At 65.9% G+C, this 56,730-nt stretch carries 51 protein-coding genes, 2 tRNA genes and 1 pseudogene (2 of these 54 only partly in view); 36 read left to right on the forward strand and 18 right to left on the reverse strand.

What is annotated here, in order from left to right:
* The 7 genes from mltG to RZA67_RS03290 all read left to right on the forward strand — a co-directional run.
* A protein-coding gene (mltG, locus tag RZA67_RS03260) for an endolytic transglycosylase MltG (RefSeq protein WP_317213791.1) crosses the window boundary here: on the forward strand, window positions 1-906 show its 3' portion. 156 nt of this gene lie to the left of the window's left edge; the window shows 906 of its 1,062 coding nt (coding positions 157-1,062); its start codon lies off the left edge, out of view; the stop codon is at window positions 904-906.
* Window positions 903-1,568 carry a dTMP kinase gene (tmk, locus tag RZA67_RS03265; RefSeq protein WP_317211149.1) on the forward strand — a complete coding sequence of 222 codons (666 nt, stop codon included), beginning with the start codon at window positions 903-905 and terminating at the stop codon, window positions 1,566-1,568. The genes mltG and tmk overlap by 4 nt, the downstream gene beginning before the upstream one ends.
* Window positions 1,565-2,518, forward strand: coding sequence for a DNA polymerase III subunit delta' (locus RZA67_RS03270; RefSeq protein WP_317211150.1), 954 nt, complete (start codon window positions 1,565-1,567; stop codon window positions 2,516-2,518). Before tmk ends, RZA67_RS03270 begins: the two co-directional genes overlap by 4 nt.
* Window positions 2,515-2,868, forward strand: a complete 354-nt coding sequence (locus RZA67_RS03275; protein WP_317211152.1) for a PilZ domain-containing protein — start codon at window positions 2,515-2,517, stop codon at window positions 2,866-2,868. The genes RZA67_RS03270 and RZA67_RS03275 overlap by 4 nt, the downstream gene beginning before the upstream one ends.
* Window positions 2,869-3,173: 305 nt before the next feature.
* Window positions 3,174-3,248 (forward strand) — tRNA-Val (locus RZA67_RS03280).
* A 192-nt stretch (window positions 3,249-3,440) separates the two neighbouring features.
* Window positions 3,441-3,611: a hypothetical protein gene (locus RZA67_RS03285; RefSeq protein WP_317211153.1), complete on the forward strand. Its 171-nt coding sequence runs from the start codon at window positions 3,441-3,443 to the stop codon at window positions 3,609-3,611.
* Between the two features lie 65 nt (window positions 3,612-3,676).
* A complete protein-coding gene (locus tag RZA67_RS03290) occupies window positions 3,677-4,462 on the forward strand; it encodes a class I SAM-dependent methyltransferase (protein WP_317211154.1) in 786 nt (261 codons plus the stop codon).
* A 56-nt stretch (window positions 4,463-4,518) separates the two neighbouring features.
* On the opposite strand, the gene RZA67_RS03295 is transcribed toward RZA67_RS03290, so the two are convergent.
* From RZA67_RS03295 to RZA67_RS03305, 3 genes are all read right to left on the reverse strand, one after another.
* A complete protein-coding gene (locus RZA67_RS03295; protein ID WP_317211156.1) occupies window positions 4,519-4,734 on the reverse strand; it encodes a hypothetical protein in 216 nt (71 codons plus the stop codon).
* Window positions 4,731-4,982, reverse strand: a complete 252-nt coding sequence (locus RZA67_RS03300; protein WP_317211158.1) for a hypothetical protein — start codon at window positions 4,980-4,982, stop codon at window positions 4,731-4,733. Before RZA67_RS03300 ends, RZA67_RS03295 begins: the two co-directional genes overlap by 4 nt.
* A 227-nt stretch (window positions 4,983-5,209) precedes the next feature.
* Window positions 5,210-5,632, reverse strand: a complete 423-nt coding sequence (locus tag RZA67_RS03305) for a GFA family protein (protein WP_317211159.1) — start codon at window positions 5,630-5,632, stop codon at window positions 5,210-5,212.
* Window positions 5,633-5,804: 172 nt separating this feature from the next.
* Between RZA67_RS03305 and RZA67_RS03310 the strand changes: the two genes are divergently transcribed.
* Window positions 5,805-6,782, forward strand: a complete 978-nt coding sequence (locus RZA67_RS03310) for a DUF4105 domain-containing protein (protein WP_317211161.1) — start codon at window positions 5,805-5,807, stop codon at window positions 6,780-6,782.
* Window positions 6,779-8,773: an alpha/beta hydrolase gene (locus RZA67_RS03315; protein WP_317211162.1), complete on the forward strand. Its 1,995-nt coding sequence runs from the start codon at window positions 6,779-6,781 to the stop codon at window positions 8,771-8,773. Before RZA67_RS03310 ends, RZA67_RS03315 begins: the two co-directional genes overlap by 4 nt.
* Before the next feature lie 215 nt (window positions 8,774-8,988).
* Here the strand turns inward: RZA67_RS03315 and RZA67_RS03320 are convergent, their stop codons facing one another.
* Window positions 8,989-10,359, reverse strand: a complete 1,371-nt coding sequence (locus tag RZA67_RS03320) for an MFS transporter (protein ID WP_317211163.1) — start codon at window positions 10,357-10,359, stop codon at window positions 8,989-8,991.
* Between the two features lie 65 nt (window positions 10,360-10,424).
* On the opposite strand from RZA67_RS03320, the gene soxR reads away from it, so the two are divergent.
* Window positions 10,425-10,880 carry a redox-sensitive transcriptional activator SoxR gene (soxR, locus tag RZA67_RS03325; protein ID WP_317211165.1) on the forward strand — a complete coding sequence of 152 codons (456 nt, stop codon included), beginning with the start codon at window positions 10,425-10,427 and terminating at the stop codon, window positions 10,878-10,880.
* Between the two features lie 148 nt (window positions 10,881-11,028).
* Here the strand turns inward: soxR and RZA67_RS03330 are convergent, their stop codons facing one another.
* The 4 genes from RZA67_RS03330 to thiS all read right to left on the reverse strand — a co-directional run bounded on the left by RZA67_RS03330 (window position 11,029) and on the right by thiS (window position 14,774).
* Window positions 11,029-12,876 carry an SLC13 family permease gene (locus tag RZA67_RS03330; RefSeq protein WP_317211166.1) on the reverse strand — a complete coding sequence of 616 codons (1,848 nt, stop codon included), beginning with the start codon at window positions 12,874-12,876 and terminating at the stop codon, window positions 11,029-11,031.
* A gap of 53 nt (window positions 12,877-12,929) precedes the next feature.
* Window positions 12,930-13,664: a tRNA (guanosine(46)-N7)-methyltransferase TrmB gene (gene trmB / locus RZA67_RS03335; RefSeq protein ID WP_317211167.1), complete on the reverse strand. Its 735-nt coding sequence runs from the start codon at window positions 13,662-13,664 to the stop codon at window positions 12,930-12,932.
* Entirely contained in the window at window positions 13,664-14,473 is an 810-nt protein-coding gene (locus RZA67_RS03340; protein ID WP_317211168.1) for a thiazole synthase, read from the reverse strand. The genes trmB and RZA67_RS03340 overlap by 1 nt, the downstream gene beginning before the upstream one ends.
* Before the next feature lie 100 nt (window positions 14,474-14,573).
* A complete protein-coding gene (gene thiS, locus RZA67_RS03345; RefSeq protein ID WP_317213792.1) occupies window positions 14,574-14,774 on the reverse strand; it encodes a sulfur carrier protein ThiS in 201 nt (66 codons plus the stop codon).
* A gap of 153 nt (window positions 14,775-14,927) precedes the next feature.
* Here thiS and RZA67_RS03350 point away from each other — a divergent pair, with 153 nt between their 5' ends.
* The 6 genes from RZA67_RS03350 to RZA67_RS03375 all read left to right on the forward strand — a co-directional run bounded on the left by RZA67_RS03350 (window position 14,928) and on the right by RZA67_RS03375 (window position 22,359).
* Window positions 14,928-16,745: an autotransporter domain-containing protein gene (locus RZA67_RS03350; protein ID WP_317211169.1), complete on the forward strand. Its 1,818-nt coding sequence runs from the start codon at window positions 14,928-14,930 to the stop codon at window positions 16,743-16,745.
* Between the two features lie 148 nt (window positions 16,746-16,893).
* Window positions 16,894-16,967 (forward strand) — tRNA-Gly (locus tag RZA67_RS03355).
* An 820-nt stretch (window positions 16,968-17,787) separates the two neighbouring features.
* Entirely contained in the window at window positions 17,788-18,435 is a 648-nt protein-coding gene (locus RZA67_RS03360; protein ID WP_317213793.1) for a DUF1629 domain-containing protein, read from the forward strand.
* Between the two features lie 36 nt (window positions 18,436-18,471).
* Complete coding sequence (locus RZA67_RS03365) at window positions 18,472-19,071, forward strand: AHH domain-containing protein (protein WP_317211171.1); 600 nt, start codon at window positions 18,472-18,474, stop codon at window positions 19,069-19,071.
* 75 nt (window positions 19,072-19,146) lie between these two features.
* On the forward strand, window positions 19,147-21,669 hold the full coding sequence (locus RZA67_RS03370; RefSeq protein ID WP_317211172.1) for a hypothetical protein: 2,523 nt from the start codon (window positions 19,147-19,149) through the stop codon (window positions 21,667-21,669).
* A 39-nt stretch (window positions 21,670-21,708) separates the two neighbouring features.
* On the forward strand, window positions 21,709-22,359 hold the full coding sequence (locus tag RZA67_RS03375; RefSeq protein ID WP_317211173.1) for a hypothetical protein: 651 nt from the start codon (window positions 21,709-21,711) through the stop codon (window positions 22,357-22,359).
* Window positions 22,360-22,686: 327 nt separating this feature from the next.
* Here RZA67_RS03375 and RZA67_RS03380 read toward each other — a convergent pair whose 3' ends face one another.
* The 4 genes from RZA67_RS03380 to RZA67_RS03395 all read right to left on the reverse strand — a co-directional run bounded on the left by RZA67_RS03380 (window position 22,687) and on the right by RZA67_RS03395 (window position 27,830).
* Window positions 22,687-23,169, reverse strand: coding sequence for a hypothetical protein (locus RZA67_RS03380; protein ID WP_317211175.1), 483 nt, complete (start codon window positions 23,167-23,169; stop codon window positions 22,687-22,689).
* Window positions 23,170-23,292: 123 nt separating this feature from the next.
* Window positions 23,293-24,876, reverse strand: coding sequence for a histidine kinase famiy protein (locus RZA67_RS03385; RefSeq protein ID WP_317213794.1), 1,584 nt, complete (start codon window positions 24,874-24,876; stop codon window positions 23,293-23,295).
* Between the two features lie 181 nt (window positions 24,877-25,057).
* Window positions 25,058-25,951, reverse strand: coding sequence for an SDR family oxidoreductase (locus RZA67_RS03390; protein WP_317211176.1), 894 nt, complete (start codon window positions 25,949-25,951; stop codon window positions 25,058-25,060).
* Between the two features lie 37 nt (window positions 25,952-25,988).
* A complete protein-coding gene (locus RZA67_RS03395) occupies window positions 25,989-27,830 on the reverse strand; it encodes a glycoside hydrolase family 15 protein (protein WP_317211177.1) in 1,842 nt (613 codons plus the stop codon).
* Window positions 27,831-28,052: 222 nt separating this feature from the next.
* On the opposite strand from RZA67_RS03395, the gene RZA67_RS03400 reads away from it, so the two are divergent.
* The 8 genes and pseudogenes from RZA67_RS03400 to RZA67_RS03435 all read left to right on the forward strand — a co-directional run bounded on the left by RZA67_RS03400 (window position 28,053) and on the right by RZA67_RS03435 (window position 36,265).
* Window positions 28,053-29,387, forward strand: a complete 1,335-nt coding sequence (locus RZA67_RS03400) for an alpha/beta hydrolase (protein ID WP_317213795.1) — start codon at window positions 28,053-28,055, stop codon at window positions 29,385-29,387.
* Window positions 29,387-30,913, forward strand: a pseudogene (locus RZA67_RS03405) (GMC family oxidoreductase); the annotation flags it as partial. The gene RZA67_RS03400 and the pseudogene RZA67_RS03405, both read left to right, overlap by 1 nt.
* Window positions 30,914-30,963: 50 nt before the next feature.
* Entirely contained in the window at window positions 30,964-31,767 is an 804-nt protein-coding gene (locus tag RZA67_RS03410; protein WP_317211178.1) for an SDR family oxidoreductase, read from the forward strand.
* Between the two features lie 94 nt (window positions 31,768-31,861).
* A complete protein-coding gene (rimK, locus tag RZA67_RS03415) occupies window positions 31,862-32,740 on the forward strand; it encodes a 30S ribosomal protein S6--L-glutamate ligase (RefSeq protein ID WP_317211179.1) in 879 nt (292 codons plus the stop codon).
* Window positions 32,741-33,014: 274 nt separating this feature from the next.
* Complete coding sequence (locus tag RZA67_RS03420) at window positions 33,015-33,509, forward strand: hypothetical protein (RefSeq protein WP_317211180.1); 495 nt, start codon at window positions 33,015-33,017, stop codon at window positions 33,507-33,509.
* 93 nt (window positions 33,510-33,602) lie between these two features.
* On the forward strand, window positions 33,603-34,094 hold the full coding sequence (locus RZA67_RS03425; RefSeq protein WP_317211181.1) for a hypothetical protein: 492 nt from the start codon (window positions 33,603-33,605) through the stop codon (window positions 34,092-34,094).
* Between the two features lie 163 nt (window positions 34,095-34,257).
* The gene (locus RZA67_RS03430) at window positions 34,258-34,935 is read left to right on the forward strand and encodes a response regulator transcription factor (protein ID WP_317211182.1); all 678 of its coding nucleotides are present in this window, start codon (window positions 34,258-34,260) and stop codon (window positions 34,933-34,935) included.
* A gap of 4 nt (window positions 34,936-34,939) precedes the next feature.
* Window positions 34,940-36,265, forward strand: a complete 1,326-nt coding sequence (locus RZA67_RS03435) for a HAMP domain-containing sensor histidine kinase (protein WP_317213796.1) — start codon at window positions 34,940-34,942, stop codon at window positions 36,263-36,265.
* Between the two features lie 66 nt (window positions 36,266-36,331).
* Here RZA67_RS03435 and coaE read toward each other — a convergent pair whose 3' ends face one another.
* Genes coaE through RZA67_RS03450 form a run of 3 tightly spaced genes read right to left on the reverse strand, consistent with a single transcriptional unit; the run spans window position 36,332 to window position 39,086 of the window.
* Window positions 36,332-36,949 carry a dephospho-CoA kinase gene (gene coaE, locus RZA67_RS03440; protein ID WP_317211183.1) on the reverse strand — a complete coding sequence of 206 codons (618 nt, stop codon included), beginning with the start codon at window positions 36,947-36,949 and terminating at the stop codon, window positions 36,332-36,334.
* A 10-nt stretch (window positions 36,950-36,959) separates the two neighbouring features.
* Complete coding sequence (locus RZA67_RS03445; RefSeq protein WP_317211184.1) at window positions 36,960-37,823, reverse strand: A24 family peptidase; 864 nt, start codon at window positions 37,821-37,823, stop codon at window positions 36,960-36,962.
* 3 nt (window positions 37,824-37,826) lie between these two features.
* Window positions 37,827-39,086: a type II secretion system F family protein gene (locus RZA67_RS03450; protein WP_317211186.1), complete on the reverse strand. Its 1,260-nt coding sequence runs from the start codon at window positions 39,084-39,086 to the stop codon at window positions 37,827-37,829.
* Window positions 39,087-39,446: 360 nt separating this feature from the next.
* Here RZA67_RS03450 and RZA67_RS03455 point away from each other — a divergent pair, with 360 nt between their 5' ends.
* From RZA67_RS03455 to RZA67_RS03465, 3 genes are all read left to right on the forward strand, one after another.
* Window positions 39,447-39,875 carry a pilin gene (locus tag RZA67_RS03455; protein WP_317211188.1) on the forward strand — a complete coding sequence of 143 codons (429 nt, stop codon included), beginning with the start codon at window positions 39,447-39,449 and terminating at the stop codon, window positions 39,873-39,875.
* Window positions 39,876-39,966: 91 nt separating this feature from the next.
* Complete coding sequence (locus RZA67_RS03460) at window positions 39,967-42,057, forward strand: sulfatase-like hydrolase/transferase (RefSeq protein ID WP_317211189.1); 2,091 nt, start codon at window positions 39,967-39,969, stop codon at window positions 42,055-42,057.
* A gap of 292 nt (window positions 42,058-42,349) precedes the next feature.
* Entirely contained in the window at window positions 42,350-42,718 is a 369-nt protein-coding gene (locus tag RZA67_RS03465) for a hypothetical protein (RefSeq protein ID WP_317211190.1), read from the forward strand.
* A 7-nt stretch (window positions 42,719-42,725) separates the two neighbouring features.
* Here the strand turns inward: RZA67_RS03465 and RZA67_RS03470 are convergent, their stop codons facing one another.
* Entirely contained in the window at window positions 42,726-43,724 is a 999-nt protein-coding gene (locus RZA67_RS03470; RefSeq protein ID WP_317211191.1) for an acyltransferase, read from the reverse strand.
* Window positions 43,725-43,753: 29 nt separating this feature from the next.
* On the opposite strand from RZA67_RS03470, the gene RZA67_RS03475 reads away from it, so the two are divergent.
* The 6 genes from RZA67_RS03475 (at window position 43,754) to RZA67_RS03500 (ending at window position 52,558) form a co-directional block, all read left to right on the forward strand.
* Window positions 43,754-44,518, forward strand: a complete 765-nt coding sequence (locus RZA67_RS03475) for a hypothetical protein (RefSeq protein WP_317211192.1) — start codon at window positions 43,754-43,756, stop codon at window positions 44,516-44,518.
* A gap of 150 nt (window positions 44,519-44,668) precedes the next feature.
* Window positions 44,669-45,595: a hypothetical protein gene (locus RZA67_RS03480; protein WP_317211193.1), complete on the forward strand. Its 927-nt coding sequence runs from the start codon at window positions 44,669-44,671 to the stop codon at window positions 45,593-45,595.
* Window positions 45,596-45,774: 179 nt separating this feature from the next.
* Window positions 45,775-46,674 (forward strand): hypothetical protein, encoded by a 900-nt coding sequence (locus tag RZA67_RS03485; protein WP_317211195.1) that lies wholly within the window; start codon window positions 45,775-45,777, stop codon window positions 46,672-46,674.
* 212 nt (window positions 46,675-46,886) lie between these two features.
* Window positions 46,887-49,970, forward strand: a complete 3,084-nt coding sequence (locus tag RZA67_RS03490; protein WP_317211196.1) for a fused MFS/spermidine synthase — start codon at window positions 46,887-46,889, stop codon at window positions 49,968-49,970.
* Window positions 49,971-49,980: 10 nt separating this feature from the next.
* Window positions 49,981-51,705, forward strand: coding sequence for a type IV-A pilus assembly ATPase PilB (pilB, locus tag RZA67_RS03495; RefSeq protein ID WP_317211198.1), 1,725 nt, complete (start codon window positions 49,981-49,983; stop codon window positions 51,703-51,705).
* Window positions 51,706-51,850: 145 nt separating this feature from the next.
* Window positions 51,851-52,558: a YitT family protein gene (locus RZA67_RS03500; protein WP_317211199.1), complete on the forward strand. Its 708-nt coding sequence runs from the start codon at window positions 51,851-51,853 to the stop codon at window positions 52,556-52,558.
* Window positions 52,559-52,613: 55 nt separating this feature from the next.
* Here the strand turns inward: RZA67_RS03500 and RZA67_RS03505 are convergent, their stop codons facing one another.
* Both RZA67_RS03505 and RZA67_RS03510 read right to left on the reverse strand, forming a co-directional pair.
* Window positions 52,614-53,129 carry a DNA-3-methyladenine glycosylase I gene (locus tag RZA67_RS03505; protein ID WP_317211200.1) on the reverse strand — a complete coding sequence of 172 codons (516 nt, stop codon included), beginning with the start codon at window positions 53,127-53,129 and terminating at the stop codon, window positions 52,614-52,616.
* Window positions 53,126-54,922 (reverse strand): DUF4153 domain-containing protein, encoded by a 1,797-nt coding sequence (locus tag RZA67_RS03510; RefSeq protein ID WP_317211201.1) that lies wholly within the window; start codon window positions 54,920-54,922, stop codon window positions 53,126-53,128. Before RZA67_RS03510 ends, RZA67_RS03505 begins: the two co-directional genes overlap by 4 nt.
* A 99-nt stretch (window positions 54,923-55,021) precedes the next feature.
* Between RZA67_RS03510 and RZA67_RS03515 the strand changes: the two genes are divergently transcribed.
* The 3 genes in view from RZA67_RS03515 to RZA67_RS03525 are tightly spaced (at most 18 nt apart) and all read left to right on the forward strand, a layout consistent with a single transcriptional unit that may run on beyond the window.
* Window positions 55,022-55,588 carry a YqgE/AlgH family protein gene (locus RZA67_RS03515; RefSeq protein ID WP_317211202.1) on the forward strand — a complete coding sequence of 189 codons (567 nt, stop codon included), beginning with the start codon at window positions 55,022-55,024 and terminating at the stop codon, window positions 55,586-55,588.
* Entirely contained in the window at window positions 55,581-56,048 is a 468-nt protein-coding gene (gene ruvX / locus RZA67_RS03520) for a Holliday junction resolvase RuvX (RefSeq protein ID WP_317211204.1), read from the forward strand. The genes RZA67_RS03515 and ruvX overlap by 8 nt, the downstream gene beginning before the upstream one ends.
* An 18-nt stretch (window positions 56,049-56,066) precedes the next feature.
* Window positions 56,067-56,730: the 5' portion of an aspartate carbamoyltransferase catalytic subunit gene (locus RZA67_RS03525; RefSeq protein ID WP_317211205.1), read on the forward strand. 287 nt of this gene lie beyond the right edge of the window; only the first 664 of its 951 coding nucleotides appear in the window; it begins with the start codon at window positions 56,067-56,069; the stop codon falls past the right edge of the window.

Below are 56,730 nucleotides of genomic sequence, written 5' to 3' on the forward strand. Positions count from 1 at the left end.
GGTGATGGCTTCAACACCGTGCTGCGCAAACTGCGCCAGGCCGGCATCAACGAAGGGCAGGACGCGCAGTGGCAGCTGCTGGCGCGCCAGCTCGACGCGGCCGGCAAGCTCAAGGTCGGCGAGTACGCGCTCGATGCCACGCTGAGCCCGCGCGAACTGCTCACCCGCATGCGCCAGGGGCGGGTGGTGCAGCATCGGCTGACCATCATCGAAGGCTGGAACATCCGGCAGCTTCGCGCCGCGCTCAAGCGTGCCGATCCGCTGGTGCACACCACCGACGACCTCGACGATGCCGCGCTGATGGAGCGTCTGGGTTTTGGTGGCCAGCATCCGGAAGGCCGGTTCCTGCCGGAGACCTATGTCTACCAGCGCGGGGACACCGACCTGGATGTGCTCAAACGTGCCCACGCCGCGATGGAAAAGGCGCTGGCTGAAGCGTGGGATGCGCGCGCCGATGACCTGCCCATCAGTACCCCATACGAGTTGCTGATCCTGGCCTCGATCATCGAGAAGGAAACCGCGCTTGCCAGCGAACGGCCGCAGATATCCGGCGTGTTTGCCCGCCGCCTGAAGATCGGCATGCGGCTGCAGACCGACCCGACGGTGATCTATGGCCTCGGCGCGGCCTACGACGGCAACATCCGCAAGCGCGACCTGACCACCGATACGCCGTACAACACGTATACGCGCAGCGGCCTGACCCCGACCCCGATCGCGATGCCCAGCCAGGATGCACTGATGGCCGCCGCGCAGCCGGCTGACGGCGACGCGCTGTACTTCGTTGCGGTCGGCGACGGCAGCGGCGCCCATGCTTTCTCGGCCACCTATGCAGAGCACAATGCCGCCGTAGCGCGTTACCTGCAGCAGCTGCGCCAACAACGTACCCAGGAGACCCCGGCGCAATGACTTCCGCGCTGCCGCGTCACCCGCGCTTTGTCAGCCTTGAAGGCGGCGAGGGCGCGGGCAAGACGACCGCCATCAACGCCATCCAGACCTGCCTGCAGCGCCACGGCCATGAGGTGCTGCTGACCCGTGAGCCGGGCGGTACGCCGCTGGCCGAGCGCATCCGCGCACTGGTCCTTACGCCCGATGCCGAGATCGCCGCCGAGCCGCTCAGTGCCGAGGCTGAGCTGCTGCTCGTGTTCGCGGCCCGCGCCCAGCACGTGCGTCAGGTGATCCTGCCAGCGCTGCAGCGCGGTGCCTATGTCATCAGCGACCGGTTCACCGATTCCAGCTACGCCTACCAGGGCGGCGGCCGTGGCCTGGACGTGACATGGATCGCCGAGCTTGAGCGCCGCGCCGTGGGTCTGCTGCCCGGCCTTACCCTGCTGCTGGATGTGGACATCGCCGTGGGTCGTGCGCGTGCCAGCGGGCGCGATGCCGGTCCGGACCGCATCGAGGCCGAGCGGGACGATTTCTTCGGCCGTGTACGTGCCGCCTTCCAGCAGCGCGCTGCGGCCGACCCGCAGCGGTTCGCGCTGATCGACGCGGGCCAGCCCCAGCCGCAGGTGGCCGCCGACGTGGTGGCATGCGTTGAGCGCTGGCTGGCACAAGGAGCGGTGGCATGAACGGCTTCGCACCCTGGCAGCAGCGTGCCTATGATCAGACCCTGGCCGCGCTCGACGCAGGTCGGCTCGGCCACGGCATGCTCATCTGCGGCCCTGCCGGGCTCGGCAAGCGCGAGGTGGCCATTGCGCTGGCCACCCACGTCCTGTCCGGCGGCACGCCAGCCCAGGCCGAGCGCACCCGCCAGCTGCTGGCGGCAGGCACCCACCCGGACCTGCAGCTCATTTCCTTCATTCCCAACAAGAGCGGCGACAAGCTGCGCACCGAGATCGTCATCGAACAGGTGCGCGAGATCAGCGAGAAGCTGGCGCTGACGCCGCAGTACGGCATCGCCCAGGTGGTCATCGTGGACCCGGCGGATGCGATCAACCGCTCGGCCTGCAATGCGCTGCTCAAAACGCTGGAGGAGCCGCAGCCCGGCCGTTACCTGTGGCTGATCAGCAGTGATCCGGCCCGTCTGCCGCAGACCATCCGCAGCCGCTGCCAGAAGCTGGAGTTCAAGCTGCCGCCCGCCGCCGAAGCGCTGGCCTGGCTGCAGCAGCAGGGGCACAGCGACGCTGACGCGCGCGAAGCGCTGGATGCCGCGCGCGGCCATCCGGGCCTGGCTGATCAATGGCTGCGCGAGGACGGCCTGGACCTGCGCCGGCAGGTTGGACGTGATCTGGAGCAGCTGGCCGTCGGGCGCAGCACCGCCGTGGAACTGGCGCAGAAGTGGTGTGGCGATGAAGACGCCGCGCTGCGTCTGCGCTTTGCCGCCGATCTTGCGCTGGCGCAGGCCAGCAGCGCTGGCTTGACCGACCCGGAGAGATTGAACAAGCTGGCCGCGTGGTTCGACGCGGCCAACCGCACGCGCGACTTGTTGCGCACCACGGTGCGCGGCGATCTGGCCGTGGTCGAACTGCTGATGGCCTGGAACAAGGTCAACGAACGGCAACCCAGGGGAAACCGATGAGTGCCACCAACGCCCGCCAGGGCATCCTCTCGCTGGCTGTCAAAGACAAGGCCGCGCTCTACACCGCGTACATGCCGTTCGTGAAGAACGGCGGGGTATTCGTACCGACGCCCAAGCGGTATTTCCTCGGCGACGAGGTGTTCCTGCTGCTGACCCTGCCCGAGTCCAGCGAGCGACTGCCGGTTGCCGGCAAGGTGATCTGGGTGACGCCGGCGGGCGCGCAGGGCAACCGTCCGGCCGGCATCGGCGTGCAGCTGGCCGACGGTCAGGAAGGGGAGGGCGTGCGCCACCGCATCGAAACCCTGCTGGCCGGCATGAGCGGCTCGGAAAAGCCAACCAGCACCCTGTAAGTAACGTCCCCGGTAGGTGACGATCGTTGGTCGTCACGCCGTTGCTTGCACGCGCGCTGCACCTCCCAACAGCACGGCTGCGCCGCTGAAGGGTGACCCGCAGCGTCCCCGTGACATTGCCCCCCGGTAGGTGACGACCGTTGGTCGTCACGCTCCTGCTCGGGCGCGCGCCGCAGCTCCCAACGGCACGGCTGCGCCGCTGAAGCGTGACGACCAACGGTCGTCACCTACCCACGCCGAAGCCGGCCGTGAAAAAGTGTTGACGGCATCGGAAAAGCCCCTATAATGAGCGGCTCAGCAGCACCGGGCGGTTAGCTCAGCGGTAGAGCATTGCCTTCACACGGCAAGGGTCACAAGTTCGAACCTTGTACCGCCCACCACGCTGCAGAACATGAAAACCTCCGGAAACGGGGGTTTTTTGTTGCGCGTATTCCTGCGGGTGGCAGGGTGCCGCGCACAGGCCGCTTGAAGTGTGGCGGCGGGATGTCACCGGTGCGTCATCGGCTGCTCACCCCGCTGTGCTGCCCGCCGTGGAAAATGAATCGTCCCGTAGCCCCACACGGAGACACTCCATGCGCCTGCTTGATCGTCTGTTCCCCGCGCGCCCTGTGACCGCCGAGCCGGTCGATGCCGTCCCGTCCGCACTTTCCCGCCGCCTGCCGCGCAAGCGTCCATCACGCGTTGGCCGCGGTGGCATCGCGCCATGGCAGAAGGTAGGTTTCAGCAAGCCTCGTCCCCATTGACCCCCTGCGCCAGCGGCTGCTGCCGTTGGCGCGACCAGCTCTTGCTGCGACGGCCGCTGCCCACCATGCTGTGGTTCGTGTCGCTCTCGAGCTGGACAATGAAGGCCGCCGCCTCAGTCAACCGTTCTCCGGCCGCGTTTGCCGACCATCTGCAACCACGTGCGGTCGGGTATCAACCGGTCCGGCGGCTTGAGCTGCGCGAACTGCTCGCCTTGGCCGACCCGCTGGAGGGCCGCGAGGTGCTGAGCCTGGCTTGCGCTACCGGGTGGTACGGTCGACAACTGCTTGCGCAGGGCGCGCGGCGCGTCGTGGGAGTCGATGCCTGTGTGCCGATGGTGGAGGAAGGTCGGCGCCTGTCCGCACAGTGCGGCGATCGCATGAGCTTTCAGTGCATGGAGCCGATGGACCTGCCGAGCACGGCTCGCTTCGATACGGTGTTCGCCGGCTGGTGGTTGTGTCGGGCGCGCAGCGAGCGCGAGCTTGGCACCCTGTACCGTAAGGCGGCACAGCTGCTCCGCACCGGCGGGCAGTTTCTGGCGGTCTGCAACAACCCCGACTACGCGCTGGCGCTCGGCGACAACAGTCGATACGGCGTGCGCGTGCTGTCGCAGCGCGACGTGGGCGAGTGTCCGGAGCTCGTCGTGACATTTGACCTGGACGGTACCGAGCGGGTGTGCGACCGGCAATGGTCGGCCGCCCAGCATGCGCGCGCCGCAGAGGCGGCCGGCCTGGGCGACCTGCAGCTGCGCTTGCCGCTTCCACAGGCCGAAGACCTCAAGCGCGGGGGATTGGAGTTCTGGCAGGCCCAGTTGCACAACCCGTTGTCGATGGTGCTTTCGGCGCGGCGTTGAAGCAGCCGGCTCAAGCGCCCCGGCGCCGCACGGCCGGGGCGCAGGCGGATTGGCCGCTACTGCACAGCCACCTCGCGTGACAGCCGCATGCTCCATGGGCACCAGTGGTAGCCCGGCAGCAGGGCGCCGCCGACCAGCTCGATGTTGTCCTCAATCTCGACCGGGTCTGCATCGCAGACCTCGATGCTGGCGAAGCTGAGCTTGACGCTCTCGGGCAGGACGTGGAAGTTCCAGTCGGGGTTGTAACTTGTGCGGCCGCGCTTGACCGTCATGTCGAACTGCCGGCCTGCAGGGCCTGGCCCGTGCCCAGCTCGGCGCGAAGCGTCGCCACCACCGCCGGATCGCTCACACCGAAAACAAACTCCTGCGCGTGCTGACGCGGCGCACTCATCACCCCGGCAAAGTACGCGATGGGTTCCTTGGCCGGCGCGGCCACTGCGGTATGGGAAATGCCCATGTTCGAGGCCAGCGCCAGCGTGAGCGCGAGCCCGGTACGGATCGCTGTTATACGTAAACTCATGTCCTGTGGAACGGAATGAGCAAGGCCTTCGGCCTCACCCGCAGCGGAGCGTGAAGCAGGCTGGCGTCCGTCTCGAGAACAGGCGTCGCACTATGGAAAAAGCTAAAACCACCCACCTCAACCAATAGGCTGCGTAAAAGGTCGGTGGGGGAAGACCGAGAAGCGGATCAAGCTTTTCTGAAACCTCCGTCGGCCCGCGCTGGCTGTTGCCGACATGTCGGCTGTCTTCACGGGGATTGGACCGCAGGCGCGACCCTGTCCGCAGGATGGTTCACCCCATCGCTGACCGGCACCGGGCCGAGCGCGAACGGGTCGATGCCTTCCAGGCAACCTACGTTGTAGCCGAACTGCTCAGGATTCGAGCGGCGCCGGTGATGGGTATAGATGCCGCATACGCTGCAGAAATAATGCTCGGCCACGTGCGTGTTGAACTGGTACAGACGCAGCGCGTCCGCGCCGCGGACGATCTGCAGCCCGGCCAAGGGCACGCTGGCCGCCATGGCGCCGCGCCGGCGGCATATCGAGCAGTCGCAGCAGCGCGGGTCGACGATGCCGTCGGGCAGGTGCAGGCGCAGTTCCACCGCGCCGCAATGGCAGGTGGCGTGGTGCCATTCATTGACCGGTACACCGGCAACCGAGGTGATGCCCATCGCAGGTTCCGTCGTGGCGCCACCAAGACGGTGGCCGGGCCATGTTCCCCAGCCGGGCGGGTCCGGCGCAAGCCCATTCCGCCGTGACAGCGGTTGTGGCTAACTACGCATCCACGCAGTACACGACAGGACGCCGGTGAACGCCGCAGCACGTTGGAGTTTGGGGATCATCATGGTGCCGGCCGCCCTGTGGGGCGCCGGGCTGCTGGCCTATCGACTGCCGGTGACGGGCGTGTTGGCGGGAGCGTGTGCGCTGCTCTGGCTGCTGCTGGCCCTGTGGATGGCAGCACGGGTCATCCGTGGCCGGGCCGGCTGGCACATTGCGGGCGCGTGGCTTGTCAGCGTGCTCGTCGCCGTGGCGTGGTGGACCAGCATGACCCCGCAGCAGGACCGGGTGTGGGCGGACGATGTGGCCCAGCGGCTGCACGTGACCGCCTTCGACGGGCGCCATGTGGTACTGGACAACGTACGCGACTTCACTTGGCGCAGCGAACAGGACTACGACGCGCGCTGGGTCCGCCGCGAGTACGACCTGGCGCAGCTGCGCTCGGCCGACCTGGTGCTCTCCTACTGGATGGGGCCGGCCATCGCCCATACGTTGGTCTCGTTCGGCTTTGATGACGGCCGGCATCTGGTGTTCTCGGTGGAGATCCGCAAGGAACGCAACGAGAGTTTCTCGGCGCTGGGCGGGTTCTTCCGCCAGTTCGAGATGACCCTGGTGGCTGCGGAGGAGACCGACATCATCCGCACGCGTACCAATGCGCGCGGCGAGGATGTCTACCTGTACCGCATCGAAGGCCTGGACCGCAGCCAGCTGCGCGCACTGTTTGCCGGCTACCTGCAGCAGGCCCGCGAACTGGATGCCGAACCGGCGTTCTACAACACACTCACCAGCAACTGCACCACCATCGTGTTCGACCTGGCCCGACAGATCGAACCCGGACTTCCGATGGATTACCGTCTGCTGGCCTCCGGTTATCTGGCCGGCTACGCCTATGACCAGCATGCGCTGGTGCCGGGCGTGGACCTGGCCACGCTCAAGGCCAAGGGCCGCATTACCGAACGCGCCCTGCAGCCGCAGGCCCAACAGGATTACTCAGGATGGATTCGACGCGGCATTCCCGGTATGGAGCAGGAGCGCGCGCGATGAGCGGCACTTCCACGACGCGCTGGGTGCAGCAATTGCGTCTGCTGCTCGCCGCTACCCTGCTGCTGCTCGGCAGCGGCTGTGCCATGGTGACCATGAAGGAGGTCGTCTCGACCGACTACATGGTGTCCAAGCGCGGCGACATCCTCACCGCCTCCGAGCTGAGCAGCAATTCACAGGAAACACTCAGCGTCGTCGGTCTGGACGAAGACCAGTGCGCCAAGGACGTGGTGGCCTGCCGTCAGACCGTGCTCGATACCGATGGCATCAGTATCGAGCAGCGCCTGTCCACCTTGTCGGAACTGTGGGTGCAGACCGCCCTGCAGCTGAGCCCCAAAGCCAGGCACGCGCGCACCGAGCCGATGAGTGACGCCGCCGTCGACGCCTGGCTTGAAGCCGCGCGTTACGCGTATGCCTATCTGTTCTTCAGCGGCCGCTCGCCGCGCGAGCGCGCCTTCGAGGACCGTCAGACCCAGGTGCGCGATTACTACAACTATGCCGCCGAGCAGACAGCCTCGGTGGTGTTCAAACGCGCGCGCACCTCGGCCCTGGAAGGCGAGGACTACAACGTGGCGGTGGCAGGCGAGCGCTGGACGCTGACCTCCGACTACGATCGACTGAGCATGCCCAGCATTCCCACCCAGCTGATTGCCGCCGGTTCAGTGAGTTTTGCGGGCCTGCGCAGCAGCTATCGGCGCGATGGTTTCGGCGCCGAACTGGTCGTGGTGATGGACCCGCCAAAGCTGGCGCGCCCCCTGCCCGGTGCCGATGCCGCGCAGGCGACGCAGGGCGGGGCCGTGCCCTTGCCGGGCGACGACGGCGTGCCCGAGTTCAGCGAGATGTCCTCGATCAACGCCACTGCGCTGCTGCGCTTCAAGGGCGATTCGCTCGAGCAGGTGCTTGCCACCACCCAGGTGCTGCTGGACGTGTACTCGCCCGAGGCGACCGACCACGTCGAAGTGCACGGCGAACGCGTGCCGCTGGCCGGCAACTTCACCGCCGCCTATGGACTGTGGCTGGCGCAGAGCGGTTTTGCCACGCAGTCGCTGCGCACCTTGTTCGGCCTGAGCGAGGGCATCGCTGCGCCGCACATCTACCTCATGCAGCCCTACGATCCGAACCGGCGCATCATCTTCATGCTGCACGGGCTGGGCAGCAGCCCGGAGGCCTGGGTCAACGTGGCCAACGAGATCATGGGCGAGCAGGAGCTGCGCCGCGAATACCAGGTGTGGCAGGTCTACTACCCGACCAACGCGCCCATCGCACTCAACCGTTACGAGATTTCCAAGGCCTTCAATGACACGCTCAGGCACTTTGATCCCAGTGGCCAGGCGCGCGCTTCGAAGGACATGGTGTTCATCGGCCACAGCATGGGCGGTGTGCTTGCACGCCTGCTGCTCAGCTCGTCCGGGGAGGTGTTGTGGGACGACCTGCTGGCCAACTACGAGCTCAAGGGTGAGCGGCTCAAGCGGGTGCAGGCCAAGCTTGGCCCACTGCTGCATTTCGATGCACAGCCGAACGTGGAGCGCGCCATCTTCATCGCTGCCCCGCACCGCGGTACCGACATCGCCGGTAACCGGGTGGGGCGGTTGATCGGCCGGCTGGTAAGGCTGCCGCTGACCATCCTCGGTGCATTCGAGGATGTCTTCCAGACCCTGCAGCAGGTGGAGCCCAAGCACGGTGCGCAGCCCCTGCGCATTCCCAACAGCATCGACAACCTCAAGGCCAGCGACCCGTTCGTCGAAGCCGCCGCGCAGCTGCCACTGCGTCCCGGGCTGAAGTACCACTCGATCATCGCGCACCGCAAACCGCAGGTGCCGCTGCAGCAGTCAGACGATGGACTGGTGCCGTACTGGAGTGCGCATCTGGACGGGGCTCTCTCGGAAAAGGTGATTGTCTCCGGTCACAGCGTGCAGGAGACCCCGCAGGCCGTACTGGAAATCCGCCGTATCCTGCGCGAAGACGTGGACGAAGTCGGCGCGCGCCCCCATTGACCGGGCCACACGCCCGATGGACGACGAGCGCAGACCCGGTAGGTGACGACCGTTGGTCGTCACGCTTCCCGGCGCCGCAGAATCCATGGCAGGAGCGTGACGACCAACGGTCGTCACCTACCAAAAGCGGACGGCAGGCGCAGCGCTCAGCCCCGGTAGGTGACGACCGTTGGTCGTCACGCTTCCCGGCCGCCGCCGCACGCCTGCGTGGCCAATCATCCCGTAGCGCGGCGCGCCACCACCGTGGTCAACAGCGCCAGCACCAGCGTCACGGCAAAACACAGCAGATACCCCAGCGTCTCCCGCCCACCGACAAACATCGCGAACATCGAACCGGACAATGCCAGCGTACCGGCTACCGCTGCCGCTTCGCTCAATTGCAGTGCCGAGCTGTTGGCGCCCTGCTCATGCGGCTCGGACAGCGACAACGTCAGGACTGAGAGACTGGGGTAGATCAATCCCATGCCCAGCCCCGTCAGTGTCCAGCCGATCAGCGCCAGTGCCAGCAGCACGCTCTGCTGCAGCGCCAGCGAGGTCAGCAGGATGCCGACGCACATCATCCACGCGCCCGCCTGGAGCAGTTGCCGCCGTGTCCACCCGCGCTGCTGATGCCCTTGCAGCCACGAACCGCTGAACCAGCCCAGCGCGCCGAGGCTCAGCGCCGCGCCGGCCCACACCGGAGAAAGGTCGCGCTCGCGCTGCAGCAGCAGCGGCAGGAATGCCTCGCAGCCAAAGAAGGCGGACGCGGCGATGCCGCGCAGCGCGATGACACTCGGCAAGCCGCGCTTGAGCATCAGCGTGCCCGCCGGCAGCAGCCGTCGGCTGCACAGCACCAGCACGGCCAGCGCGGGCAGCATGACCGCGACCGCCCGTGCTCCCTGCTGCTGGCCACCCAGATACAGCAGCAGTGCCGCCGCGGCGGTGCCAAGCGCCCAGCGAACAACCGGGCGGGTGGCCGCTGGCGCCTTGGACGGCACCAGGTTGCGCAGCGCAGGGGCGACCAGCACGGCGGCAGGAACGGCCAGCAACGGCACCGCAAGAAACACCCAGCGCCAGCCCAGGTGCTGCACGATCCAGCCGCTCAAGCCCGGTCCCACCAGCGACGGTACCACCCAGCCAGCCGAAAACGCGGCGAACACCTTCGGCTGCAATGCCGTCGGATAGGTGCGCGCGACCAGCACATACAGCGACACCGCGATGGCCCCGATGCCCAGACCCTGCAGCAGTCGCCCGGCGATGAGCACGCCCATGCGCAGCGCCAGCCCCGCCACCACCAGCCCAAGCAGGAAGCAGCCCAGCCCGAGCCACAGCGGACGCGCCGGACCGCGCTGATCGCACAGCCGGCCCGCCAGCGTCATGCCAATCACGCTGGTGGCCAATGCGCCGCCGAAGGCAAGCCCATACAGGCGCAACCCATCCAGTGCCTGGGCTACCGTCGGCATCGCGGCGGCCACGGCCAGCGCCTCGAACGCAATGAGGGCGACCAGTGCGACCATGCCGATGGTAGTGCCGCGATAGGGGCGCGCCAGAATCGACGCAGCACGGGTGTCGGTAGCTGGAAATGGAGCGGTCACGTCGTTGCTCATGGATGTCTTGCAAAGCAGAGGCAGGGTGGGCAGCATTCCACCTCAACCAAGGTTGAGGTCAAGCGATGCTGGCACAGGAACTCAGTGTAGGCGAGGTGGCCAGGCGCAGTGGCGTGGCCATCTCCGCGCTGCACTTCTACGAGCGTAAAGGGCTGATCCACAGTCTGCGCACCGCAGGCAATCAGCGGCGTTATGCGCGCGATGTACTGCGCCGGCTGGCAGTGATCCGCGTGGCGCAACGCGTCGGCATGCCGCTGGAGGCCGTCGCCCAAGCGCTCGCAGCGCTGCCTGAGGGACGCACACCGACCAAGGCCGACTGGGCGCGCATGTCAGCACGCTGGCGCGCCGAGCTGGATGAGCGCATCGCGCTGCTGCAGGGCATGCGCGACCAGCTGACCGACTGCATCGGCTGCGGCTGTCTGTCGCTCAAGCGTTGCTGGTTGGCCAATCCGGGTGATCAGCTGGCCGAACACGGGGAGGGTGCGCAGCGGGCCGGCCTCACGGTTACGAAAGGCGCATGAGTGAAAGCGACGCGCGTGGTGACCCGGTTTGCTTCGCGCGCTGTAGGCGCTGCAGCGCGGAGAATCGTAAGTTGCGCTGTGGTCGAAGCGGCCACCGCGTGACGACCAACGGTCGTCACCTGCCGAGGCACCAGCTGATGACGGTCGCTCAGAACATCAGGTTGATCATCGCGACCACGACGATGGTGTATATCAGCGAGAGCGGGCCGCCGACGCGCCAGAGTTCGCGTGGGGTGTAGTTGGCCGGGCCGGTGATCATCGAGATGACCGGGTTGGAGGCGGTCATCAGGTTGTTCGAGGCCGACAGGGCCACGATCAAGGCGAAGGCGGTGGGGTTGCCGCCTGCAGCCAAGGCCAGGCTCACGGCGATGGGCACCATGACGATGGTCGCGCCGACATGGCTGATGACCAGCGAGAAGCCGGTGGTGAGGAAAGCCAGAGCCAGTTCCAGCACCCACAGCGGAATGCCGGTAGGCAGCTTGTCGATCGTGTGGCCGGCCACCCAGGCGGCGGCGCCGCTGGAGTCCATCGCCCAGCCCAGCGGAATCAGCCCGGCCATCATGAAGACGGTCTTCCAGTTGATCGAGGCGTAGGCTTCGTCCATGCGCAGCACGCCGGTCAGCAGCATGCCCGCTACGCCGGTCATCAGGGTCAGCGCGACCGGCAGCTTGGAGGTCAGTGCGATCAGGATGGTCAGCGCGAAGATGGCCATGGCGATCTTGAACTTGTGCGGCCGCTGTTCGCCCTTGGGGTAGTCGGTGACGATGACAAAGTCGCGACCCTTGGCAGCCTGCGCCAGGTCGGTCCAGATGCTGTGGAAGACCAGCATGTCACCGGCGCGCAGCTGCACGTCGCGCACATCTTCGCGGATCACCTGCTTGTCGCGGTTGATCGCCAGCAGGCTCAGGCCGCGCTCCTTGCGCAGGCGCAGGTCACCGGCGGTTTTGCCGATGACGTTGGAGGTCGGCGGTACCACTGCTTCGGAAATACCCGCGCGGCTGGGGTTGAACAGGTCACCCAGATGCTTCAGCCGCGAGGACATGCGAAGGAACTGGTTCTGCGCGAAATCCAGCACCTGCTGGCGCCCGCCCATCACCCCCAGCACGCTGCCCACCCAGATGCGCATTTCCGCCGGGGGGGCCAACCGCGTGTCATTGCCGGTCTTCAGTGCCAGCAGCAGCGGTGCATCATGCAGGTTTTCGGCCTCGCCCAGCGTCATGCCCACCAGCGGACTTTCGGCGGTGACGTGCAGCTCGAAGACGTCGCCTTCAATGCCGTAGGTCTTGCTGAAATAGCTTTCGGTACGCGCCGGGGTAACGCCGTCGTTGGCCAGCGTCTCTTCTTCGATCAGCTTGCGGTCGCCGTAGTAGCGGAAGTACAGCATGCTGGCAACCAGCAGGGCCAGGCCGATCGGCAGCGGGGCGAACATGCCCAGCGGTTCGATGGTGGCAAGGCCCGAGGGCAGGTTGTTGTTGGCCGAGGCGAGCAGATCGTTGAGCAGGATCAGCGGTGAATTGCCGACCATGGTCAGCGCGCCGCCCATCACGATGGCCGAGCAGATCGGCAGCAGCAGACGCTGCAGGCTCAGGCCGGTGCGCGCGACCAGCCGCGAAGCAACCGGCAGGTACAGCGCCATTACCGAAGGGTTCTGCATGAACGATGAGTTCAAGCCGGCAATGGCCGTGGTCATCAGCATCAGCCGTTGCTCGACGCCATGGCCGCGGCGCAGCAGCCAGCCGGCCAGGCGGTTGAGCGCACCGGTACGGTCCAGCCCGGCACCGAGAATGGTGGTGGCGATGATGCTCATCACCGCGTTACCGGAAAAGCCGGCGAAGATCTCTTCGGGGGCGATCAGGCCGGTGACGCCCAGCACCACCAGCACCACCAGCGCGACCACGTCGGCGCGGATGCGGTCGAACAGGAACATCGCCATCGTGAAGCCGACCAGCCCAAGAACGAGCTTCATGTCGGTGGTCAGCGTCAGCGCGGTTTCCATCTTCGGCGCGGTCCCTTGTGGTCCGGTGCGGCTCTCAGGCGAGAGGAGTCAACTCAGGTGCGGTCGTACAACAGGTCCCACACACCGTGGCCGAGTTTCTGGCCGCGGGTCTCGAAGTGGGTCTGCGGGCGCCAGTCCGGGCGGGGCACCTGGCCGCGCGGGCCGGCGCGGTTGGTCAGCCCTGCGGTGGCGTCGAGCACCTCCCACATCTGCTCGGCATAGTCTTCCCAGTCGGTGGCGCAGTGCAGGCGGCCACCGGGGCGCAGCTTGCGCACCAGCAGGGCGGCAAACGCCGGCTGCACCAGGCGACGCTTGTTGTGCCGCTTCTTGTGCCACGGGTCGGGGAAGTAGATACGTACTTCGTCCAGCGCGCCATCGGCGATCTCGTTTTCCAGCACTTCCACGGCGTCGTGGTGGTACAGGCGCACGTGATCGGCGTTGTCCTCGGCCAGTGCATTGAGCAGGCGGCCCACGCCGGGGGCGTGCACCTCGATGCCGATGTAGTCGCGCGACGGGTCGTGCTGCGCGGCAAAGCGCAGCGCGGCGCCGTTGCCGAAGCCGATCTCCAGCACTTTGGGTGCCGGGCGGCCAAAGGTGGCGTCCAGGTCGCGCAGCTGCCCGGTGTAATCCAGGCCAAAGCGCGGCCAGCGCTCATCGAAGGCGCGCTGCTGGGCGGGGGTGAAGCGGCCCTGGCGCAGCACGAAGCTGCGGACCTCACGGCGGCCTTCATTGACAGTGAACGGCTTGGGCGGGGCCTTGGAGCCGGTGCTTGAGAACGGGTCAGTCATCAGCCGATCATCCCATCAACCGGAGAAGAAGCGCTGGCGTAGCGCTTGCGGGGAATGCGGCCAGCCAGGAACGCTTCACGTCCGGCTTCCACGGCTTTGCGCATGGCGCTGGCCATCAGCACCGGGTTGCGGGCCCCCGCGATGGCAGTGTTCATCAGTACACCGTCGCAGCCCAGCTCCATGGCAATGGCCGCATCGGAGGCAGTGCCCACGCCCGCATCGACGATGATCGGCACCTTGGCCTCTTCGATGATCTGCAGCAGGTTGTACTTGTTCTGTACGCCCAGCCCCGAGCCGATCGGCGCGGCCAGCGGCATCACCGCGACGCAGCCGATTTCTTCCAGCCGCTTGGCCAGAATCGGATCGTCGGAGGTGTAGACCATCACCTCAAAGCCATCCTTGACCAGCTGCTCGGCGGCCTTGAGCGTCTGCACCACGTCCGGATAGAGCGTTTTCTGGTCGCCCAGCACTTCCAGCTTGGTCAGGCTGTGCCCGTCGAGCAGTTCACGCGCCAGCCGGCAGGTGCGCACTGCGTCTTCAGCGGTGTAGCAGCCGGCCGTGTTGGGCAGGATGGTGTAGCGCTCCGGCGGCAGCACGTCGAGCAGGCCGGGTTCGCCGGCGGTCTGGCCAGCGCCCTGGTTGAAGAAGGGCGTGCGGCGGATGGCTACGGTGACAATCTCGGCGCCGGCGGCTTCTGTGGCCAGGCGGGTTTCGTCCAGATCCTTGAACTTGCCGGTGCCGGTGAGCAGGCGTGATCGATAGGTCTTGCCGGCAATCACCAGCGTGTCGGGGGAAGCGTGTGCAGTCATGGCGCGATTATCGCCTATCCGGGCCTGCGCTGCCCGGCCAATCCGCGCCGGCGCGGCGGCCCGTGCGGGTGCACGCGCTCATCGTCCTGCGCGGTGCCGCTCAACCGCCGCCCAGGGCATGCACGATCTCCACCACATCGCCTTCTGCCAGCAGGTGGCTGGCATGCAGGCTGCGGGTGATGATGTCCCCGTTTACCTCAACCGCAACGCGGCGTTCAAGCAGGTGTTCGGCCTGCAGCAGGTCGAGCAGGGTGGCCGCGGCGGGCAGGGTACGGGGCTGGCCGTTGAGCTGGATGTTCATGGCCGCATTGTCGCCGATGACGCGGGGACGTGTTGCGGTGACAATGGCGCCGCTCGTCATGCGGCGGCGCAGCGTGAGCGCAGGCGCCGCTGGTGAAACCATTGCACCATGCGCCGGGGTATGTCCCGGCGGTTCATCCCCAAGGAGTTGCACATGCTGTTCAGTAAACGTCCTGCCCGCACGCTGATCGCCGCCGCGATCGCCCTGGTTGCGGCGCCAGCGATGGCCGCCGAGTCGCCTTTCTCGCGTACCGTGTTCTTCGGCGACAGCCTCACCGACAGCGGGTACTTCCGTCCGTTGATCACGCCCGCATCGGCACGTCCGGTCACCGGCAAGTTCACCACCAACCCCAGCATGGTGTGGGCCGAGCATGTGGCCGACTATTACGGCCTGAACGCCGCGCCGAACGGCAATGGCCAGATCGGTGACAACCATGCCGCCGGCGGCGCCACCGTGGCCACCGACGTGGTGGGCGCCCTCGGCCCGACGCCGTCGCTGAAGACCCAGGCCACCCGCTACCTGGCCGCCAACGGCGGCAAGGCCGACGGCCGCGCGCTGTACACCGTGTGGGGTGGTGCCAATGATCTGCTGGCCATCGGCACACCGGCACAGGCGCCGGCCGTGATCGGTGCGGCGGTGACCAACCAGATCGGCATCGTCAGCACGCTCAAGAGTGCTGGTGCCAACTACGTGATGGTGCCCAACCTGCCCGACATCGGCCTGACCCCGCTGGCGCGCTCGCAGGGTGCGGTTGGCATGGCAACCTACACCGGCGTTGCCAAGGCTTACAACGATGCGCTGTATGGCGGCCTGAAGCAGGCCAACATCGAGTTCATTCCGCTCGACACCTTCGGTCTGCTGCAGGAAATCGTCGCCAATCCGGGCGCCTACGGCTTCACCAATGCCACCGCGCCGGCCTGCACCGTGGCCAGCTCGATCGCCTGCAACCCGACCAGCCTGGTCAGCCCGAACGCCAACTACACCTACGTGTTCGCCGACGGCATTCATCCCTCCGGCGCGACCCACGCGATGCTGGGCCAGTACGCCGTGTCGGTGCTGGAAGCGCCGCGCAACCAGCAGATTCTCACCCACTCGGCACAGACCGTGGGCCGTGCGCGCGCTGATCAGGTGAGCATGCACCTGGGCGGCCGCCCGGCCGATGGCATGTCCTGGTGGGGTGGCGTGCGTGGTGACATCCAGCGCTACGACCACGCTGACCTGTACGACGGCCTGGCCCCGGCCGGGCTGTTCGGCATGGACTGGTCGCGCGACGGCATGGTGTTGGGTGGCTTCGCCGGTTACGGCCGCATGGACGCCGACTTCGGCAACAACAAGGGTGATTTCACCCAGTCCGACACCTCGCTGGGTCTGTTTGCCGGCTGGTACGGCGAGCGCGCCTGGGTCAACGGCCAGGTCAGCTACAGCTGGCTGTCCTATGACATCACCCGCAAGGTCCAGCTCGGCCCGGCCACCCACGTGCACCAGGGTTCGCCGGACGGCAGCAACCTGACCGCCGCACTCAACGCCGGTTACGAGTTCGGCACCGAAGGCAGCTTCCGCCACGGCCCGGTGGCCGCGGTGATCTGGCAGAAGGTCAAGATGGACGGCTACGTCGAGAGCAACCCGAGCGCCACTGCACTGGGTTACCACGCGCAGGACGTGGACTCCACCGTGGGTCGTGTGGGCTGGCAGGCGCGTCTGGACGGCGGCACCCTCAAGCCGTACGTGCAGGTGACCTACGACCACGAGTTCGAGGATCGTCAGGACGCCAGCGCCTGGCTGCAGAGCGTGCCGGTTGCCGGCACCTACCATGTGCCGGGCCTGCGCTTTGACAGGAACTACGCCACCGCCACCCTGGGTGCGCGCATGGAGATGTTCGGCCTGCAGAGCAATCTCGGCCTGACCACCACCACCGCCCAGAAGCGCGCCAAGGACATGACGCTGTTCGCCAGCTTCAGCGGCAGCTTCTAAGTCCGTAGCCGTACCTGGCGAGCCGACCGCACCGGTCGGCTCGCCACATCGGTCATGCATCAGCCGTCGTACGCCGACGGCGCACGCTGACGGCGCACGCCACCATTGCGTCCGCCCCCCGTTGCCGCATAGACTCTGCACCTGCAACGCGGGCGTAGCTCAATGGTAGAGCTGTAGCTTCCCAAGCTACTGACGTGGGTTCGATTCCCATCGCCCGCTCCAGATCCCAGCAGGGCTCTCTCCGGAGCCACCGCCGCTCCGCGTAGGCCCCGCACTAGCGGCAGCGCCGATCTTTCGCTTCTGGTAGGTGACGACCGTTGGTCGTCACGCTCCTGCGTTGGGTTCTGTGGCGGCTTTGCCGCGTGACGACCAACGGTCGTCACCTACCGAGCGGGGCGCCGCGCTTGCGCCCGGGCTGACGGGCCTGACCTCGGCGGATTCATGGCAAGCAATGCGGCTGCGGTGGTGACCACCCGCATGGCGTCGGCGTTTATGAAGCAGGGCAACGTGACCCCTGCGCATGGCACAAGAATGCTCGGGCGAGGCCAGTGACGAGCCCTCCCTGAGGAGGCTGTAGCCCAGTGGTTTGCGAACGGATATGGCTACGGCGCCGAGTCTGCGTCGCATCCGGCGCCATGTGGCGATCTCTCAGCGCCAGCACTGCAAAGAGACGTTCCGGCTTTGGAACCGAGGCGCACAGACGTCTGATGAGTACCATAAGCGACATATCGCGGCCAAAGCCTTGTGTAGTGGAGCAGAGCGTCGGGACATCGCCGGAACTACGATAGACGCAAAGACTCATTTGCCTGGCTCACTTGTGGGCGGTTCTATCGATAGAAATGGAGCGCACTGTATACGGCTTAGTGAATGTGTTTGACTAAGTTGGCCAATGCCGCAGTTCAAGAATATTGCGGAAACTGGCAGCAAAATAGCGTGTCGACGGCGGTCTTGTGGTTGCTGCTGGATTAAGGGAATTTCTAGTATGACGGCCGAAATTGCCGCGGCCAGAGCTGCTTGGTTACCCGGAGAATAAATGAAAAAAATGATGCCACCCCCGGCCGCAACAATCGGCCAGCCCAAGCCTGGGGAGTTCTATATCCTTGAGGCGGGAACAATCAACGGCCCTGCAAACGGGGTCGTCTTTGAGAACGTGAAGGACTTGCTGTCACCCCCGCATCTGATCCTGAAGCCTGAAGGTGGCGGTTTTCCTCCGTTGCGCGAAATTCCGCGTTTGGTCTACAACCGCACTAAGGGACCGCCGCCTAAAGACCTGGAACCTGGCTTCAGTGGCTATTGGCTGGTCTCCGAGCGGCTTCACCAAGTCATGGTTTCGGTCGATCCGCGCGCGTTCGCCTTCGCCGAGGTCGATTACCGGTTGGCTGATGGCTCGAAGGGACCACGCCACTTGCTCTGTGACGTGGTTCAAGAGATTGATGCACTGAACGAAGAGGCCTCCAAGCTCCTGATCGATACAACCGAAGACTTCGTCAATGGCAAGTTCTACGATCTGACCGGTGGCGCCAGCGTCACATTCGACCGCGAGCGCCTTGGTTCGGCGCATGTCTTCAAGACGCCTTACACCATCGAAGTCTTCTGCGATAGAGTATTCAAAGACGCAGTCGCGGCGGCAGGCATCGAGACCAATACCGATGCCGACGGCCTATGGTTCATCGATGCATCGGACGCCTAATGGCTCCGTAGACGTGCCAAGAAAAGAGTCTGGTCTATGCCCGGCAGCAGGCCTATCTTTCAAGATCATCACGCCATTGAGCAACAGACGCTTGACAGAAGTCAGTTGCTCAAAGCTCTTTCTGATACAGGGCATTTCGATATACATGCCCCTGAGAACCGTATCTTTCTACCAGCTGATCGAACATTTGCGCAGATATTAGGTGTCACGCCCCATAGCGGCGGCCCTATCGCTGACTATCAACTCGGGTTGCAAAGGCGATTGAGGCGTTTGGAGCTGTCCCCGGATGGAACCGCTGCTATAGCTGGCGACTCAGATGCTCTTGCTCGCATTAGCGGGCGCGTAGAGGCTCTTCGTGACACGCTGCGCGTAGGCCTCGTCAATGGGGATTTATACACCAATGCACCGCTTGGCCTTCGCGCCGATGACATCCGTCCTGTTGTCCAGAATTTCTTTCACAACGAAGCCATGTATGCGCAGATTCATGCGTCGCAGCTGCAGGAGCTGAAGGGCTTCTCGGTCGTGGAAAACGGCTGGGCGGCAGTGACGCATACCGAAGGGCGTGTGGTCAGCACGCTACAGCACATCCAAAGCGTCCCCAACCCTTTGACCCGTGGTGGCGCGGTCGAACTCTAACGGCATGGGCTGTCCCAGGCCGTCTCAAACGCTTACCACAATGGCCGCTTGACCATGTCGCCAGGTGGCGTGGCTGTGGTCGAAAACATTTTGGGAGAAGAAGCTGCCAGGACTCTCCGCGTCCCTCGCGGCCAGCGTGGCGAAGTCACGCTGCAGCTGCTGATGGGCGAGGCCTCCGTGCGTGGTCTCACCCGGACCGGCGGTCTCCTGGCGACCGGCCTCGATGCGGTGATGACGGCCCGAGCGGCGTCGGCGTTGATGGAGCAGGGCAACATGGCCGCTGCGCAGTCGGAGGTCGATCATGCGGTTGCCCGCAACATCGGCGGCTGGTTGGGCGGTGCATCCACCGCTGCCGTGCTTGGCAGCAGCAGCGGCTTTGTGCCCGCAGCACTGATCGTCGGCGATGCGGTAGTGATGAGCAAGGCCTTCGATAAGGGCGTGGACCTCAAGGAAAACCGCGCTGTCTTCGACCAGACCGATCGTGCCGGCGTGCACTGGCGCTTTGACGGCCGCAACTGGCAGCGCCAGGCTAAGCTTCAGGAAGGGCAGGGCAGGGCAGTCGAGCAGGAGGTGGCGGCCAGCTATGCCAAGTCGCTGGAACTGGGTGCGATGGCCAATGCCAAGGCCGCCGAGTTCGCGCTGGGCAAAGCGCCCTTGCCGCAGAACCCGTTCAACCTCCCGGCCCAGCCCGGTGACCGGGTTGGGCTGGATAACCAGAATTGGCATCGCAATCCCGTGACGCGGACATGGGAGCGGCAGGTCAAGACGGGTATGCACGGTGCCAATGACCGGGGCCTTTACGCGTCGCAGCTTGCGGACGCCGAACAGACCCGTCGGCTCAACCAGCAGGCCCTCGCTCGCATCGAAGAAAATATCGCCAACGGGCGCGAGGCCGTCGCCCAGGCGTTCCTGGAATACCACGCGGTCCAGCGCGGGCACGATTACGGGCTGCACGTTCCTGCCGCCGTGGACAATGCCCGCGCCCGCCACAACCGTGTGCAAGGCCATGACGGCCAGACCTACCAGCGCAGCGAGACCGGGCAGTGGCTCGGCAAAGACGGCGTGGCCACCGGCAATCTGGCGCTGGAGTTGGAGCTGACCCATAAGATGCGCCAGCCGTCGCTTCAGCGTGCTCAGGCTACCTTGGCGACCATCAGCTCCCGTCCCGCGCCTACGGCCGAGCAGATGGAGCACAACGAGCTCGTGCACCGCTACCGCATCGTTGGCATCGATATCAACGCGCAGGCGCACAACCTGGAAGCGGTAAAGCTGGCCACCCAGCGCACGCGGGACGCCGAGGGCCTGAGCGGTCCGACGATGCAGCGGCTGAAGCCAAACGAGCAGGGACGTTACGGCTACGACAGCCAGATCATCCATTACCAGCTGGGCCGGGATGGTGTCGCCCACCAGGTCGCGGTGACCACGCCGGAGGCGGTGCGTCAGGCAAGGGCTGAGTTGAGCCAACAGTCTATGCTGTACGTGCCGACATTGACGACGGTCACGGCGATCTCCGACCAACAGCGCGGGACCGCATCCGCTCAGGAGCGCGCCACGCTGGAGCGTATGCCCGAGGAGTGCCAGCAGAAGCAGCACGACCAACAGGTGCCGCGCGAGCTGGATGGCCCTGAAGCGTATCAGGCGCGGTATCTGGCCTGGCAGTCGGACACGGCGGACCAGCAGGGGCTGCGGCCTCGTCAGGACACTGAGGTGCAGGACGTCTCAACATCGGCTGTGGCATACGTGCCTTGGCGCGGGACGCCGCAGACGCCCAGCGCCGAGCGTTTTCCGGCGGACTCAGAGCTGGTGCTGAAACATCGGGATGCCGTCATTACAAACCTGCAGATCGACTTCGCGCGCGGCGTCGCGGAAAACGATGCGCGCACAGGCTCAGCTGAGGTCAGGCCAGCGACGGTTCATGAGGCTGCGAACGTCGAGCCGTGCGGCGAGCAGCTGGTAGCCGACACCCTGCATTCGCTGCGGCGGCTGCAGCGGGAGATCGAGTTGGCAGATCAGCAGGACCTGTGTTTCCACCAGAGCTGGAAGGAGCGAAGCGGGGACAGAGCACCGGAAACCATGGTGCACCTTGGCTCTCATGACGAGGATGTTGCCCGCATCGACCCGGTCTCCACACACGTGCAAAGCCACGTTCTACTCCCTGCAACAACCGCACATGCAGTAGTCGCCCCATCGCAGGTGCGACCGGGCGAGGTATTGCCGGAAGACCCTGTCCCGGCAGATGTGTGGGCGCCGCGCAAGCGCAGCTCCACCACCGGTGACCCGCACGTGGACGAGGTCCTCTACGCCTTGGACAGCAGGAACGAATGGGCGATAGAGCAGGCCCTGACCCGCGTGGCGAACAGCCCTGCAACGCATGCACTGTTACAGAGAGGCAATGACTTCCTCGAACTGCAGGCCCGGCAGGAAGCGCTCGAGCAGGCGGTCCTGTGTCAGACATTGGCAATGGAGGCACCACCACAGACGCAGAGCAGCCGTGGGCCCGTGATGGTGATGACGCTGCCGGGGTTTGTTCCCGGTCCGCAAGGAGCCGGTGGTGGGAATGGAGAGGGTGGTGCGGGGGAGGGAGGGGACGGTGGCTGATCAGAACGTCGCTGTGCGGAATCAGATACTGGAGGATTAATGAAGACGCAAGATGCTGCCGTCACGGCAGACATGGTCACGGCCTTGAATCACTCGAACGCCTCGTTGCACGAGGCCATCCGGGTCATGACAACGTTGATGTCGTCGATGCAGCAGCGCGAGCAACGGCTGCGCGACCTGATCGCTGAGCAGCTCCACCTGCTGCAGAACGTGGCCGGCAGCGCGGATGCGAGGGTCAACCGGGTCGTGGAGAATGCACTGCCACGGCTGACACAGCTGACCAATCAGGCGTTGACGCAGACGCTGGAGCCGGCCGCGCAGCGCTTCAACAAGGAGATAGGGCGCGCGGACCAGACGCTGCAGCAGGCCACCCAGCGCTACGCGCAGGCGCAGCATGGGCTTGAAACGCGGGCGACGCGGCGCATGTGGATCGCTTCGGCGACGATGCTCGTCGCCGGCATTCTGGGTCTGGGAGCCGTGGCTTTTTCGCTTGGCATCATCAACGAAAAGCGCGAAGAGCTGGCGCAGCTTCGCACATCGATAGATTACTGGCAGCGCGTCACGCACGCCGATCTGGCCCCTTGCGGAGAGGGGCGACTCTGCGCGACGTTCGAGAAGAACGGAGCGCGTTACGGCAGTCAGAAGCAGTACCGCGCAGTAAACCTGCGCGGTGAGTCCGGTTCGCAATGAGGGTAGGTGACGACCGTTGGTCGTCACGCTCCTGCTCCGGGTTCTGCGGTGGCCTGGAAGCGTGACGACCAGCGGTCGTCACCTACCGAGGCGGGGTGCTGGGCTTCTGGTAGGTGACGACCGTCGGTCGTCACGCTCCTGCTCTGGCTTCCGCGGTGGCCCGGAAGCGTGACGACCAACGGTCGTCACCTACCGGAGCGGGGTGCTGGGCTTCTGGTAGGTGACGACCGTTGGTCGTCACGCTCTTGCTCCGGGTTCTGCGGCGAACTGGAAGCGTGACGACCAGCGGTCGTCACCTACCGGAGCAGGGAGCCGCCTGAGGTTACCTCAGCCGAGTGACCACTTGCCCTTCTCAGCCGGCTTTTCCTTGTAGATGCCGCCGCTGAAATCCACGTGCAGTTCCATCCACGGGCCCGCGTCGCGGCACGCCAGCACTTCGATGTGCTTGGGATGATGCTTCAGCATGCCATCGGTCTGCCACCCGGCTTTTTTCACCGCGCGCAGCACCCGCGCGGTCTCGGCTTCGCGGCCTTCGCCACCGTGATGCCGCGGGCCGTGTGCGTGGTGCGGCTTGGCGCGCGCCACCGCCACCGGTTGGCCGCCCTTCTGCGCGATGCTCAGTACCTTGATTTCCGAGGGGCGGCGCTCGCCTTCCAGCTCGACCTCAAGGCCGGGTGAGAGGGCAAATGCTTCGGCGCCTTTAGGTCCAAGGTCGGCCAGATACGGCTGTCCTTCGGCCTGAAGCGTGAAGCGGTGCGCGAAGACATGTTCGATGACGCCGGTCAACGCGATCTTTTCATGGTGCGGCACGTATTTCTCCTGAGAGCGCCCATGCGTGGGCGCAGTACTCAGGTGGGCCTGCGCTCGCCCATCGGCAATGGGCGCGGCCATCGCGCTTCAGCCGGGGTTGGGCCCAGTAAAACCGCCAGCGCCTCAGCCGACGCCAGTCGGTCCTTCCAGTACCAGCCGCACCTTGCGCAGCAGCTGCTGGCGGGTAAAGGGTTTGTTGACCACTTCATATTCGGACCCGCCCGCGTCGGTGCGTTCCAGGCTGGCCTCGGCATACCCGGTGGTGAGCAGCACCTTGATCTTCGGCAGCCGTCGCTTGACCTCGCGCGCCAGCACCACGCCGTTCATGCCGCCGGGCATGATGAGATCGGTAAACAGCAGGTCGAAGGCGGCATCCTGTTCGAGCAGTTTCAGGGCCGCTGCCCCATCGCTGGCCACCACGGTCTGATAACCGCCGGCCTCCAGCAACATCTGCGCCAGCTCGGCAACGTCGTCGCGGTCTTCCACAATCAGGATGCGCTCGCTGCCGCCACGGTCCATTGCGCGGTTGGTAGGCGCCGGGTCCTTGGCCAGGGCGTCGCCGGTGGCCGGGAAGTAGAGGTTGACCGTCGTGCCCTTGTCCGGCTCCGAGGCGATGCGCACCGTGCCGCCGGACTGCTTCACGAACCCATAGACCATCGACAACCCCAGGCCGGTGCCCTGGCCTTCTTCCTTGGTGGTGAAGAAGGGATCCATCACCCTGCGCACGATGTCCGGCGGCATGCCGGCGCCGTTGTCCTGGACCGAAATGCACACAAACCGGCCCGCTGGGAGCTGGTCGACCTTGGCGGCATCGTCCTTGGTAACGCTGACGTTGCGCGTGCACAGGGTTACCTGCTTGTCCGGTCGGGACTCCAGCGCGTCGCGCGCGTTGATCACCAGGTTGAGAATGGCGACCTCGGCCTGGGTCGGATCGATCCTGCAGTTCCACAGCGCCGGAGCCAGATCCATCTTCAGCTCAACCTCGCCACCCACGCGCTGCGTGGCCAGTTCCACGGTCGAGGACACCAGCGTATTGAGGTTCACGGTGCGCCCTTCAAGCTTCTGGCGCCGCGAGAACGCAAGCAGCTGCTGGGTCAAGGTAGCCGCCTTGGTGGCTGCCGACTGCGCCTGCGTGGCAGCACGCCGCACCATGCTGTTGGGCAGCAGTTCGTCCTCGGGTGTGCTGGTGATCATCTCCAGATAGCCGGACATCACCTGCAGCAGGTTGTTGAAGTCGTGGGCAATGCCGCCGGTCAACTGCCCCAGCGCTTCCATCTTCTGCGCCTGGCGCAGCGAATCCTCGGCGTCGCGCCTGCGCGAGACGTCCAGCTGCGAGCCGAAGAAATACACCAGTCGGCCTTCATCATCGAATACCGGTGAGACGAACAGCGCATTCCAGAAGGTCGAGCCGTCCTTGCGGTAGTTCAGTACCTCGGTAGCCGCTTCACGATTTTCCGCAATGGCCTCGCGGATCTCGGCGATCGCGCTCTGGTCGGTTTCCGGCCCTTGCAGGAAGCGGCAGTTCTTGCCGATCAGCTCATCGCGGTCGTAGCCGGTCATTTCCACGAAGGCCCGGTTGGCGAAGATGATCGGGTTATCGGGCTGGTGCGGGTCGGTGATGATCATCGGCATGCGCGTGGTTTCCACGGCGCTGAAGAAAATGTCCGAGCGCTTGTCGCCCTCTACATACTGCTGCTCGCTTCGCACCGCCGGCGAGGGAAAGCCTTTGAATTGATCGTTCGACACGCGGTTTCTTCCCTGGCTGCAGTCTTGAGGTGTGAGAAGGACAGGGCTGAAGGCAGCGCGCCCGCAGCCTGTTCAGCCACTGCGATGTTGCGAGATTACCCGATGGGCCGGGGAAGGCCTTTCACCTTCCCCAGCGCCTCATTCAGGCAATGCCCGCGCCGCCTGTGACACCGAAGACTTCGCCGGTGAGGTAGCTGCCTTCCTGGCCGGCCAGCAGCACGTACACCGGGGCGATTTCCACCGGCTGGCCCGGGCGCTTCATCGGTACCTGGCTGCCGAACTTGGTCACCGCATCGGTCGGCTGGCCACCGGACGACTGCAGTGCGGTCCAGAACGGGCCCGGTGCCACCACGTTGGCGCGGATTCCCTTTTCGATCAGCTGGGCCGACAGCGCCTTGGTGTAGGCCACGATGCCGGCCTTGGTGGTGGCGTAGTCCAGCAGAATGGCAGACGGATCATATGCCTGCACCGATGCGGTGGTGATGACCGACGAGCCGGCCGGCATGTGCGGAACGGCTGCCTGGCAGATCCAGTGCATGGCGTACAGGTTGGTCTTCATCGTCTTGTCGAAGTCCTCGGCGCTGACTTCGGCAATGCTGTCGCGGTACTGCTGGCGTGCGGCATTGACCACCAGGATGTCCAGGCCACCGAAGGCCTCGACGGTGCGTTCGACCATCGTCCTGCACCAGTCGGCATCGGTGATGTCACCCGGCAGTGCCAGCGCCTTGCGGCCTTCGGCTTCGATCAGCGCGAACACTTCTTCGGCATCGGAGGCCTCCGAAGGCAGATAGGACAGGGCGACATCAGCACCTTCGCGTGCGAAAGCGATGGCGGCGGCACGGCCGATGCCGCTGTCGGCGCCGGTGATCAGGGCGCGGCGGCCGGTCAGGCGGCCGTTGCCCTGGTAGGAGGTCTCGCCGTGGTCAGGCACCGGATCCATCTGCGATGCCTTGCCGGGCACCGGCTGCGGCTGGGCCGGGAACGGCGGCTGCGGGTACTGGCTGCGCGGGTCCTGCATTTTCAGTCGGTCGTTCATGTGCATCCTCTCTTGGGTCGGGGGGGAAGAAGGCTGCTCAGGGGCAGTCCAGGGTGTCTGCAATGGTGGCCATCGCCATCACCTGCGCGAGGTGACTCAGGCCTTGCGGGGTATTGCCGAGATAATCACCGGTGGCCGGGTCGACCATTTCGCTCAGCACGCCCTGGCAACGGCCCAGGGCAGCGTTGAGGGCATCCACGCGCTGGCGTGCGTCGTCGCGGTAGCCCAGCCGCGCGTAGGCCTCTGCCATCCAGTAGGAGCAGGCGATGAAGCAGCCTTCCTCCTGTGCCATGCCCGAGTAGCGGTAATGGAAGCCGTCGCGCCCAAGCTCGCGGTCAATGGCGTGCAGGGTCTGCAGCAGGCGCCCGCGGCCATCGAAGCGGAAGCGCACGGCCAGGGCCAGCGCGGCATCGAGCTTGCCGCTGCCGGGATACATCTCGAAGGCCTGCAACGACTCGGACCAGCAATGGGTATCGATCCAGGTGCTGATGCGGTCGCGCTCGCGCTGCCAGCGGTCGCGGCAGGTGGTGGGCAGCTGGCCCTGGTCGGCCAGCTCCACCGCGCGCGCCAGCGCTTGCCAGCAGCTGATCTTGGACATCGTGTAGTGCTGCAGCTCGGGCAGCTCCCAGATGCCCGAGTCCGCCGCGCGCCAGTGGTCGGCGCACAGGTCGGCCAGTCGTGCCAGCAGTTCTGCGCTGGCACCGTCGAGCACGTTGCCGGAAGCAACAAAGCAGTAGGCCGTCTCGAAGATGTCGCCATAGATACCGTGCTGATGCTGGTCACCGGCCAGGTTGCCGCGCACCACCGGCTGCGTGCTGCGATACCCCGGCACGGCCAGCTCGGTGACCGGCGGCACACGCTCGCCATCCAGCGTGAACACCACCTGTGCACCGTGCCGGCGCAGCTGCTTCAGCAGCCAGGTGAACGCCGCTTTGGATTCAGCCTCCAGCCCGGCAGCCAGGAACGCCTGGATCGTATAGCCGGCGTCGCGCACCCACGCGTAGCGGTAATCGTAGTTCTTGCTGCCGCCGATGCGCTCGGGAAGTGACGTGGTGGCCGCTGCGGCAATCGCGCCCGAGGGCGAGTACAGCAGCAGCTTCAGCGCCAGCGTGCTGCGCACGAACGTGGCGCGGTCCCAGCCGTCGTAGGCGACGTTGCGCGCCCAGTCTTTCCATTCGCGGTCGGTAAGGTCAATGCGCCCGTCCACCTCTTCCACCGACGGTGCGACCAGCGGTTCGTCTTCACCCACCACCAGCGCGATGGTCACCCGTTGCCCGGGCGCAACCAAGCACTCGCCGGTGGCGCCCTCATCGCTCCACTGCAATGGCAGGGCGGGGTGATGCACTGCAAGCCCGAGCAGCCGTTCAACGTGGAATACCGTGTGCTGGCCCACCTTCGAGCAGTAAGGGCTGGCCGACTGGCCGCGGGTGCTGGGACGCATGCGTACGGCAAAGCGCACCGTGCCTTTCAGGCCGTCGATACGCCGGGCCAGCTCGCACCAGGGCAGGCGGCCTGCGTTGCCGCTGTTGAGCGACTCGGTCAACGAGGCCCGGCCAGAGGCTGTGGTGAAGGTGGTGACCAGCACATTGCTTTCAGTGAGGTAATGGCGCTGCGCGGTGAAGGGCTCCACCGGTGCAATGCTGAAGTAGCCGCCCTGGTCGGCATCCAGCAGGCGGTCGAACAGCGGCTTGCTGTCCACGTTCGGCGCGCACCACCAGTCAATTGACCCATCGCAGCCGCTCAGCGCGACCGAACGTCCTTCGCCGAGCGCCGAGTACTGCTCGATGGGCAGCGCGCCGTCTGCACGCCGTCCACCTTCCTGCAACGCGACCAGGTGCTCGTGATCGTGGCGCTCGCCGTTTTCCTGCGGCGGGCTCATCGGCTCACCTGGCGGCCAGCAGGCAGGTCCGTGCCGGCGAAGATCGGAACACACATGGGAACAGTCCAGACGGGGGGTGAGGTCGAAGCTAGAAGGAGGCGTGCGCAGGCCGGGTGAGGCAGGTTTCACGGCCACGTGATCGTTGCGCTGCGTTGACATCGGCCTGCACGCGGCGTGGACAGAATGACGACCATGCTCGCGGTCCACATCTTCGAGGTCGCCATGTCCCGTCCCGTTGTTTTTTTCCTGCACAGCCTTGGCGCCAGCCGGCGCGAGTGGGACCAGGTGCAGGGCGCGCTGGGTGACCGCGTCGAGTGCATCGCGCTGGACATACCGGGCTTTGGCGGCACCCCGGCGGGCACGGTGTTGTCCATCGATGTTCTGGTGGACTGGTTCGAGGCCGAGGTAGCCGAGCGTGCGCCGGCCTGCTGGTTCGTGGTGGGGCACAGCATGGGCGGCAAGATCGCAACGCTCACTGCGGCACGCAGCCGCGACGGTGCTCAAGGGCTGGCCGGGCTCGCCGGCGTGGTGCTGGTCGCCGCATCACCGCCTTGTCCGGAACCGATGGACGAAGATCGGCGCGCGGCGATGCTGGGCTGGTTCGGCCCGGAAGGTCCGAGCCGCCAGAATGCAGAGACATTCATCGACGCCAATACCCATCAGCCGCTCACCGGCCCCCTGCGCGAAGCGGCCGTCGCCGACGTGCTGCGCGCCGATCCGGCGGCGTGGTGCGCATGGCTGCATGAGGGCAGCCGGCAGCATCGGCAGGAACAGGCCGGAAAGCTGGTTGTGCCGGCGTTGATTCTCGCCGGTGCCGAAGACGGCGATCTGGGTGAGGATGCCCAGCGCGCGCTCAACGCGCCGCACTACGTGCATGCCGAGGTCGACACGGTGCCAGGCGCTGCGCACCTGATTCCACTGGAGCAGCCGCAGTGGCTGGCCCAGCGGATTGCCCAGTGGGTTGAGCCGCAGCGGGCGCGCGCGCTGCCAGCGGCGTTTGTTGACCTGCTCAATGCCGAGCGCGTTGCACCTCGGATGCGCGCGCGCCTGCTGGCGCGACACGCCACCCCGCCGATGCCCGCAGCGCTCGCCCCGCACCGCGCCACGCTGGTTGCACTGGCAGCGTGCGTGGTGCCCGGTGCCGATGCACACGATCTGGCACTGCGCGTTGCCGATGCGCTGGCAGACGGCGCGGGCGATGGCTGGCGGTTTGCGGACCTGCCGGCCGACGCCGATGCGTGGACGCTCGCTCTACGCCAGCTGGAGGCCGAAGGCGTGGGTTTTGCTGCGATGGACGCCACGCAGCAGCGGTCCAGGCTCAGTGCAATCGTCGAGCAGCGAACTGCACCTGAGAGCAGCCATGGGCTCGATGCGCAGCAATGGGCGCGCTGGTTCGAGGATGCGCGCGCCCTGTTCGCGCGCACCTGGATGAGCCTGCCTTCAACCTGGGCCGCGATCGGCTACGACGGGTTCGCAGTTGGCGGCCGTGGTGCGCACAGCCCGGGTTATCAGCATACGGAGGCAGGCAGCGTCGACGCCTGGCAGCTGCCATGCTGATGCAGACCCAGCGTCTTTCCGGCGCACCGGAGCAGGTGGACGCGGTGGTCATCGGCAGCGGCGCCGGCGGTGCGCCGTTGGCGGCGCGGCTCGCGCAGGCGGGCGTATCGGTGCTGGTGCTGGAGGCGGGCGACACCTTCGCACCCGACGATCATCTTGCCGACGAACTGGCCACCGACATCTACTGGATGGAGGAGCGCCTGAGCGGCGGTGAAACGCCCACGGCGTTCGGCGCCAACAACTCCGGCCAGGGTGTGGGGGGCTCCACGCTGCACTGGGGCGCCTTCTGCCCGCGCCCGGATGCGCGCGATCTCCGTCTGCGTTCACTCTCCGGGCAGGGCGCTGACTGGCCGATCGCCGAAGCGGAATTGCGTGCCTACCTGCAGCGCGTGGAAACCTTCATCGGCGTCTCCGGCCCGGCCCATTATCCCTGGGATGTGAGTCGCCGCTACGCGTATCCTCCGGTGCAGCGCAATGCGTCCGCGCAGGCGATGCAGCGCGGCTGCGATGCGCTGGGGCTGCGCGCCTCCGATGCACCGGCCGCACTGGTCAGCCAGGCAAGGCAGCAACCGCATTGGGGTCTGCGCCAGGCCTGCAATCATTGTGGCGCCTGCCATCAAGGCTGCAGCAACGGCGCCAAGAACAGCATGGACACCTCGTGGCTGCCCTGGGCAGTGGCGCACGGTGCGGTCATCCGCGCGCGCAGCCGGGTAGTGGACCTGGAGCGCGACGCGCGCGGTCGCATCACCGGCGTGGTCTACCAGCGCGACCAGCGGCTGCACCGGGTCGCCTGCGCTGCTGCGTTTCTGTGCGCGGGCGGGGTGGAAACCCCCCGGCTGCTGCTCAATCTGGAGCTGGCCAACAGCAGTGGTCAGGTGGGGCGAAACTTCATGGCGCATGTGGCGACCCAGGTGTGGGGCCGGTTTGATGCAGACATGTGCATGAACCGCGGCTACCCGTCTTCGCTGATCAGCGAGGATTTCCTGCGCCCCGCCGATGCTGATTTTGCCGGGGGATACCTGGTCCAGAGCCTGGGTGTGCAGCCGGTGACGCTGGCCAATACCCTGGCGCGCGGCGCTGGCCTGTGGGGCCAGCCACTGGTTGACACCCTGGCCGACTACCGGCATCTGGCCGGCATCGGCATCAACGGCGAGTGCCTGCCGCAGGACCGTAACCGGCTCACGCTCAGTGACGAGCGTGATGCCTTTGGCATGCGCCGCGCGCGTGTGGATTTCAGTTATGGCGCCAACGAGAAGGCGCTGGATGCGCATGCCCAGCGACAGCTGACGCGTATCTGGGAAGCCGCTGGCGCCACGGGTATTTTTGCCGCCGCGCGCTCGGCCCACACGTTGGGCACGTGCCGCATGGGCATCTCCGCCGACAGCGCGGTGGTCGACGCCGATGGCCGCAGCTTCGACATCCCCAATCTTTTCATCTGCGACAACTCGGTCTTCCCCAGTGCGCTGGCGGCCAACCCGGCGCTTACCCAGATGGCACTGGGACTGCGCACCGCCGAGCGCTTCCTGCAGACGCAGCCTGCGCACGGCCTCTCACGTACCCCCCGCAAGGACATCACATGGATCTCGGAATAGAAGGGCGCATTGCGCTGGTCAGCGGTGCTGACTCGGGCATGGGCAAGCAGACCGCGCGTGAACTGCTGCAGGCAGGCGCGCACGTGGCCATCACCGATGTGGCGGACGGCACACTCGATGAGGCACTTGCCGAGCTGTCGCCGCTGGGCAAGGTCATCGCCGTTGCCGGCGATGTGACCCGCGAAGAGGACGTCCAGCGCATCTGGGCCACCGTACGCGATGCGCTGGGCGAGCCGGACATCTACGTCAACGCCGCTGGGGTCACCGGCGCTACCGGCGATTTTCTCGACGTGGATGATGCCGGCTGGCTGCGCACGCTGGACATCAATCTGATGGGCGCGGTGCGCATGTGCCGCCAGGCCATCCCGGCCATGCGCGCGCGCGGCTGGGGCCGCATCGTGCTGTTCGCCTCGGAGGATGCGGTACAGCCGTACACCGACGAGCTGCCGTACTGTGCCTCCAAGGCGGGTGTGCTCAGCCTGGCAAAGGGACTGTCCAAGCAGTATGGCAAGGACAACATCATGATCAACACCGTGTCGCCGGCCTTCATCCAGACGCCGATGACCGACGCGATGATGCACAAGCGGGCCAAGGAGAAGGGCATCTCCTTCGAGGAGGCCATCCGCACGTTCCTGGATGAGGAACGTCCCGGCATGGTGCTCAAGCGCCGCGGCTGCCCCGAGGAGGTCGCCGCTGCGGTGCTGCTGCTGTGCTCGGAGCGGGCCAGCTTCATCAACGGCGCCAACATCCGGGTCGATTCGGGCTCGGTGATGACCCTGGCGGGCTGAAAGCAGGCGGCGATGAACCGGCGCTGCGCAGGCGGCGGCGCCGACCTTCAATCGTCATCCTGTGCAGCAGTGCGCGCGCTATGCTCTGCGTACCATGAAGCTTGCCATCCTCTCCCGCAACACCAGGCTGTATTCCACCCGCCGGCTGGTGGAGGCCGCGCGCGCGCGCGGCCACACCGTGCGCGTGCTCGACCCGCTGCGCTGCTACATGCGCATTGCCACCGACGGGTTTTCGATGCACTACAAAGGCAAGCCGCTGGCCGGGGTCGATGCGGTGATCCCGCGCATCGGCGCCTCCATCACCCGTTACGGCACCGCCGTGCTGCGCCAGTTCGAGTTGATGGGCGCGCGCACGCCCAATCCTTCCGACGCCATCCTGCGAGCACGCGACAAGCTGCGCGCACACCAGCTGCTGGCCGCCAAGGGCATCGACATGCCGGTGACAGTGTTCGGCGACAACCCCGATGACACCGTCGACCTGCTTTCCATGCTCGGCCCGCCGCCGCACGTGGTGAAGCTCAACGAGGGCACCCAGGGCAGGGGCGTGATCCTCACCGAGAAGGCCAGCGCCTCGCGCGGCATCGTCGAGGCACTGCGCGGGCTGTATGCCAACTTCCTGATGCAGGAGTTCATCGGCGAGGCACAGGGCGCCGACCTGCGCTGCCTGGTGGTGGGCGACCAGGTGGTGGCCTCGATGCAGCGCCAGGCGGCCGAGGGCGATTTCCGCTCCAACCTGCATGCCGGCGGCAGCGCTCAAGCGAGCAAGGCCAGCCGGGCTGAGGCGCAGCTGGCCGTGCGCTCGGCCAAGGCACTGGGCCTGAGCGTGGCCGGGGTCGACCTGATCCGCTCCGCGCGCGGCCCGCTGGTGCTGGAGGTGAACTCCACCCCCGGCCTGGAAGGGATCGAGGCCGCCTGCGGTGTCGATATCGCCACGCGCATCATCGCCCATGTGGAGAAGGTGGTAAGTCGCTGAATTGGATGGAGATTGTTGGGAGTTGCAGGTATTTTGCCGCTTTTAACAATGCTTTAATCGACATGGCGGTAGAGTCTGTCTTACCGCAGCTCTGCCTCACCAGCAGGATCGGTCATCGGGATATGAAATTTGTGCCTGGGCGGCGACGCCCGGGCCTTTTTTTGTCCTGCTGGTCGCTGCGGCTTCACTCGAGGCAGGGCAGGACGTTCCTCACGCTTGCCTGTCTGTGTCGGGCAGGCTTAGAGTCGCGGTTCACTCCAGGAAGGATTGATTCATGAAGCTGCACTACGCTGCATTGCTCGGCATGGCCATGGGAATGGCATTGGCTGCCGCCGCCCCCGGCGTTGCCCACGCGCGCGAGGATGACAAGAAGCCCTACCAGCTCACCGATGATGAGCCGCTGCAGGCGCAGTTGCAGCGTGTGGAAAGCACGCTTGAAAGCGAGCGCTACAGCGAGATCAGCCCGGCGGCCAAGCTGGAGGTGCGCGGGCTGCTGCTGCGCATGCGTACCGCGCTGGGCGACAAGACCCAGATCAGCCAGATGGACCCCACCGCGCAGGTCGCGCTGTACAACGACCAGTCCAAGGTCAACCAGATCCTGTCCCAGGCTCACGCCGACAGCCGCATGGTGTGCCGTCGCGAACGCGTCATCGGCAGCAACATGCCGCAGAACCAGTGTATGACGGTGGCCGAGCGGCGCCGGGTGACGGAAAACGCCCAGCGCGAGCTGCTGAGCCGCGACCGCAACCAGAAGATCGGCGGTCCCTGAGGCGCACTGGATACCCTGACAAGGGGCATTCGTCCCTTGCTCGTTTCATTGGCGTGGACCTAGAGTTCCCGCTTCATTCAAGGAGGAACTTCCATGCAGATTCGTTGCGTTGTCATCGGCCTGACCGTAGGGCTGCTGCTGGCCACTGTGCCCGCGCATGCCGCCAGGCAGGGCGAGCTGGTACAGATGAACGGCCAGCACCCGGTTGAACCGCAGGTCCGTGCGGTCGAGCAGGCATTGAGCACTGACGATTACAGCGAGCTGAGCCTGGAGGATCGCAGCAAGGTGCGTGCCGCGCTCAACCGCATCCGCACGGTGATGGGCGACAAACAGACCGTGGCCGAGATCAATCCCGGCGCCCGCGTTGACGTTTTCAACGAGCAGCAACTGGTCAACACCCTGCTGACCCAGGCCCACGCCGACAGCCGCATGGTCTGCCGCCGCGAGCGCGCCACTGGCAGCAACCGCCTGGTCAGCAACTGCATGACCGTGGCCCAGCGCCGCAAGGCCGCCGAGGATGCCAAGGACAGTCTGCAGCGCAGCGCACGCGAGGGCAGCCGCGCGTTCGACGAGCGCGGCATATGAAGAACCTGCGAAAGCCGGGCGGTTTCGCGCGGCGTTCGCGTCGGTCTGAGTGAAATGTTAATACTCCTGCCTGTATTGTTGGCCAAAGCCGACTGCAGGCGCCGGACAGTCCACCAGACCCCGGGCAGCTCTCCTGCGCCCCCAACTGAATCATGAGGTTCCAGTGCGTATTCTCGTCATCGAAGACAACAGCGACATCGCAGCCAATCTGGGTGACTATCTGGAAGACCGCGGCCATACCGTGGATTTCGCCGCTGATGGTGTAACCGGCCTGCATCTGGCCGTGGTCCATGACTTCGACGCCATCGTGCTCGACCTGAACCTGCCGGGCATGGACGGGATCGAGGTCTGCCGCAAGCTGCGCAACGAAGCGCGCAAGCAGACCCCGGTGCTGATGCTCACCGCCCGCGATTCGCTGGACAACAAGCTGGCCGGGTTCGATTCCGGCGCTGACGACTATCTGATCAAGCCTTTTGCCCTGCAGGAAGTGGAAGTGCGCTTGAACGCGCTGTCGCGCCGCGGCAAGGGTGTACAGACCCGCGTGCTGGAAACCGGCGACCTGGAATACAACCTGGACACGCTGGAAGTGCGTCGCCAGAGCAAGCTGCTGCAGCTCAATCCCACCGCACTGAAGATTCTGCAGGCGCTGATGGAAGCCGCCCCGGCCGTGGTGACCCGCCAGGAGCTGGAAACCCGCGTGTGGGGCGAAGAACTGCCCGATTCGGACTCGCTGCGCGTGCACATCCATGGGCTGCGCGCGGTGGTGGACAAGCCGTTTGACGTGCCGCTGATCCAGACCCGCCATGGCATCGGCTACCGCATCGCCGCTCCGGAAGCCTGATCCCGTGGTGGAGGGGGGGAAGCGGCGGCGTACGCCGTATCGGCGGCGCCTGCGCAGCCGCATCATCGTCTCGTTTGTGTTGCTGGGCTTCTGCCTGACGACGCTGTTTGCGTTTGCCACCAACTGGGCCCGCACGCGGGTAGAGAACCAGCTGGTGGAAGATGTGATGAACCGGAACATCAACGAGTTCGCGCACCGCTTCTACGAAGACCCCCTGCGCAGCCCGGACCTGCCGTTCCAGCAGATCCGGGCGTTTGCCTATACCAGCGACAAGTTCGAACGTGTCCGCGAGGAGCGCCCCGACTGGGCCGCGCTCAGCGATGGTATCCACAACGTGGTGGGCCAGGACGAGCACAACGAGCCCTATTCGTACAAGCTGGCCGTGCGCAAGACGCCGGAGGCGTGGTTCTTCCTGGCGTATGACATGGGCGACAGCATGCGCGGCGAGCAGCAGCTCAAGCGCGCGTTGTTGCTGTCGGTACTTGTGTTCAGTGCGCTCTCGCTGATTCTCGGCTGGTGGTCGGCCTCCAAGGTGATGAAGCCGGTCTCGGACCTGGCCCGTCGCCTGCGCGCCTATCGCGGCGGCACCAGCGAGCCGGAACTGTTGGCCCCGCGCTTTCCCGATGACGAAGTGGGGCAGCTGGCCCAGGCGCTGGACGACTACTCCCTGCGGCTCACCGAAGTGGTCCAGCGCGACCGCGAGTTCAACGCCGACGTCAGCCACGAGCTGCGCACGCCGTTGGCCGTGATCCGTGGCGCCACCGAATTGCTGCTGGCCCGTCCCGGGCTGGATGACAAGGTGCTGCAGCGCCTGCAGCGCATCCAGCGGGCCGAACAGCAGTGCACCGACCTGATCGGCTCGCTGTTGCTGCTGTCGCGCAACGAGCGCGGGCAGGGCACCAGCAACGTGGCCCGCGTGGCCGAACAGCTCCTTGATGCACACCGCGCCCAGCTTGGCGGCAAACCACTGGAACTGGTGCTGGAAGGCAGCCGCGACCTGGTGGTGGATGCACCCGAGTCAGCGTTGTCTGTGGCGCTGGGCAACCTCATCGGCAACGCCGTGAAATACTCGCAGGAAGGCGAAGTACGGGTGCACGTGGGTGATGGTGTGGTCTCGGTCTCCGACAGCGGCCCCGGCCTGAGCGAGGAAGACGCCGCCAAGCTGTTCCAGCGCGGCTATCGCGGCACCCATGCCGGCCATTCGCAGGGCGGTGGCATCGGCCTGTCCATCGTCAGCCGGCTGTGCGACCTGTACGGCTGGCAGGTAAGCGTGCGTCCCGGCGGCGAGCGCGGCGTCATCGCCAGCCTGACCTTCTCCCCCGGTAGGTGACGACCGTTGGTCGTCACGCCCTGGCTTTGGGCTCTGGCTCCGGCCCCAGCGGGGCAGAGCCCCGCTCTACGAACGCTGCGCGGCCGCCGCCAGATACTGCCGATGCAGCGCCTCCACCTGCGCCTGCAGCGCATCGGGGTGGCCATCATTGACCACTACATCCTCGGCCAGCGCCAACCGCTGCTCCCGGCTCGCCTGCGCATCGATCATCTGCTGCGCCAGCCGCGCATCGGCGCCATCGCGCTGCATCAACCGCGCGTGCTGCACCGCCACCGGCGCGTCCACCACCACGATCCGATCCAGCCACGGGTAAGCCTGTCGGCCACCCACCTCGGCCAGCAGCGGAATGGCCGCGATCGCATACGCGCTTTCCGCTTGACGGCACTGCGCCTGCATCAGCTCGCGAATGGCCGGGTGCGTGATCGCCTCCAGCGCCCTGCGCTCGGCCGGATCGGCAAACACACGCGCGCGCAGCTGCGCCCGGTCCAGGCTGCCATCAGCCTGCAGCACCTGGGCCCCGAACCGCTGCGCGATACGCGCCAGCGCCGGGCTGCCGACTGCCACCACCGCACGTGCGGCCAGGTCTGCATCGGCCACCACGATGCCCAGCGCCTCGAAGCGCCGGGACACTTCGCTCTTGCCCGAGGCGATGCCCCCGGTCAGTCCAACGACATAGCCGCTCATCGCGCCGGGCTCAGCGCAGCCCGGTGTAGCTCAGGTAGGCGTCGATCACCGGCTCGCCCCACATGAAGACCAGCCAGCCCGCGATCGCCAGATACGGGCCGAACGGAATCGGCGTGGCGCGGTCGCGGCCGCGGCTGTACAGCCAGATCGAGCCGATGATCGCCCCGACCACCGACGAGAGCAGGATGATCGGCAGCACGCCCTTCAGGCCCACCCATGCGCCCAGCGCGGCCAGCAGTTTGAAATCGCCATGGCCCATGCCTTCCTTGCCGGTGATCTGCTTGAAGAGCCACCACACCGACCACAGCGACAGGTAGCCCACCAGCGCGCCCAGCAGGGCAGGCTTGGCTGGCATGTACAGGCTGTCGATGCTGCCGATGAGCCCCAGCCACATCAAGGGAAGGGTCAGCTGGTCCGGCAGCAGTTGTGTCCGCAGGTCGATACCCGACAACGCCACCAGGAAGCAGGACAGCACGATCGCGCCAAAGCCCTGCCAGCCAAAACCGAACTGCCACACGCTGGCCGCGACCAGCAGGGCGGTCAGCGCCTCCACCAGCGGATACTGGATGGAAATCGGCGCCTGGCAGTGGCGGCACTTGCCGCGCTGGATCAACCAGCTGAACAGCGGGATGTTCTCGTACCAGGCCAGCTTGTGCTTGCAGTGCGGGCAGTGCGACGGCTCCACCACGATGCCGGGCGGCGGTGGCTCGTAGATGTCCGGCTCTTCCAGTACTTCACGCGCATCGCGCTTCCACTGCCATTCCAGCCGCTTGGGCAGGCGCAGGATGACGACGTTGAGGAAGCTGCCAAGCAGCAGTCCCAGGCCGACCGCGGCGGGGTAGCCGAGGCCGGGATGCTGGTCAAGAAAGGCCATTGTTTATCCAACCACCGCGCCGAGTTTGAAGATGGGCAAGTACATGCCGATCACCATACCGCCAACGACCACGCCTATGAAGACCATGATCATCGGTTCCAGCAGGCTGCTCAGCGCGTCCACCGCGTTGTTGACCTCCTGCTCGTAGTACTCGGCCACCTTGAACAGCATGGTATCCAGCGCACCGGCCTCTTCGCCGATGCCGGTCATCTGCACCACCATGTGCGGGAACAGATTGACCTGTTTCATTGCCATGTTGACCGGGTAGCCCACCGAGACGTCGTCGCGCATGCGCAGCACCGACTCCTCATAGACCTTGTTGCCGGTTGCGCCGGCCACGATGCCCAGCGCCTCCACCAGCGGCACACCGGCCTTGAACGTCACCGCCGTAGTGCGGGCGAAGCGGGCGATCGAGCTGTTGTGCATGATCTGCCCGATGACCGGCACCTTGAGGACGAAGCGGTCCATGCCGTGCTGAAGCCTGGGCGAGCGTTTGTAGGCCATGACGAAGCCGACGATGCTGCCGACCACGACGATCAGGATCAGCCACCACCACGAGGTCATGAAGCGCGAAGCGCCCACGATCATCTGGGTAAAGGCAGGCAGCTCGGCGCCAAAGCCCTTGAACACCTCTTCAAACTGCGGCACCACGAACAGCAGCAGGATGCACGAGACGATGATCGCCACGGCGATGACCATGGCCGGGTAGAACAGCGCCTTGCGGATCTTGCCCTTCAGCGCCTCGATGTTTTCCTTGTAGGTGGCCACGGTGTCCAGCACCGTTTCCAGCACACCGGCGCCCTCGCCGGCGCGCACCAGGTTGCGGTAGAGCTCGTCGAACTGCACCGGATGCTTGCTGATGGCCTCGTGCAGCGATGACCCGCCCTCGATATCCGTACGAACGGTATCGACCATCTTCTTCATGCGCGGGTTCTTGTGCCCGCCGCCGATGATCTCCAACGAGGAGACGATGGGCACACCGGACTTCATCATCGTCGCCATCTGGCGGCTGAAGAAGGCGATGTCTTTCGGACTGACCGGCTTGCCGGCCGCACCGAAGATCGACTTCGGCTTCGGCTTGACCACCTTGGGCGTAATGCCCTGGCGGCGCAGCTCGGCCTTGAGCAGGTTGGCATTCTTGGCCAACTGCTCACCTTTCATCTTGATGCCCCGCTTGTCGGTCCCCTCCCAGACAAACGGCGCCAGCTCCATGGTGCTGCGCGCCACGGGCTCTTTCTTCATCGCACTGCGAGTTGCAGACATGTTCACGGCTCCCCGGCCTGCCATCCCCAGGCAGGCATCCAGTGGCAGATGCTAGCGGATTCAAGGGCCGCTGGGCAGGGTCGCGCCCGCCCGGGAGGGATCAAACGGGCTGCTTGCGACCAAAGGTGACGTTTTGCGTCACATTGACGGGTCCATCGCATTTTTTGAACGAAAGGCTTCCCAAGTCAGAAATAGCTGCCATCATTGGCGCGGGGAGATGGGATAGGCGGGCCGGGGAACTTGGCACGCATCCTGCGTTGATCTCTCATGCCGGGCGGTCGCCCGCTCAGCTGGCCGCAGATGCGGACAGTCCGGCGGCCGTCCAGAGACCTAAACACCTTTATCTTGGGGATGTACCAAATGAAGAACCAGAAGGGCTTTACCCTGATCGAACTGATGATCGTCGTTGCGATCATCGCCATCTTGGCTGCGATTGCGCTGCCGGCTTATCAGGATTACACCGTCCGTAGCCGCGTCTCGGAAGGCGCTGTGCTGGCCTCGGGCGCCAAGGCGACCGTGGGTGAGAACATCGCGAATGCGGGCGGTGCAATTAACGCTAGCGCCTGCGCCGGGGTTGCGGAGTTCACCACCGCAACCAAGAACACCGCGAGCCTGTCTTGCAACGAAGGTGTGATCACGGTGAAGGGTACTGCGGCAGCCAAGGGCGTCGAACTCAAGTTCGAGCCGACCTCTGCCAGTGCTGGCATCACTTGGGCATGCACTTCGAGCGACCCGGAAAAGTACCTGCCGGCAGAATGCCGTGGTAGCGCCGGTGGCAGCGGCAGCTAAGCTGTAATAGCTCGCCATCGGATGGCGGGCAGAGAAACGCATGAAGGGTCCTGCTCCGCAGGGCCCTTTCTGCCATCTGAGGCAAGGAAGAATGAAAAGCTCCCATCGGCAGTATCTCGCGTCCGCGCTGACGGCAGGCCTGCTCTGTGCTTGGCAGTTGTGGGGCACAGTCCAGCGGTTTGGCATTGGCGGTGCCCATCCGCGTGCGGATGTCATGCAGCGACAGGTGGTCGATCACTTTCTGGCAAGCCCGCGTCTGGTCGTTGCACTGCTTCTGTTTGGGCTGCTGATGTTGGCCACCCATCTGCTGCTGACAGCAGGGGCCGTGGCCGTCTACCGTGCAGCGACGCGCATCGTGTTCGTCGGCAAGCGCGACGCTTTCTGGCCATGCATGGCCTTTCTCGCCGCAACAGTACTGCTGGCGATGTTCGCAAACCGCTGGCTGTTCCCACAATCGTCCGCCTTCGTCGATGCCGAAGTGCTGATGATCCAGACCATGTCGCCCGTGCTGATCGCCGGTCTTGGCATCGCGGTAGGCGGGGCTGCCGCCCTCGCGATTTACGTATGGCTGACATCCTTGCGCCGCCCTGTGCTGGTGGCAGCGGGTGCAGGCGTGGCGACCCTGATGCTGGGTGCGTGGTCACTGACGATGCTTTCCTCCGGCCGTGATGCCGAGGACGTTCGCCCTGATGTGATCATCCTCGGCATCGATTCCCTACGTCCCGATCACCTCTCGTCGTACGGCGGTGTCCCACCGGGTCTAACGCCCGCCATTGATGCGGCACTTGCCGAGTCTGTTGTGTTGGCTGATGTCCGCACCCCGCTGGCACGCACCTTCGTTTCTTACAACAGCCTGCTGACAGGCAAAAATCCGATTCACCACGGTGCACGCTTCAACCTCTACCCGCGTACCGAGTTCAGCAGCAGCGACAACCTGGCGTGGCGGCTGAAACAAAGCGGCTACACGACCATGATGGCGATGGATGAATCGCGCTTTGCCAACTTCGACGGCACCTTCGGGTTTGATACCACGATTGTGCCGCAGGTCGGAGCGATGGACTTCGTGGTGGGAAGCAGTTTTGATTTCCTCGCAAGCAACCTGCTGATCGCTGCCATCCCGCCGTCCCGATGGATGAGCGCGGTTCAAGGCAACCGAGCGGCCTATCGCAGCTACAGAACTGACGACCATCCATCGCGCGTGCTTGCGGCGCTGCGCGAGGCGCCGGGCAGCCAGCCGCTCTTCATGGTCAGTCACCTCTGTCTCCCCCATTGGCCTTACCTCCCCAGTGGTCTTGAGGGAGATCGCTCCTTGGACTGGGTTCGCAACATTCCTGGATACGAGGAGTCGCCCCGGCAGTATCTGCGCGCCATTGTGGCGGCCGACCAGCAGTTCTCCCGGATTCTTGCCGAGCTCCGTGCGCAAGGACGGCTGCAGAACGCGATCCTGATCGTGATGTCGGATCATGGCGAAGATTTCGCGTTTGATCGAGACCAGTTGGCACGGGATCATGAGGGGGGGGCGGCGCTGGGAAGCTATGGCCACGGGAGCTTTGCGCTATCTGAAGCTCAGAACCACGTGGTGATGGGGATCCAGCGGTACCGCGACGGTAAGCCGGTATGGACGCCCGTAACGCTGCATGGCCCCGCTTCAACCATCGACGTCGCGCCGACAATCGCATCTGAACTGGGATTGGGGAGCGGCGACTATGAAGGCGTGTCCTGGCTCTCCAACCTCATCGACGGCAAGAACTTCCCAACAGAACGTGTCCGTTTCTTTGAGAACGGCATTCGCTCTGCGGGTGTGGAACGGCCTGACATCGATGAGAAGCGGGTCGCCGATGACATGTCCTACCTGTACCGGGTGACGGACGATGCCCGGTTCGAGATCCGGCCCGAGCTGTTGCCGCAGAAACTTCGTGAGAAACAGCGCGGGGCAGCGCTTGGTCGCTGGGGTGTCATGACCGATCCACGTTCCGAGAATGCAGAAGGCGCTCGTGACTGCTGGACGGCCGTGGACTACGAAAAGCGAACGATCGCATGTGTGGATTTCCCGGCGGCGCAAGCGGAAGTGGCGAGGCTTCAGGCGGACGTCTGCCGTTACTACGCGTCAGATGACGGTTTTGGCGAGCGGTGGTGCCGAAATCAAGGCGATTCATCGGCCTCATTGGCTGCAACTCACTGATTTCCCCTGTTCCTTTTTGACGCCGGTGCGTGCTTGAAGTAGCGTCTTACGCGTCGCCGCCTTGGCGGCGACCGGGTTTAGCAGCCCGCAACCAAAGCGCACCAGCGCCCATCGACCGATATCCGGCACAGCTGTGCCGGGTATCGGCGATGGCATGCCTTGCCGTGTTCCATGGCGGGCGGTGTGCGGAGACCGCAGGGTCTGCCGGTTCTTTGGTCCGGTCTGCTAACCGCGCATCGTCCGCCGCCTTGATTCCTGGGTGGCGCTATTTCAACGGCACCGAGGAACATCGATGAGCAGTTCACTTCCAGCGGGACATCTCCAGCCTCAGTTTTCCCGGATTAATTCAGTGAGGCCTGCCTTGGACCGCTTTGCGCACGTCGCGTCTGCGCTGCGTGCCCTGAGTGAACTGCTGGCCCCCACTGATGAACTCGCTTCTGCAGCAAGGGATGATCTGGCGATGCTGCTGTCGCTGCTCGAGGAGCCTTTACAGCGGCAGAGGTCGGAACTGCATGATGGCGCGAGTGCGCGGGCTGCGGTGATCGACCTGATTGGGTGCAGGCAGGAACTCGGCAATGTCACACGCCGCGATCTTCGGGACCTGCTTGGCGTACTAGCGCATCTGCAAATGGAAGCCGTTACTGCACTGACCAACGACTAGAGCTGGTTCACGATGGAGCGGTGGCCAAGGGTTGTGGCCTGTCACGGCCCTTGGACCTGCTCAGTCGCTCCACCGTTGCATAGGACATCACTGCACAAGCCAACGCGAACGTGCCGCCAATGGCCATCGCGTTCCAGCCGGTGATTCCTTCTCCACGAAGAAGAAGCATCGCGGGAAAGTGCCAAAGATAGAGTCCATACGAGAGCTTTCCCAGCCAGGCCAACGGCCACCAGCTCAGGACGTTCAGCCTGTTGGCCCCCAGTATCAGCAGCAATGCCCCAAGTTCAGCCAGCAACATCCAGATCGTCAGCGATGACGGATCTTGGGGCTGCGCGTTCCAAGCCGCGTAAACAAAAAGCGGAATGCCCATGACGGGCATCCATCGGGTACGGGACGGTTTCCAGATCGCGCCTGCCGCACCGATGAGCAGGCCGGAGAGGCGAGTGTCGAAACGGAAGTAGGGTTGTTGCCAGACATCGATGTAGTAGACCACGTGCCACCGCCAGAGCGTTGCTGCGAGGGCCATTGCCACCGCCGCAGCTAGCCAGGTTCTCTTTGGAAGTCTGAGAATTAACCAAAGTACAAGAGGCCAGATGAGGTAAAAGTGCTCTTCAACGGACAGGCTCCAGGTGTGGGAAAGGAACCAAGGCATTCGCCAGAAGGCGACACCATAGTCGGAAAGATACAGGGCGGTTATCGCTGCATGGGTGAGGTGGTGGCCATTGATGGAGGGCAGCCATGGTGAGGCAGCGAGATAGACTGCGAGCAGAAGAAGCAACGCTGGGTACAGTCGGCGCAGGCGCCGGAGGTAGAACGCGCCGAACCGAAGCGTGCCCGTCTGGACCCGCTCTTCGACGAGAATCCGGGTGATCAGGTATCCCGACAGCACAAAAAACAGGTCGACCCCGAGAAAGCCGCCCTGAGTACCGCCTATGCGGGCATGGTAGGCCATGACAGCGACCACAGCGACCGCGCGCAGTCCATCCAGTGACGGTATGTAGTGCATCTGTTCTCCTCCCCAGGAGAGTTTGCGGCGTGAACGCTACTGCACTCAGGATTCTGCTTCATTTTGTAGGGTACGTGGCGATAAACACAGTGGCCGGTCGCAACAAGGTCCCTGACGCCTGCTTTATGCCAGAATGCTGGAAACCAAAAGGAATCGGCATGAATAATATCCAAGGAATGGTCCTGTCACTGGCATTGCTCGCATTGCTCGCAGGTTGCAGAAAAAGCGCTGACCTCACCGGCGAGAACGAGATCAATCTGGCTGGCTGCCCGGTACCCGCAGGCATCGAGCGCTCCAAAGCGGAGGCCATCGAGTGCGCTGGCGCTGCCCAGGCGGACATGGAGGCCTCTTCCGAGGCGCAGACACAGGCCGCTGCGGATGACACCGACCCGGCTGCCGACACAGCGGCGGTGGAGGCGGTGATCGCCGCCGCAGTTGCCGAGTCTGACGGGGCCCAGGAGTACCGCGACGTGCGGCAGCAGTTCATCGGCGACCTGACCGGCGATGGAGCTCCTGATGCTGTAGTGCTTTACGTCCTGGAAGGCGAGGGCGGCGGCAACGGGAGCGTCACCTTCATGACGGCACTGGTACGCACTGCAGGCAGGCTTGAAGCTGCGGCGACACGTGTGGTGGCCGGTAATGGCGAGAGCGTCACCGAGGCCCGCCTTGCCGACGGCATCATGCAGCTCACCGTGATGCGACAGGGGCCGGATGATGCCAGTTGCTGTCCGTCGCTGGAGGTGCAGGAGCACTACCTGCTTCGTGCGGGCAAGTGGATGCAGTTGCAGGAGTGAGTTGACTGCTGCGGCGGGATGATATTACGCGAGCATCTGCTCGGCCTGGCGTTTGCGTGCGACGGCGCGCTGCGTGGATGATCTGTCGTGCCGCGCGAAAGGCAGCCGACCGTGGGGTCGGCTCTACGAGGTCGCGAACGGAGGCGGGTTTTGAATGCTCACTATTCGCGCTTGAAGCGCGACGTGCTCATTGCGGGTATCTTGCTGGTGCTGGTGGGTGCTGGCCTGATCTGGAAGCGGGAGGACAAAGGCAACGCGGCGCCAGTGGATAAAGCAGCTGCTGCGGAGGGGGCTGCGAGCGCCAATACCCGTTCGAGCGATGCGGAGCGTCCGATTGCTGCGCGTGGCGCGCCGCAATGGCAGTTCCCGGTGCGGAGCGAGGCCGAAACCAAAGCGTTGCAGGCGCGCGCGGAAGCGGGTGATGCGGCTGCCCAGCGTGAGCTGGCGTGGGCATACGACCGTTGTTGGATCATGTCGCTTGATCCGGCCGGTTATCCGCGCCAGATCCATGTCATGGCCTCGCTGCTGCCATCGCCGAGAGCGGCTGCCATCATCGAGCAAGCTGGGCGGGCATTGATGAAAGAGTGTGCGGGGCTCGATGACGGACAGCGCATTCCGATGGATGCCATCACACTGTGGATGCAGCAGGCGGCACGGGGCGGGGATCTGGAAGCCATTGCGATGACGTGGCGACCCAACAACACCCACGCGCTCGAGCAGGAGACCTTGTGGGACCGTGTCATTGCCGAGGGCAATGCAGAAGCGCTTCACGCGCTGATCAACGTGTACCAAGCCGAAGAGATCAATCGTCGGTTCGGTGATGTGCTGACGCGCGATGATGCGTCGTCCGCGCTTCTACTTGCGGCATGCCGGTTGGGAAAGGACTGCGGACCGGGTAGTGTGTTCATGCGGACGATGTGCACGGCAGCGGGCGCCTGCGCGGATGCTTCATATGAGACGTTTTTGATGGGGCAGCTGCCTGTTGCGGAGCGCGAGGTGCTGCAGAGGCAGGTGGAGGCGGTGCTGCAGAAGCTGCAGCGGAAAGGGTGGGCATCGACCGTGCCGCTGCTTCCGTAGGGCCGACCGCATGGTCGGCTGCTGTCCGGCCAGATTGCGATGGCTCTGCCGCGCTTCGCGCGGGAGCCGACCGTGGGGTCGGCTCTACCAGTTGTTGGCGGGGGTGATAGTAAGGTGTGGCTGTTGAAAGCTACGGAGGGCGGGTTCTGAACATTCACCAATCGAGATTGAAGCGCGACGTGCTCATTGCGGGCATCTTGCTGGTGCTGGTGCTGGTGGGTGCTGGCCTGATCTGGAAGCGGGATAGTGCGGTCGAAGTCGCGCCGCCGGAGAAGGCTGCTGCTGCGGAGGAGACAGCGAGCGGCAGCATCGGCTCGACAGATGCGGCGCGTCCGTCTGCTGCGCGTGGCGCGCAGCGTTGGCAGTTCCCGGTGCGCAGCGAGGCAGCGACCAAGGCGTTGCAGGCGCGCGCGGAAGCGGGTGATGCAGCTGCCCAACGTGAGCTGGCGTTGGCCTATGACCGTTGTCTGATGGTGTCGCTTGACCCCGCGGATTATCCGCGCCAGATCCATGCGTTCGCCTCGACGCGGGGATCTGCGGAGGAGGCGGCCATCGCCGAACAGGCCGGGCAGGCGTTGATGGAAGAGTGTGCGGGGCTGGATGACGGGCAACGTATCCCGCTGGATGCCATCACGATGTGGATGCAACAGGCCGCACAGGGGGGTGACCTGGAAGCCATTGCCACGACGTGGCGACCGGCCAACACCCACGCGCTCGAGCAGGCTGCGTTGTGGGATCGCGTCATTGCTGAGCACCATGCAGAAGCGCTGTATGCGCTGTCCAACCTGTACCAGGCGGACGAGCGGGATCGCCGGTTCGGTGATGTTCTGGCAGGCGATCACGCATCGACTGCGCTTGAGCTTGCTGCATGCCGGTTGGGCAAGGAGTGTGGTCCTGGCAGTGTGTTCATGCGGACGATGTGCACGGCAGCGGGCGCCTGTGCGGATGCTTCGTATGAGGAGCTTCTGCTGCGGGCGTTGCCTGCGGCGGAGCGCAAGGTGCTGCAGATGCAGGTGGAAGCGGTGCTGCAGAAGCTGCAACGGCAAGGGTGGGCGTCGGCTGAGCCGGGGCACCGGTAGAGCCGACCCCATGGTCGGCTGCCGTTCGGCCAGATGGCGATGGCTCTGCCGCGCTTCGCGCGGGGAGCCGACCGTAGGGTCGGCTCTACCGGTCGGGGCGCGGTGCGCGGCCGCGCGTTGCGCGGGTCGGATTGCGGTGGTCGTGCCGGGCTGCTGGCAGCGGTTAGGATGGGGGTTCGGCCCGCGTGGGCGTGTGCAGGGAATCGACCGCGTTGACTCGAACGCCTTCGTTCATCGGCAGCTGGCTGCTGTGTACCTTCGTCCTCTCCGGTTTTGCGGGATTGGTGTACCAGTCCATCTGGAGCCAGTACCTGGGCGTGTTTCTCGGCCATTCGGCGCATGCGCAGTCGCTGGTGCTGATGCTCTTCATGGGCGGGATGGCAGTGGGGGCGTGGTGGGCCAGCCGGCGCAGCGCTGCGCTGCGCTGGCCGCTGCTGGCCTATGCGGTCATCGAGCTGGTCATCGGTCTGCTGGGGCTGGCCTTCGATGGGCTCTACCAGGCGGTGGTCGGCTGGGTGTATGGCCATGGCCTGCCCTTGCTGTCCGGCACTGCTGGCATCGGGCTGCGCTGGCTGGCGGCGGCAGCGCTGGTGCTGCCGCAGTGCGTGCTGCTCGGCGCGACGTTCCCGCTGATGAGCGCCGGCTACCTGCGCGTGGCTCCCACGGCGCAGGGGCAGGTGCTGGCGGGCCTGTACTTCGCCAACAGCATCGGTGCGGCCGTGGGGGCGCTGGCCTCCACCTATCTGCTGCTGCCGGCCGTCGGTCTGCCCGGCACGGTGATGGTGGCTGGTGCGCTCAACATCGCTGTCGCCGTGCTGGTGCTGCCGGTGGCGCGCGCTGAGCGACCGCTGCCGGTGCTTGCGCCCATGGCCGCGCCGGTGGCGGCCGCGCCCGCAGCGGGCCCGGCCAGCCACGGCGTGCTGGCCATCCTGTGCATTGCCCTGCTCACCGGTGCCACCTCGTTCGTCTACGAGATCACCTGGGTGCGCATGCTGTCGCTGGCGCTGGGCACCACCTTGCATTCGTTCGAGCTGATGCTGGCCGCCTTCATCGCGGGCATCGCCTTTGGTGGTTTGTGGCTGCGCCACCGCGCCGACCGCATGGTGCATCCGCTGCGCGTGGCGGGCTGGGTGCAGGTGCTGATGGGGCTTGCAGCGCTGGCCTCGATGTTCGTTTACGCGCAGGCGTTTGAATGGGTGGGCTGGCTGATGTCGGTCATCGTGCGCAGTGCCGATGGCTACGGGCTGTACTCGGTGGCCAGTGCGGCCATCGCGGTGGCGGTGATGTTCCCGGCCGCTTTCTTTGCCGGCATGACGCTGCCGCTGTTGACGCTGGCCTTGCTGCGGCAAGGGCGCGGTGAGCGCGCCATCGGCCAGGTTTATGCGTTCAACACGGTCGGGGCCATCGTGGGTGTGCTGGCGGCGGTGCATGTGCTGATGCCGCTGCTGGGTCTCAAACATGCGTTGCTGTTGGCGGCGGTGGTCGACCTCGGGCTGGGCCTGTGGCTGCTGTGGCCCCAGCCGGATCCTGCGGCGGCTGCCACGCGCAACGTGTTGCCCCCGCGCCGGGGTGTTCCGGCGATGGTCGCGGCCGCCAGCCTGTGCGTGGTGGGCGTGGTCACTGCGGTGGGGTGGGTGCGGTTCGACCCGTTGGTACTGAGTTCCTCGGTGTACCGCCATGGCGGCGCGCGGCTGCATGAGGACGCGAAGATGCTGTTCTTCCGCGATGGCCAGACCGCCACCGTGTCGGTGTTCGAGAGTGACCGGGGCGCCGGGCCGGTACGCTCCATCGCCACCAACGGCAAGGTCGACGCCGGGCTGACCGCCACGCTGGACCAGCTGCCCAGCGGCGATGAATCGACCATGGTACTGCTCGGTGCCCTGCCGCTGGCCGCGCATCCGGCACCGCAGCGGGTGGGGGTCATCGGCTTCGGCTCGGGCCTGACCACCCACACGCTGCTGGGCGATGCGCGGGTGAAGCAGGTGGAAACCGTGGAAATCGAGCCGATGATGGTGCGCGGCGCGCGCTTGTTCGGCGAGCGCGTGGAGCGCGCCTTCCACGACCCGCGTTCGCGCATCGTCATCGACGATGCCAAGGCGCACTTTGCCGCCAGCGCGCAGCGTTACGATGTCATCGTGTCCGAGCCCTCCAATCCGTGGGTGGGCGGCACCGGCAGTCTGTTCAGTGATGAGTTCTACGCGTTCCTGCCTTCGCGGCTCAACGAAGGGGGCGTGTTCGTGCAATGGCTGCAGCTGTATGAGATCACCCCGGAGCTGGTGACCTCGGTACTGGACGGCCTGCTGACGCACTTCGTCGACGCACGCGCCTACCTGGCCAACGATGCCGATCTGATCATCGTGGCCAGCCCCAGGGGCCCGCTGCCGCCGCTCAACGGTGCTTTGTTCGAAGGTGCTGAGCTGCGCCACGAACTGGCCCGGGTGGGCGTGCACAGCCTGGCCGACCTGCAGGACACCCTGGCGATGGGCGATGCCGCGCTGCGCGCGTACGTGCCGCTGTATCCCTCGCCGCGCCACTCCGATTTCCGCCCGGTGCTGACCTTGAAATCGCCGGTGGCGCGCTTCGAGCAGGCCTTTGTCAGCGATATCGAGTCGATGATGACCGCGCCCTGGCCGCTGGTACGCAGCTGGGGCGGGCCTGAGCCCCGGTTGCCGCCGGCCGGGCAGGGCAGCCAGCTTTCGCTGCAGGTGCTGGACCGCCGCGTGCAGGCGCAGCAGCTGCTGCAGCGGCTGCAGGACGGCAGTGCGCTGCCGGGCGCAGGCGGTGATGCGGCCTTGGCCGATGCCCTGCGCAGCCTGGGCCAGCAGTGCGAGCTGGACACCACACCGCTGGAGAGTGCCGGGCTGGTCTTCGCCCTGGCTGCCGAAACCGTGCCCTTCCTGCCGCCCGAACAGCGTGCGGCGCTATGGTCGGCGCCGGCGTGGCTGGCCTGCCCACCGACGCACCCGACCGTGCGCGATGCGCTGGGACTGGTCTCGGCCGCCGCCGAAGACGACGCGGCGCGGGTGCTGGCGCATGGACAGCGGCTGCTGGCCGGTGCCGATGGCCCCGGGCTGCTGGCCGATGCGCGCTCCGGCTATTATGTGTTCGGCGCCCTGCAGCACGCGGCGCTGGCGGCCGGGGACACCGCCACGGCGCGTGCGCTGGCCGACACGCACTGGGATGCATTGGGCATGGATGCCAGAGCAAGTGGGCGCCTGCGTTTGCTGACCTACATGGCGGCGCTGGGTGCAACGGGGAGCGCCACCGCGGAAGCGGCGGCAGGCACAAAGAACTGAGAGAACGCACATGAACGCCGTCAGCACTGCCAACCTGGTTGGAATTACCGGAATCGCCCGCCGCCTGGTGCAGGATGGCGCGCTGGACGAGGCCGCCGCGCGCGATGCCATGGCACGCGCCAGCGAAGCCCGCCTGCCGCTGCCGCAGTGGTTTGCCAAGCACAAGGTGGTCAGTGCCGCGCAGCTGGCGGCGGCCAATGCGCTGGAGTTCGGCATGCCGCTGTTTGACGTCTCGGTGTTCGATGCCAGCCAGAGTGCGATCAGCCTGGTCAGCGAGGAACTGCTGCGCAAGCATCATGTGCTGCCACTGTTCAAACGCGGTGGCCGTCTGTTCCTGGGTACCAGCAACCCCACCCACGCGCTGGATGAGATCAAGTTCCACACCAACCTGGTGGTCGAGCCCATCCTGGTGGACGATGACCAGATCCGCCGTACGCTGGACCAGTGGCTGTCCAACCAGGACACCCTGGGTGATGCGCTCGGCGGTGATGACGATGGCATGGCCAACCTGGACGTGGCCGCCGGTGACGAGGATGGCAGCAGCGATACCGGCATCGACGCCAAGGGTGATGACACCCCGGTGGTGAAGTTCGTCAACAAGGTGCTGGTCGATGCGATCCGCAAAGGTGCCTCGGACATCCACTTCGAGCCCTACGAAGACGACTACCGGGTGCGCCTGCGCATCGACGGCCTGCTGAAGATGGTGGCGCGTGCGCCGGTGAAGTTGAACCAGCGCATTGCCGCGCGCCTGAAGGTGATGGCGCAGCTGGACATCGCTGAAAAACGCGTGCCGCAGGACGGACGCATCAAGCTCAACCTGTCCAAGAGCAAGCAGATCGACTTCCGCGTAAGCACGTTGCCGACGCTGTTCGGCGAAAAGGTGGTGCTGCGTATCCTCGATGGCAGTGCGGCCAAGCTGGGCATCGACAAACTCGGCTACGAGCCGGAGCAGCAGAAGCTGTTCCTGGATGCGATCCACAAGCCCTACGGCATGGTGCTGGTCACCGGGCCGACCGGTTCGGGCAAGACCGTCTCGCTGTATACCGCGCTGGGCATCCTCAACGATGAAACGCGCAATATCTCCACCGCCGAAGACCCGGTGGAAATCCGCCTGCCCGGGGTCAACCAGGTGCAGCAGAACAACAAGCGCGGCATGACCTTCGCCGCAGCGCTGCGCTCGTTTCTGCGCCAGGACCCGGACATCATCATGGTCGGCGAAATCCGCGACCTGGAGACGGCCGAGATCGCCATCAAGGCGGCGCAGACCGGCCACATGGTGCTGTCCACCCTGCATACCAACGATGCGCCGCAGACCATCGCGCGCCTGATGAACATGGGCATCGCCCCGTACAACATCACCAGCTCGGTGACCCTGGTCATCGCCCAGCGCCTGGCGCGGCGGCTGTGCGGGCGCTGCAAGCGCCGCACCGAGCTGCCCGGGCATGCGCTGCTGGCCGAGGGCTTCACCCAGGCGCAGATCGACAAGGGCATCGACCTCTACGAGGCGGTGGGCTGCGACGATTGCACCGAGGGCTACAAGGGACGTACCGGCCTGTACCAGGTGATGCCGATGTCCGACGAGATCGCCAGCATCGTGCTGGCCGGCGGCAATGCGCTGCAGATTGCCGAAGCAGCGCAGGCCGCCGGTGTGAACGATCTGCGCCAGTCGGCCCTGCTCAAGGCGTCCAACGGCATCACCAGCCTGGCCGAGATCAACCGCGTCACCAAGGATTGATGCCGCGTAATGCCAGGCTGCCGCCGTGGTAGGGCCGACCCTACGGTCGGCTTTACGGGGCAGATTGCCATTGTTGAATCGATTTCACATGCAACCATACCCCTGATCGTGTCTAATACCGGTCCCCACTGCTGGTCCCCCACCCATGTCCCTGCAATCCCATGGCCCCGTGCCGTGCGACGACGCTGACGGCCATCTCGTCACCGCTGGTCCGCTGACCCCGCCGCCCGACAGCGCAGGCACCGCGCAGGATGCCGCCGCGCTGCGCCATTCAATGGCCGAAGACGTGCAGGGCATGGTGCTGGCCACATTGGTGGCCTCCCTGGGCCTGGCGATTTTTGCCAAGGGCGGGCTGATGGTCGGTGGTATGGCCGGGCTGGCCTTCCTTGCCCATTACGCGATGGGCTGGAACTTCGGCGTGGTCTTCGTGCTGGTCAACCTGCCGTTCTATTACGTGGCGGTGCGGCGCATGGGCTGGGAGTTCACGCTCAAGACCTTCGCGGCCGTGACCGCCTGTGGTCTGCTGGTGGACCTGCTGCCGCGCTGGGCGGATTTCGCGCACATGTCGCCGCTGTATTCGGCACTGGTGGGCGGTGCGATGGCCGGCTTGGGCATTCTGTTTTTCATCCGTCATCGCGCCAGCCTGGGCGGCATCGGCATTCTGGCGGTCTACCTGCAGCGCACACGTGGCTGGAGCGCGGGCAAGGTACAGATGAGCTACGACGCCCTGCTGATGTGCGCGGCGTTCTTCGTCATCACCCCGACGCAGGTGCTGTATTCGGCGATCGGCGCGGTGGTGCTCAGCCTGGTGCTGATGTTCAATCACCGCCCCGGCCGTTACATGGGCGTTTGACTGCCGGCTGGGCAGAGCGGCGGGGCAGAGCAGAGCAGCGGGGCAGAGCCCCGCTCTACCTGGCTTGCAGCCTTGCGTATACCGGGCAGTCGGGGCTGTGCGCGCCGGGCAGGTAACCCAGGCTCATCAGAAACTCGCCGGTGATTTCGCCGCCGGTGAAGCGGAATGTCTTCTTGAACAGCTTGACCCACTCGGCCTTTTCGCGCGGGTGGTGCGCGTCCAGCCACTGCGCGAAGCTGCCGTGGCTGGCCCGCAGCTGCTGGATGACCTGCGCATTGTGGATGGCGGCGTTCACCTTCAGCCGGTTGCGCACGATGGCCGGGTCGGCCAGCAGGCGCTCGACGTCGTCCTGGCCGAACGCCGCCACCGCGTCCACATCGAAACCCGCGTAGGCGCGGCGGAAGCCCTCGCGCTTTTTCAGCATCAGTTCCCAGCTCAGGCCCGCCTGGTTGATCTCCAGCAGCAGGCGCTCGAACAGCTCGCGCTCGCCACGCTGCGGGAAACCGTACTCGTGATCGTGGTAGTGCGCATGCACCGGATGGCCCGGTGCGATCAGGCAGTAACCGCTCATTTTCCCGCCTCCCCGGTCCTGCCGCGCAGGTACTCACGGTCTTCGTCGATCCGGGCATCCACACCGCCGGAGGTCATGGCAGGCCAGCGCGGGCGGCTCAGGGTCAGCTCGCCATTGCGCACCGCGCGCACCGCGCGGCGGTTCTCTTCGGTGCTGTTGCCGCTGAAATTGACCATGCCGGCCTGCTTCCAGCCGTCAGCGTCGCGCACGTGCAGCCGGCAGTAGGCGCCCATGTACTCGCCGGCCGTGCACAGCAGCACCTCGTCCTGGCCATCGCCGTCGAGGTCAGCGCGCAGGGCGACGCAGTCGCTGTCGCCGTCCAGGCAGGAACCCGCATCCAGGCTACGGTCCAGCAGGGCCTGCCACCAGTCATCGGCGGGAGCGGGCCGGTTCTTGGCCAGCATGATCGCCGCTTTCACTCCGTCCAGATCGCGGGCGCCCTCATCGATGCTGGCATACGGCGCATACCGCTCCTTGCTGGCCAGGGCCTGCTTGACCATGCTGGCGGCGCGCAGGTCGGCGGCGATGACCGGGTCGTCGTGCAGCGTGCGCAGACCGGCCACGCCGGCGCGGCCCAGGTCGAAGCGCAGCGTGCGCACGTCGCTTGCGGTCATCTCGGCCGGTGCCTTGCGCAGGCGCTCGACCTGGCTGGCGGTGGCGATGCGGGACGGGTCCAGGCCGGGCAGGTTGGTCAGCAGCGCCGCGCCCAGCACCACCCAGCACATGATGCGGTTGACCGGTTCCAGCGCCGCCAGCCAACGGCCCTGCCGGCGCAGCGCGGCCAGCGCATAGCCCAGCGCGTAGCCGGCGGCGATCACCGCCACGGTGAAGCCCCAGAAGCGACCCAGTGTCCAGCCGTACTGGCCGATACGCAGGCTCATGGCGACCAGTGCGAGCGCGGCATACACCGGCAGCGCAACCAGGCTGGCCTGCACCGCCCAGCGCAGCCATTGCGGGTAAGGCGGGCGCGCATCGTCATGCTGGTACACCGCATTGACGAAGCTCACCAGCAGCAGCACCACCACCAGCAGCAGGCTGGCCGCCGAGCGCGTGGCCCACAGCGGCTCCAGCCCGGTGAAGGGCAGGGCCAGCACGAACAGCAGCACGATCAGCGAGAGCAGCGGCAGCAGTCCGCGGCACAGCGCGAACAGCACCTGGCGGGTGACCTGGATGGCGCGGTGCTGGGTGCGCCCGAGCAGCACACCAAAGCCCACCAGGCAGCCGGTGGCCAGGGCGATGAAGCCGCGCGTAGCGAACAGGTCGGCGAACAGCTTCACCTGCACCATCGAGAACAGGCCGGCCAGCAGCCACAGCAGCATCCAGGTGATGCCGGTGAACGCTGCGGCCAGTACCAGCGTGAGGCCGTTCTGCCAGGCGCGCTCGAACAGGCTGCCGTAGTCCGCCCGCCAGTGACCGTGCTGCAGGCGGAACTGCCACCACGGCAGCATGATGAACACCGCGATGCCGATGCAGATCGACAGCGGCGCCTGCAGACCGCCGGTAGACAGGCCGCTTTCGCCCTGCAGGTTCCAGGCCACCCAGACGGCAGGGGCCAGCACCAGCAACGAGCCCACGGCCGCATGCCCCCACAGGCGGCGGTCGGTCAGGTCGAACAGGGTCAGCGCGATGGCGCTGGGAATGGCCAGTACCCAGGCATACCAGCCGTAGCGCACGGCGATGTTCCAGTCGGCGGCGAGTTCCAGCGCGGCGTACATCAGCAGGCCCTGCAGCAGGGCCAGCAGGACGATGGTGCTGCGCACCGGAGCGGAAAGTGGCGTGTCTTGCATCTGCATGGGGCAGCCTTCCTGGCGATCACGTAGCGGAAACCGGGTGGCTCATCCTAGCTGATCGGCTCACGCCCGCGTTGCGGGTACAGCGGGTAGAATGATGGCATGTCCGAGACTTCCACCTCCCTTGCCCACCACCTGCTGGTCGCGCTGCCGTCGTTGACCGACGATACTTTCGCCCGCAGCGTCTCGCTGATCTGCCAGCACGACGAGAACGGTGCGATGGGCGTGCTGGTCAACCAGGCGTCGGAGTACACGCTGGGCGAGGTGCTGGCGCAGATGGAGATCGGCACCGACGACCTGGAGCTGCGCGCCCGCGTTGTGCTCAACGGCGGCCCGGTGCATCCCGAGCGTGGCTTCGTGATCCATGACGACGCCCGCAGCTGGGACTCCAGCCTGGCCCTTGGCGCCGGTCTGTATCTGACCACCTCGCGCGACATTCTCGAAGCGATGGCCCGTGGCGACGGCCCGGCCAACGCGCTGGTGACGCTGGGTTGTGCTGGCTGGAATGCCGGGCAGCTGGAAACCGAGATCGCCGAGAACAGCTGGCTGACCGTGCCGGCCGATGCCGGTCTGCTGTTTGATACGCCGCTGGAGCAGCGCTGGCAGGGTGCCGCCGCGCGCATCGGGGTGGACCTGTTCCGGCTGACCGACTACGCCGGCCATGTCTGAGCCGACCACGCCGCGCCGCGATGGCACCGTGCTCGGCTTTGATGTCGGCTCACGGCGCATCGGTGTGGCGATCGGCAGTGCGTTTGGTCTGCATGCGCGTGCCGTGGCCGTGGTGGACGTGCGCGGCGACGGCCCGGACTGGGCCGCGGTGCAGCGGCTGATCAAGGAATGGCAGCCCGACGGTCTGGTGGTTGGCGACCCGCTCACGCTGGATGGCCAGGACCAGCCCAACCGCAAGCGCGCGCAGGGCTTTGCCCGCCAGCTGCGGGAACGCTTCAAGCTGCCGGTGGTGATGATCGACGAGCGTTCCAGCTCGGTCGAGGCTGCACGCCGGTTTGCGGTAGAACGCGCCGAAGGGCGCAAGCGGCGCCGCGACGCGGCCACGCTGGACGCGGTGGCCGCAGCGGTCATCGTCGAGCGCTGGTTTGCTTCGCCGGACGACGCCACCCCCATTCCTTGACTGCACGACCTCCTGCCCATGACCGTCCAGCAACTTGATGCCTCCGGCCGCCTGCGCCACCTGTTGACCCTCGAAGGCCTGCCCCGCCAGAACCTGGTGCAGCTGCTCGACCGTGCCGGGCAGATCCGCGATGCGGCCGTGGGCCGGGTCGGCAACAAGCGGCAGGTGCTGGCCGGTTCTGCCGTGTGCACGTTGTTTTTCGAACCGTCCACGCGTACCCGCAGCTCGTTCCAGCTGGCCGCGCAGCGGCTCGGCGCGGACGTGCTGAACTTCGATGCCTCCACCTCGTCCACCCGCAAGGGCGAAACGGCCTGCGACACGCTGAAGAATCTCGAAGCGATGGGCGTGCGCGGCTTCGTGGTGCGTCACCCGGATGATCACGCAGTGGCGGCGCTGGCCGCAGCGGCAGGCGAGGGCACTGCGCTGATCAACGCCGGCGACGGTCGCAGCTCGCACCCCACCCAAGGTCTGCTGGACATGCTGACCCTGCGCCAGGCCAAGGGCCCGGATTTTTCCAGACTCAAAGTCGTCATCGTCGGCGACGTGAAGCATTCGCGCGTGGCCCGCACCGACCTGCATGCGCTGCGCACGCTGGGCGTGGGCGAGATCCGCGTATGCGGCCCGCAGAGCCTGCTGCCCGACGACGAGACGCTCAAGGGCTGCGTGGTGGGCGATGATTTCG

The organism is Stenotrophomonas sp. C3(2023) (assembly GCF_032911385.1).
Classification (GTDB): domain Bacteria; phylum Pseudomonadota; class Gammaproteobacteria; order Xanthomonadales; family Xanthomonadaceae; genus Stenotrophomonas.

What these genes read in the sequence shown, in the direction of transcription:
- tmk (WP_317211149.1), top strand. Translation starts at nt 903, where the DNA reads ATGACTTCCGCGCTGCCGCGTCACCCGCGCTTTGTCAGCCTTGAAGGC.
- RZA67_RS03270 (WP_317211150.1), top strand. Translation starts at nt 1,565, where the DNA reads ATGAACGGCTTCGCACCCTGGCAGCAGCGTGCCTATGATCAGACCCTG.
- RZA67_RS03275 (WP_317211152.1), top strand. Translation starts at nt 2,515, where the DNA reads ATGAGTGCCACCAACGCCCGCCAGGGCATCCTCTCGCTGGCTGTCAAA.
- RZA67_RS03285 (WP_317211153.1), top strand. Translation starts at nt 3,441, where the DNA reads ATGCGCCTGCTTGATCGTCTGTTCCCCGCGCGCCCTGTGACCGCCGAG.
- RZA67_RS03290 (WP_317211154.1), top strand. Translation starts at nt 3,677, where the DNA reads ATGCTGTGGTTCGTGTCGCTCTCGAGCTGGACAATGAAGGCCGCCGCC.
- RZA67_RS03295 (WP_317211156.1), bottom strand. Translation starts at nt 4,734, where the DNA reads ATGACGGTCAAGCGCGGCCGCACAAGTTACAACCCCGACTGGAACTTC.
- RZA67_RS03300 (WP_317211158.1), bottom strand. Translation starts at nt 4,982, where the DNA reads ATGAGTTTACGTATAACAGCGATCCGTACCGGGCTCGCGCTCACGCTG.
- RZA67_RS03305 (WP_317211159.1), bottom strand. Translation starts at nt 5,632, where the DNA reads ATGGGCATCACCTCGGTTGCCGGTGTACCGGTCAATGAATGGCACCAC.
- RZA67_RS03310 (WP_317211161.1), top strand. Translation starts at nt 5,805, where the DNA reads ATGGTGCCGGCCGCCCTGTGGGGCGCCGGGCTGCTGGCCTATCGACTG.
- RZA67_RS03315 (WP_317211162.1), top strand. Translation starts at nt 6,779, where the DNA reads ATGAGCGGCACTTCCACGACGCGCTGGGTGCAGCAATTGCGTCTGCTG.
- RZA67_RS03320 (WP_317211163.1), bottom strand. Translation starts at nt 10,359, where the DNA reads ATGAGCAACGACGTGACCGCTCCATTTCCAGCTACCGACACCCGTGCT.
- soxR (WP_317211165.1), top strand. Translation starts at nt 10,425, where the DNA reads ATGCTGGCACAGGAACTCAGTGTAGGCGAGGTGGCCAGGCGCAGTGGC.
- RZA67_RS03330 (WP_317211166.1), bottom strand. Translation starts at nt 12,876, where the DNA reads ATGGAAACCGCGCTGACGCTGACCACCGACATGAAGCTCGTTCTTGGG.
- trmB (WP_317211167.1), bottom strand. Translation starts at nt 13,664, where the DNA reads ATGACTGACCCGTTCTCAAGCACCGGCTCCAAGGCCCCGCCCAAGCCG.
- RZA67_RS03340 (WP_317211168.1), bottom strand. Translation starts at nt 14,473, where the DNA reads ATGACTGCACACGCTTCCCCCGACACGCTGGTGATTGCCGGCAAGACC.
- thiS (WP_317213792.1), bottom strand. Translation starts at nt 14,774, where the DNA reads ATGAACATCCAGCTCAACGGCCAGCCCCGTACCCTGCCCGCCGCGGCC.
- RZA67_RS03350 (WP_317211169.1), top strand. Translation starts at nt 14,928, where the DNA reads ATGCTGTTCAGTAAACGTCCTGCCCGCACGCTGATCGCCGCCGCGATC.
- RZA67_RS03360 (WP_317213793.1), top strand. Translation starts at nt 17,788, where the DNA reads ATGATGCCACCCCCGGCCGCAACAATCGGCCAGCCCAAGCCTGGGGAG.
- RZA67_RS03365 (WP_317211171.1), top strand. Translation starts at nt 18,472, where the DNA reads ATGCCCGGCAGCAGGCCTATCTTTCAAGATCATCACGCCATTGAGCAA.
- RZA67_RS03375 (WP_317211173.1), top strand. Translation starts at nt 21,709, where the DNA reads ATGAAGACGCAAGATGCTGCCGTCACGGCAGACATGGTCACGGCCTTG.
- RZA67_RS03390 (WP_317211176.1), bottom strand. Translation starts at nt 25,951, where the DNA reads ATGAACGACCGACTGAAAATGCAGGACCCGCGCAGCCAGTACCCGCAG.
- RZA67_RS03395 (WP_317211177.1), bottom strand. Translation starts at nt 27,830, where the DNA reads ATGAGCCCGCCGCAGGAAAACGGCGAGCGCCACGATCACGAGCACCTG.
- RZA67_RS03400 (WP_317213795.1), top strand. Translation starts at nt 28,053, where the DNA reads ATGTCCCGTCCCGTTGTTTTTTTCCTGCACAGCCTTGGCGCCAGCCGG.
- RZA67_RS03410 (WP_317211178.1), top strand. Translation starts at nt 30,964, where the DNA reads ATGGATCTCGGAATAGAAGGGCGCATTGCGCTGGTCAGCGGTGCTGAC.
- rimK (WP_317211179.1), top strand. Translation starts at nt 31,862, where the DNA reads ATGAAGCTTGCCATCCTCTCCCGCAACACCAGGCTGTATTCCACCCGC.
- RZA67_RS03420 (WP_317211180.1), top strand. Translation starts at nt 33,015, where the DNA reads ATGAAGCTGCACTACGCTGCATTGCTCGGCATGGCCATGGGAATGGCA.
- RZA67_RS03425 (WP_317211181.1), top strand. Translation starts at nt 33,603, where the DNA reads ATGCAGATTCGTTGCGTTGTCATCGGCCTGACCGTAGGGCTGCTGCTG.
- coaE (WP_317211183.1), bottom strand. Translation starts at nt 36,949, where the DNA reads ATGAGCGGCTATGTCGTTGGACTGACCGGGGGCATCGCCTCGGGCAAG.
- RZA67_RS03445 (WP_317211184.1), bottom strand. Translation starts at nt 37,823, where the DNA reads ATGGCCTTTCTTGACCAGCATCCCGGCCTCGGCTACCCCGCCGCGGTC.
- RZA67_RS03450 (WP_317211186.1), bottom strand. Translation starts at nt 39,086, where the DNA reads ATGTCTGCAACTCGCAGTGCGATGAAGAAAGAGCCCGTGGCGCGCAGC.
- RZA67_RS03455 (WP_317211188.1), top strand. Translation starts at nt 39,447, where the DNA reads ATGAAGAACCAGAAGGGCTTTACCCTGATCGAACTGATGATCGTCGTT.
- RZA67_RS03460 (WP_317211189.1), top strand. Translation starts at nt 39,967, where the DNA reads ATGAAAAGCTCCCATCGGCAGTATCTCGCGTCCGCGCTGACGGCAGGC.
- RZA67_RS03465 (WP_317211190.1), top strand. Translation starts at nt 42,350, where the DNA reads ATGAGCAGTTCACTTCCAGCGGGACATCTCCAGCCTCAGTTTTCCCGG.
- RZA67_RS03470 (WP_317211191.1), bottom strand. Translation starts at nt 43,724, where the DNA reads ATGCACTACATACCGTCACTGGATGGACTGCGCGCGGTCGCTGTGGTC.
- pilB (WP_317211198.1), top strand. Translation starts at nt 49,981, where the DNA reads ATGAACGCCGTCAGCACTGCCAACCTGGTTGGAATTACCGGAATCGCC.
- RZA67_RS03500 (WP_317211199.1), top strand. Translation starts at nt 51,851, where the DNA reads ATGTCCCTGCAATCCCATGGCCCCGTGCCGTGCGACGACGCTGACGGC.
- RZA67_RS03505 (WP_317211200.1), bottom strand. Translation starts at nt 53,129, where the DNA reads ATGAGCGGTTACTGCCTGATCGCACCGGGCCATCCGGTGCATGCGCAC.
- RZA67_RS03510 (WP_317211201.1), bottom strand. Translation starts at nt 54,922, where the DNA reads ATGCAGATGCAAGACACGCCACTTTCCGCTCCGGTGCGCAGCACCATC.
- RZA67_RS03515 (WP_317211202.1), top strand. Translation starts at nt 55,022, where the DNA reads ATGTCCGAGACTTCCACCTCCCTTGCCCACCACCTGCTGGTCGCGCTG.
- ruvX (WP_317211204.1), top strand. Translation starts at nt 55,581, where the DNA reads ATGTCTGAGCCGACCACGCCGCGCCGCGATGGCACCGTGCTCGGCTTT.